The organism is Nocardia tengchongensis, assembly GCF_054781395.1.
The window spans coordinates 228,939-286,609 of record NZ_BAAGUM010000005.1 but is presented as its reverse complement, the minus strand read 5'-3'; the positions used below and the strand labels follow the sequence as shown (position 1 = coordinate 286,609).

The following is a 57,671-nucleotide window of genomic DNA, read 5'->3' as shown; positions in this document are numbered from 1 at the left end:
GGGCGGTGGCGGGCGGGTCCAGAGTGCGGTTGGAGTGGACCAGATCGTCGTAGCCGTAGGGGTGTTCGCCCTGGTGGCTTTCGGTTTCGGGGGCGCGGAAGCGGGCCGGGTCGTGGGGGCTGGAGCCGAGGGTGCGTTGCCGGGCGTTGAGGTCCTCGTGGCCGGGGCGGGAGTACTCCGGTAGGAGGTGCGGGGTTTGGCCGGAGGCGATGCGGGAGAAGTTGTGCAGGGATTCGCTCGGGACGGCGCGTCCCTCATCCATGTGGTTGTAGTAGCCCGTGTGCGTCGAGATGTCGCTCAACGTGTGGACGCCGCCGGGGAACTGGGCGGCGATGCGGCGGGCACCGAAGGCTTCGATGGCGGGGTCCATGCCCAGGCCCATGCCGAGTTTCGGTGCCACACGGCCGATTTCGCCGAGAGTGTTCGCGCCGATCCAGGTCACGGGGTCGCGGGAGGAGCTGGCGACGAAGACGTTGTGTGCGCCGATGCCGAAGTCCGCGGCGTGGCCGACAGGACCGGCTCCGGGTGAACCCAGCAGGGTGATCGTGGAGATGTCGCCGTGCAGGCGGCCGCCCGCGCCCGCGAAACTGGTCGTCGTGGAACCGTAGCTGTGGCCGAACAGGTGGACATCCGGGGTGGGGTGACCGCCGGGTAGTTCCGCGCCTAGTCGGCGGGTTTGGCTGAAGGAGGCCACATCTCGGGCCAGCAGCTCGCCGCCCCGCTGCGCCAGACGGGCATCGGTCATCTCCCGGACGATCTTCGGGAATCCACTCGGAGCGTCGTAGCCGATCCACGCGATGGAGGCGACCATATCGGGATCCTGGGTGCGCTGCGTTGTCTCCCACATATGGTTGAAGGCGTTTTTCAGGTTGCCTTCCAGGCTGCGGACCGTCGTCGTGATGCCGGGGACGTGGAAGGACACCGATGAGGCCTTCGACGTGTCGCCGAAGGCCACCACGGCCCGGCCTTCGCCGTTGAATTCCTTCGAGTCGTAGGACAGCACGTGCACCGGCGGTTCCTCGCCGCCGAACTTGTCGGCGAACTTCGCCGCGAGATCGTGCGCTTCCTCCAATGCCTTGCGCGTGGATTCGAGGTTCTTCCACTGTCGGAAGTTCTCCGGATCGGTGAACCTGCTCGTCCACTTCTCGATGCGCGGATTCTGCTCGTGCAGCGCGTTCAGGTCCCGCGTCATGGCCAGTCGGTTGGCCTCGTCCTTCACATGCGGCGGCAGACCGTCGGCATTGCCGATCTCGTGCGGATGCGCCTTGATCACCGCGTGCTGCTGCTCGGGCGTCAGACCGTGCCACCACTCGTGGTTGTCGGTCGCGCGATTGTGCGCGCCCGCGATATCGGTTTCCTGCGGATGCAACAGGTGTTCGGGGGCGGCGTCGGGGTGCAGCTGCTGGAGCGCCTCGCGCGCGTGCGCGTGCTCGGCCTCGGTGATCGGTGAATCCTTCGGCAGCACAGTGCGTTCCGCCGCCGGATCGCCCGTATGCCGGTTCGCGGGATCGCCGACGGAATGATCACCGGGTCGCGGTGCATCGGCGTTCGGGTCGCCTCCGGTTCGCTTCGGTCCGTGTTGCTCCGGGGACCCGGCGGGATTTTCAGGCCGCGCACCGATACGGGATTCCGGCCCGGTGCCCGCACCGACGAGCTCGCGACCCTCGGGCCGCACCGCGACGGATTCAACTGTTCGCCCGGCATCTCCGAGATCCGCGCGTTCGCCCGCACGCCCGTGAGGTACTTCGAGGCCGGTGGCCCGGGCGCTCATCGGCGTCGGCTGGCCGGCCGCATCGCGGATCTGGGCGGGGGTCGCACGCGGTTCGGCTGGTGGAGTGTGCGCGCCCGGTGCGTCGGCGCGGGTGGGAGCCGGTGCGTCGGCGCGCGGTGCCACCGGCGTCTCCGGCCGGAGAACGGCCGGCGTCTCGGTCCGAGGAGCGGCCGCGGGAACCTGTTTGGGTTCGGCCGATGCCGGTGTGTGCCCGGGGTTGGAGGTCTGCGGGGTTTCGGTCGCGCGGGCATCGACGACCGGCCCGGTGTGGGTCGGGATCGGCGCGACCGGAGCCGCCTGCGGCACACCGGCGGTGGGTTGCTTGCTGGTTCCCGGATCGGTGGGGCGCGGCTGTGGATCCGCCGGTCTCCCCTGCGAGTGGTCACCCGGAGTCGTTCCGCCTGTGGGCTTTTCATGGGACGGAGCCGCGTCGTGCGGGGAATTGTCAGTGTGCGGAGTGCCTTCGGCGGCTGTCGGGTGGACTTGCTTCTCGGTGACCGCCGAGGGCGAACCGTCGGACATGGTGCTCGTCACGGCGAGCTTGTCCGGGCTCCCCTTCCAGGGAGATTTGCCCTCGTGCGCCATGCCGGGCAACGTGCCGCCCGCGATGCCTGCGGTCACGACCCGCGGATCGAAATGCCAGTTGTGTGTGACACCGCCGCTCACGGCCCATCCTGCGAGCCCGGCCACCCCACCCGCGATTCCGCCGCCGAGTAGATTGGCGGCCTTCTGCGCGGTGATCTGCTTGATGGGCGCTTTGGCGATCTTGTTGACCATCACTTGCGGAAGCCATTTGCCGGCGGGAGCCGCGACGAGTCCACCGGCTGCCCCGCCACCGGCCGAGAGCAGCAACTGCTGCGTATTGATCTCGCTGCGGCGGCCGAATTCATGCTGGTAGGCCTGAATTCCGCCGTCCTGCAACGCACCCAGCGCACCGCCGATGATCGTCTGCTTCAACGCGAACCGCATGAGCGAGATCTCGGTGGCTTTGAGCCCCTCTTTGCCGAGGAAATCGATGGCCCGGCGTGTCAGAATGCGCACCGCGATGCGACCTATGCCGATCGCCGCGCCTTCCGCCAGCGGTGCAGTCGGCGGGAACAACCAGGCCGCGGCAATATCGGCAGCCAGGGTGATCAGCGTGGTGTAGAACATGAGCTTCGTGTACTCGAGCTCTGTTCCGGTGTTTTCCGCCGTGCCGGCGATGGTGTCGAACCACTCGGCGAGTTTGTCGATCGACTGGTCGCCGGTTCGCATGGTCTGCAACTGCTCGATGATCTTGTCGCCACCATCGCCAGTTGGATAGGCCAAGCGCACAGCTGCGATCGCCGCGTCGATATCCGCGTCGATCGACCGTAAGTCCTTGGCGCTGGACTTCCAGTCGTCGGCGATTCCCCACATCGAGTCCTCGTTGCCGTCCGGCCATTTCATGCCGACGAGCCAGCCGAGAGTCCCTGCTAGAGGTGGCTCCCAGATCATCGCGAACCGCCTGCGACGAGAATCACTCGCGTGGTCCTGGTTTCAACCAGACACCCCCGTGACGCCACGATCGCCCCCGAATACGCGCTGACCTGCTCTGCTGATGCGCTGTCCAGCAGCGTGTTTCACACCGGGACAGCTCCCGATCTCGCGCCACGCTGCCACAGAACGCGCCGATGATCAACTGGGGCGGCGCCGCGCCGCTATTGATCGGCTATGGTCGGCGGCAAGATTCCGGGGCCGGACCGACGCGGAAGGGGGGTGTCGCCGTGCGAACACTGTGGTTCATTCCCCAGGGCCTGCGCCGGATCGGTCCCGAGGAGTACACCGGTTATCAGGGCGGGATCGCCTCGACGCTGGCCCCGATCAGCAAACGCCAGGCCGCGGCGGTGATCGCGCAGGGTGGGCATCGCGCCCGGGAGCTGGTCTCACTGCTCGAGGGGCTGGGGTTCGAGCCGGAGCTCGACGGGTCGGAAACCTGGGACAAGGCGAGTCTCGTCGGAGAGGGATTCAACCGCTTCGACAAAGGCTTCAATGGGCGAATTCACCAGATCAGCGCCCGGTTCTCCGGTCCACCGACCGAATTCGACGACCTGGTACAGCGATTCGCGGCCATGCCGTCGACCGTGGTGACCCGGGCCCGGGAGGATTCGTCGGCCAAGACCCGCGACCTCGAGGTGTTGCTCGGCGATCGATACGGGCACAGCGCCCGCATCGACGTGCAGCAACGCAAGGACTCCGGGCTGATCTCGGCACGGTTGCAGGTGACCAGCCGCGCCTTCTTCTATCGCTGGGACAAGCGCGACGCGGTGTGGAGCATCCTGGTACGCGGGCGCGGCGAGAGCCTGGAGGAACAGCAGGCGCGGGAGATCGAACGCCTCGGTTTCCGGCGGCGACGTTCCTGGCCGGTTCATGACGCTCCCCCCGGCGGCCTGCTGGAATCGGAGGCCGCTGACCGGATCCGGCTGTACCTGGTCGGCGCGGGCGTCGACACCGATGTCATGTCGTTTACTCCGCAGCGCAGAGATGGCGGCTGGGATGTCGCCATCGCCGGCGGGTCCACCGCGGCGTTGGACGCGCTGCACATCACCGACGACGGCCACATCGGCCCCCGCGAACACTGAGCGAACCTCGGCCGGAGCCGACACGAGCACCTCGAATGTGTAAGGTCGCACAGGTATCCGACCGGGTGGAACGTGCGGCGGTCGAGAAGGGGAGCTCGAGACGTGGACAGGCCACAGGCGGGGAATCCGGACGACGAATTCATGCAGTCGTTCATGGCCGGGTTCGCGCAGGCGAATCAGGAATCCGACATCGGGTTCAGCGTCGTGTCGCATCCGGGACCGGAATCTGTACCCGACGAAGGCCAGATCGTCGAGCAAGCGCGGGAATTGACCCACCGCATCGCACGTGAACTCGCGACCGCGGCACCGGAGGGCTGGGAGCGCGTCGACGCCACCTTCGCGTGGACCGTCACCGTCAAGGCCTGGAGCGTGGTGTACTCCGCCGGGGACCAGGCGTTTCGAGCCGAGCCGTCGGAGGCCGTCCTGCTGCTCGTGCAGGAACAGCGCGAGATCGCGGCCCGGATGAGCGAAGGCCCGTGGTGGCGGATGCGCATCAGCCTCAACAACGCGGGCCAGGTGCAGACCGACTACGACTACGGCGACGAGCCGTTCCCGGACGATCAGCTGTTTCCGGCCGAGGCGTATCTGGCGGATCTGCGCGAGTATCCCCGCAAACGACTACCCGTCTGGCTGGCCGCGTATGTGAGCCACGGCGATCGGCTGCTGCGCTCGCCGCGGGTCGCGGCCCAGCAGGCTCGATCAGACCGGGCCAAGGAGATCCGCGGGCAGACGACGACCGAGGTCTTCCCGCCGCTGCCGCTGACCTGGTCCAACTGGACCGCCCTCGCGGCGGTGTTCGTCGCCCTCGACGCCCCGCACGGTCCGCGCATACTGCCCGCGCTGGCTTGGTTCGAAAGCCCGAATCGCAGCGGAAGCACGCTCTACGTACTGCCAGGCGACCGGGCCGTCATCTCGGGCGGGGTGCTCAACGCACCGGAGCTCGATGCCGTCTACAACGACGGCGTTCCCTTGCCGAATCTGTATGCGGGCGCACCGGATTGGGTCACCGACGCCGTGCTGAATCCGCGTGCCGCCACCGGGCAGCTGACCTTCTGCTACTGGTGGGAGGACGGGCAGTGGTTCCGCGGCGAATCGCCCCTCGGCCCCGGGGTGGCCTCCGCGGTGCCCGGGATCTGGACGACCGGCTCGACTGTCGACACGATCCTGCAAGTGATGGACTCGGCCGGCAAAACGATCACTGACGCCACCAAATCTGCTGTCGCAAACCTGGTTTCGGCGGCCCAAGCCGGTGTGGTGACCTACGAAACGGTTGCCGCGGTCTTCGACCCCGCCGAACACGACGTGGATTCGGCGCTGAACCAGTTCACACTGGCGGGGCTGCGGACCTTCGTCACCGCGCCGCCGCTGAGCCGGATCGACGCCATCGAACAGGTCCGCCGATTCATCCTCGGTCGTGGTGTCGACACCAGTGGCTATCCCCTCGACCAGCTGACCGCCGAGCGAATCGACAACGGCTGGATGGTTTTCGTGCCCGCCCGGCCCGGCGAGATCATGATCGGCCGAGCGATCTACTACATGGCCGACGATGGCGTGATCGAGGCGTCGTCGTCCTCGGTGCCGCCGACTGTGTACATCGCGGGCTTCGCCCAGCGGTTCCATGAGCGGACGCGGCAACGCGGCTGACGCGTGAATCCCGATGGCGTCGCATGCGATGCCCAATTACTGTCGGCACCAGCATTGCACGGGGAGGAGTAGTTCCTGATGACGGACAAAGTAGAGGTCGATCCGGAGCTGATGCGGCAGGCGGCCACCAAGACCGACCATGTCAACACTCGTCTGCGCTCAGTGGTCGACACCCTCATGGCCACCCTCGGCGGCAAGGGCGAACCGTGGGGAAACGACTCCTACGGTGAGCAATTCGCCGGCGCTGAGGACGGTTCGGGCTACAAAGCGGCACGCAAGACGCTCAAAAGCCTATCCGACACCCTGGCCAAGAACGCCGGGGACAACTCCGACGGCCAGGCCAAGTCGGGTAAGCAGCTCGACGGCACTGATCAGAACAGCGCGAGCGCGTTCAAGTAGACATGGCGAACGAGAGCGCGAAGGCCGAACTGGCCTCCATGATCGACGAGTTCCAGCAGCAGATGCGGGTGCTCGGGGAGATACAGCAGAAGCGGTCGCAACTCATGGCCACCGGATACGCCCTGCAGAAGCAGGTCACCGTGGTCGTGAACGCGGACGGCACGGTCATCGAAACCCGGATCGACCCCGAACTCGAGGACCTGCCGCTCTACGAACTCGGCAAGGCCATCACCGACGCCGCGCAGGCCGCGGCCACCGAACTGAGCCGCAAGAGCGCCGAACTCATGAATCCGATCCAGGAACGACGCGGCCGCATGCCGAAGATGTCCGACCTCATCGAAGGCATGCCCAACCTCACCGAACGAATCCCCGAACCCATCCCGGCGTCCACCGCTCCCCCAAATTCCCCTGAGCGCCAACAGGACCAGCCTGCGATGACGTTCACCGACGTCGAAGAACTGGACGACATCACACCCGGACGGATTCGCGCGGAAGACTGGTGACGCGACTACTGTCTCTCCGCTACTCCTTGATCGGCGAGGTATGAGCGCCTCGAACGACGACCATCTGCAACTGTGTCGTGTCGATCGTTCACCTGAAGGGATGACCAGGCGTCGACGCGAGACGGAGAGGCTGCTCGGCCACCAATTCGCGCCCTTCCCGGCTTGAAATCGCCGCCTCTCGGGCAGCCGGCTGCGAGCCGCCAACCCACTAGCCTTCCGGTAACCGCTGGCCATGGGCGATGTGACCAGTTCGGGTACCATGTGCGGCGCGAACAGGCAGTACGACGGGGGATGTGACGCACGTGGATGAGGGGACACCGTTCGGGCATTACCGGCTACGCCGGTTGCTCGGTGAGGGCGGGATGGGGCAGGTGTACGAGGCGTTCGACACCCGCAGTGACCGCGTGGTCGCACTGAAGGTGTTGCCGCCGCACTCCGCTGCTGATCCTGAATTCCGGGAGCGGTTCCGGCGTGAATCACGCGCGGCGGCGGGGTTGAACGACCCTCACGTGATCCCGATCCACCAGTACGGTGAAATCGACGGGCGCATGTACTTGGACATGCGGCTGGTGCAGGGCCAAGGTGTGGATACTGTTCTCGTCCAGCGTGGTCCGATGCTACCGGCGATGGCGGTATCGATCGTGAGCCAGGTAGCGGCGGCGCTGAGTGCGGCGCATGCGAATGGGCTTGTGCACCGGGATGTGAAGCCCTCCAACATTTTGTTGTGCGCGAACGACTTCGTGTACCTCATCGACTTCGGCATCGCGCGTTCCGCTGCCGAAACAGGGTTGACCAGCACCGGTGCCGCTATCGGCACCTTCGCCTACATGTCCCCGGAACGTCTGGCCGGTGTAGCCGACATCCGATCGGATGTGTACGCGCTGGCGTGCGTCCTGCACGAATGCCTCACCGGCTCACAGCCTTTTCCCGGGGCGAGCCTCGAGCAACAGATCACCGCACACCTGACCAGTCCCCCGCCTCAGCCGAGCCTGGTCCGGCCGGACCTACCCGCGGCGTTCGACAAGGTCATCGCGCGGGGCATGGCCAAGGATCCTGCCCAGAGGTATCAGACAACCGCGGAGCTGGCGACCGCGGCCCGCGACGCTGTCGCCACGACTGTCGGCCCGGCCGAGACGACAAGCGGCGGTCGCCGTTCGGCCACCGTGCCCTCGCAATCGCGCAGTCCACTGCTTGCTCCGACAACAGTCCCGGCGCCGTTGCCGTCTACACCGGACCATGGCGACCGTGATCGTTGGTGGGAACCGGAAACCGTTGTCGTCGAATCTGTTCCGAACACACCACCGCGCCTCGCGGACGCAAGCGACGATGCCGGCCGCCCAGCCAAGAAGGCCAGGAGATCACGGCGCGAATTGGCCGCCTTCATCGTCGCCGTCTCCGTCGTCCTTACAGCACTGGGCATCTGGTTCGTGACAGCTCCGGAACAGCAGAGCGCTGTCACCACGCCGCAAGCAGCCGCCACCGTCGAGGCTGGAGTCTCCGTCGACCACATCGCGGTGGATCCGGTCTCCCACACCATCTATGTCGGTAGTCGAGATGCCAATTCGGTGCAAGCGATCGATATGGTGTCCCACGAACCGACCGCCACCATCGACGTCGCGCGTACCCAACTGTTCGGATTGGCACTGGATTCGGGTACTCACAGTCTCTTCGTCGTCGGAATCGGATCTGTATCGGTGATCGACACGGTGTCCCGCAGCATCACCGGCACCATCAGGGTTGGATACGCCGATTTGCGGGGAATCGCACTGGATCGGGAGACCCACACCCTGTACGCCTTGGAGGTGACCAGGGACAACTCTTTCATAGTGGTCATCGACACCACGACGCGAACGATCACGTCCAGATTCCAAATCCTGAATGGTTCGAGTGGTTTGGAGCTGGACACAAGCACCCACACCCTCTATTCGATCAACAAAGAAGACGGGACGGTGTCGATGATCGACACTGAATCCCATCAGGTCACCACAACCATTCAAGTCGGGAAGCGCCCGAAAGCGCTAGCGGTGGACCCCCTTACCCACACTGCCTACGTGGCCAACTCGGGCGACGGAACAGTCACGGTGATCGACAGCGTGTCCCGCTCGATCCGTGGCTCCATCAACCTCAGCCAAGCTCCGTTCTCGAGCGGGGGAATCGCACTGGACCGGGAAACCCATACGGTCTACGCGGCCTCCAGCGGAAATCTCTACGTGATCGACGGCTCTTCCCAGACAGTCACATCCACCATCGCTCATGCTGGTTCAGAGGAGGTGGTGGTAGACCAGACGACCCATACGGTCTATCTGGCCAACGGGAGCAGCAAGTCGGTGTCGGTCATCGAACGTTAGACAACGCCGACCGCCTGCCAATCTCTCGTTGGCGTCGGGAGAGCGGGGCAACTAGGGTCGCAGGATCACGTGGGGGGATGGGCAGGGCTATGACCTATACGCGGAATGACGTCGTCAGTGGTGGGGCCGGGGCTGGGGCGGGGCGGGTTACCGGGGTGTTGTTGATCGCGGCGGCGGTGTTGGTGTTCGCGATGTTCTGGCTGCCTGTGGCGAGCGTTCGGTTCGATAACCGTTCGTGGGAGACCTATGTCTGGAAAGAGCACGGAAGCCCTGCGTCGATTCCCGAGTATCTATCCGCTGTTCCGTACCTGCTCATTGTGCTCGTGGCGGGTGTGACGGGGATATTGCTGGTGAGGGGGATGGGCGGTCGGCGCGGTGTCCTGTTCTGGGGCGCGGCATTCGCGGGTGGAATGGTGCTGGCGATCTCGTCGGGCGACGTGATGGCCTATGCGCAGGCGTTCAAGGAGAACATCTCGCCGGCGTCGGGGTTTTGGGTGATCGCGGTGGCGATGCTGGTCGCGATCGCGGCTCTGGTGAGTGGGCTGCGCGACACCGTGGTCTCGAAACGCTTTGCAGCGCACGAGATGAACGCGGCAGCCGGTGGGGCGGCGGACCGGGCCACGGGTGTGTTCTTGATTGTCGCGGCGCTGGTCGAGCTGGCGGAATCGTTCAAGCCGGTGATGAGCGACAGTTCGGGCTTCAGGTCCATCTGGCGCATGAACTCGAACGGGTCGGCGCCGCTGCTTCTGGTGCAGTTCGTACTGATTCTGATCGTCGTGGTCGTCGTGGCGATCGCGCTGCTCGCGGGTGCGGGCGTGCGGAATCCGGCCGTGCGCGTGGCGGGTGCGGCCGCCGCCGCGCTCGTCTTCACGGGCGAATTCAACGGTCTGTGCGTCACCTTTGCCATGGTGGGGCACCAGTTCTCGCAGTACGTGGGTATCGGCCTCGTACTTCTGGTCATGGCGCTGTTGCTGTCCCTCGGCGCGACCGTTGCGGGGCTGATGGCGCAGTCGGCGCGACCACGGATCGCGGCCCAACCTCGGGCGGGCTTCGCACCGATGAACGCCACGCCCAACCCGTTCGCCTCCGCGCCCAACCCATTCGCGCCCGCTCCCGCGCCCAATCCCTTCACACCCGTTCCCACGGCGAATCCCTTCGCACCCGCTCCCCCGCCCAATCCCTTCGCACCGGCTCCGCCCGCTCCCGCGGTCGAGGCGACCGTCAAGATCGAGCCTGTTGTCACACCGCCGCGGATGGCGCGCGTGTATGACGGCAAGGATGCCGACGGGCGACCCGTCGCGGATCGTCCTGCGGTAGACGGGAATACGCGGATGGCTGTGCTGGCGTATTTGGAGTCGGCGCCGATCGTGTTGGCGGCGCGGAGTTTCGAGCAGGATGAGTTCGTGCCCGGCGATCGGGATGTGCCGTTGAACTTCCGGACCGATGGGGTGTGGGTGTGGGCGGGGGCGGTGCCGCACTATCTGCACAAGCATGGGTTGGCGCCGGAGCCGGAATTGGTGCAGCACATCGCGAATCGCGGGTATCGGGTCGGGGAGATCGGTGATGCGGCGCAGCGGGCGGCTATTCAGGTGATCACCGGAAGTTGAGTGGAGACCGAGGACAGTGTGAGTCAGGATAATTCGACTGTTGAATCGCCGGATGTTGGATTCCGGATGGCCGCGGCAGTCGTCGCGGCCGAATCGAGCACCACTGCGGACCAGGTGGTCGAGCAAGTGGCCGATGAGCTTCTCGCCCTGATCCCGGATGGGTTCGATCGGCTGGAAGCGGCGATCGCGATGACCGTCACGGACGAGACCGCGCAGGTCATCGTGTCCGACGGACAGCGGGCCGCGCAGGTGCCGCTGTCGAGGCGCGCGATCGAATTGCTGCGAAAGGCTCGGCAGCTGGCGGCGGCGTCGGCCGAAGGGCCCTGGTGGCGGTTCCTCGCCGCTGTCACCACGACCGGTCCGGCACGGATCGAATTCGACTACGGCACAGAGCCTTTTCCCGAACAGCAGCTGTTCCCACCCCAGGCGTACCTTGCCGACCTCCGGGAGTATCCGCGCGGGCGACTACCGGTGTGGCTGGCGGCGTATATCGGACACGGTGGTCGGCAGGGCCGGACACCGAGCGCGGCTGCGCAAGTGGATACCACCGGCGGGCAGCATGCGGTTCCGGAGGGACTGCCGCCGCTCCCGGTCCTGTGGGCACGGTGGGCAGTGGTCTCCGCGGCGTTCGTGGCTGTGAAATCCCCTCTCGGACCCCGAGTTACGAGCGCTCTCGGCTGGTTCGAGGGCAGCACTCGCAGCGGCTCGACGCTGCATCGGCTGCCGCACGGGAGGGCGGTCCTTTCCGGCGGGATATGGAACGCACCGGCGTTGGATGCCGTGTACAACGACGGCGCGCCGATGCCGCAGTTCTATCGGGGAGCGCCGGATTGGGTCGCCGATCCGGTCTTGAGTCCCAGGGCGGCAAACGGTTTGATGTCGTTCTGCTACTGGTGGGATGGCAACGCGTGGTACCGCGGTGAGTCCCCGGACGCGAACGTCGTGCAGGACGCGATTCCCGGCGTATGGAACGAAGATGCCGTCTACGACGCGCTGACGCAGGTACTCGGCGGCAATGCGTCGTCCTGGCTCACAGCGCTGATAGCCGCGGCCGAGACCGGCAGCGTGACGCGCGCACTCCTGTCCCGGTCCTTCGTGGGCGCCGACATCGATCTCGACAGCTCCTACTATCAACTGATCTTGGCAGGTGTCGCCGAGTAGACGCGTATATGATCGGAACCTGATGGCCGGATGAACATTGGGGGTTCGACATGACCAAGGTAGAGGTCGAGGTCGCCGGAATGCGTTCCGTAGCAGGTGGACTCGATGACGTGAACACCAAGGTCAGTGGCATTCTCAACGCGATCACCGCGGCCGCGGAGGCCCATGACGGCGTCTGGGGGCATGACGAATTCGGCGACAAGTTCGCCGATGGCGAGAGCGGCTACGACGCGCGCAAGCCCGCTCTGCTGACGGCCCTCGGGTCGAAGACGACGCTGCTGGCGCAATATTCGAAGGGCCTGCGCGACGCCGCGACCAAGTTCGAGAACATGGAAGAAGCCAACAAGAACGGCTTCTGATCCATGACGAACGAGGCCGCCAAAGCGCAGTTGGCCGACCTGGCCGAGATGGTGCAGAACAGTTTCGCCGCCCTCGCCCGCGCCCAGCGGGACCGCGCCCGGCTGACCGCGAGCGCACGTGCCGGCGGGCGACGGGTCACGGTCACCGTCAATGCCGATGGTGTCGTCATCAAGATCGAATTCTCCGATGACATCGACGAACTGACCTATTCCGAGATCGCCGCCGCCGTCACCTCGGCCGCCCAGGAAGCCGCCGTCGAGGTCAAGCAGAAGTCGCAGGAGATCCTGGCGGAGTTGCAGGCCGAGAAGGCCAAGATTCCGGCGCTGTCCGAGGTCTTCCCGCTCATGCCCGATATCCAGGCCATGATGCCCACTCCCCCTGAGGTTTCGATGGCGCCGCCGAATGCCGCCGAACGCCGGGCTCCCGACGCCGATGCCGGCCCGCGATTCGAGAATGTCGAGGAGTTCGAGCACGATCCCCAGGCCCGCGCACATTCGGATGCCGCGACACCCGGCTGGTGATCGACAGCGGGCGAATCATCGGGCGGCTCCCGCCGATGCGATGATGTGCCACGACCGCGCGGAAGATCCCGAAAGGAAGAACGATGCACTGGTTGAAAGAATCGCCATCCTTCTTCCGATTCCGCAACGGCACCATTCGCCTCGAGGAACCCGAGCACGGCACCGTGATCGGACAGCGATTGAACATCCGGACCGGCGCCTTCGAACCCGCGTCGCGGGAGGACATCGACGAGGTCCTGAAACCCGGTGCGGACCTGGACTTCTCGGAACTGAGCGAAGAGCGCTTCGTCCGAGAGACCGAAGAAGCGCGCAGCACGTACCTCCGCGGCGACGGCCCGATATTCGATATGTACCGCCAGGCGGACGCGATGTTCGACCGGGCCGAGCAGGAGCGGCGGCGACTCGCGCCGGAGGAGCGGGAGCGGATCGCCGACCTCTATCGCACGACTTTCCGGACCTGGGAAGAGGAATTCGCCCGGCGCACCGCGGGCGAGGCTCCGACCTTCCGCTATACCTGGGTGGGCGACGCCCGGTAGTCTCGCGAGAATTGGACCGGCATAAGCACTCTGGGTAGGGTGACACGGAGAATCTTCCAATCCGGTTGGGAGCCCGGACCTTACGATCAGCCGCGAAGTGGAGGCCGATGAGTGTCCGGATGGACCTGGGTTGGAGACCACCTACCGAACTGGCTGATGTCGGCCCTCAACTTCGGAATGTCTTATCCGAAGGGCGATCAGGATGCGCTGTTCGATCTGGGTGACGCCTGGAAGAAGGCCGCTGCCGACCTCGAAAAGCTCGAACCCGATCTGAGGTCCGTCACCGGCCGGCTGCCCCAGTTCTACGACAGCGACGGCGCGGCGAAAGTCAGCGCCGAGCTCGCGACCCTCTTCGACGGCAGTGACTACTCCGTCCAGAAGCTGGTCGAGTGCTTGAATCAGCTCGGCCACGATACGCGCGCCACCGCAACGGAAATCGAGTACGCCAAGATCCAGTCGGAGATCTTCGCGCTGCTCACGCTGTACACGGTGCTCCAGCTGAGCATCACCCTGTTCGGCGAGGTACTCGTCCCGGAAGTGCTGCTCACCGCCCGAGAGACCCTGCGCATCTTCGCCGAAAAAGTCATGGAGCGGATCGGACTGCTCCGCGCCCGAGCCGCCCTGGAGACCCTCGCCCAGCCGCTGCTGCGCGAAATCGCGGTGCCACTGGGCGAAAAGCTCGCCGCGCCGCTCGCCGAGAAGGTCGTCGCACCGCTCGCCGAGAAGCTCGCGACGAAGCCGCTGCTCAACACCGCCCTGCAGTACGGCGGCAAGTCCATCGTCGCGGGCCTCGGCGCCGGCGCGATGGGGGCCGGGCTCGACGCCGGTACGCAGTTCATCCAGATCCTGGAGGGCCACCGCGACGACGGTTTCAACCTGAAGCAGACCTTCCAGACCGGTCTCCAGTGGGGCGTCGGTGGCGCCGTCGGCGCGCCGTTCCACGCGAAAGTCGGGGATCTCCTGAGGGATACGCGGCTCCCCTCGCGACTGGGCGGCGCCATCGCTGGCGGCGTCGGCGGCGGAATAGGCGCCGTCGGCATGTACGGAACCGGACTCGCGACCCAGCTCTACGACAACGGCGGCGACTGGAGCAAGGTCGACAAGACGTTCCACACCGAGATGCTGATCGGCGGCCTGGCCATGGGCGTCGGCGGCGGGGCGAACCATGGAATAGACAGCCACGGCGCTCCCGGCGACACCGCAGTCCCGACCAGGACCGGTCCGGACGGCAGTGCCCCGCACACCCCCGAACCGGAGGTCCGCGCCCCCGCACCGGCGGTCCAGGTGGCGGGCGAACAGCCCGAACATGGTGCGCAGCACGATGTTCACCCCGCTGCGGCGTCCGAACAACCGGTCAGCCACGAACCGGCCGATGCCGGCACCGGGGAGCGAGCCGCGCCCGCTTCCGAAGCCCCGCGCAATGATCTCCAGACCACTGCATCGACTGCGGGCGACGGAGGTTCGCGGAACGGTGATGCGGGCGCGAAAGTCAATGATGCGGGCCCGAAAGCCGGCGACGCGGGGCCGAAAGCCGGCGATACCGGCACAAGGCCCAGCGATACGGGTACAAAGCTCGGCGATGTGGGCCCGAAGACCAGCGAGCCGGGCCCCAAGCTCAGCGAGACAACCTCCAAGCCGGCCGACGCGGCCGCACCGCGTGCCGGCACTCCCGCACCACAGGCCGGAGAGGGGCCGCGCGCGGCGACGGCTGCGACCGACCATCGCGGCAATGTCGTCTCGGGCGCCCAGGACAGAGCCGCACCGATGGGCCGTGCTCCCGAGGCCCGGCCCGTGGAAGCAGTATCTGACACCCAAACACGCGCAGCTCCAACGGAATCCAACGCAAAAACGGAGTCTCCGGCAGGGAAGCAGGCCGACCGCACCGGCCCCACGGGCAAGTCACCCGAGGCGGACCCATCGCGGAGGGATCCCGCGCCCGACGGGTCCCGGCCCGAGGATTCGATACCGGATCGCGCCGAGCACACGCCGAAAGAGCCTGAAGCCCAGCGGGGACCGCAAGAGAAGCCGGCGGCAGAGGTTCAGCGCGAGAACGAACACCGAGACAGCGGGCGCCCCGACAGCAACGGCGCGGCGCCGGAAACGCACGCGCCCACGGACTCCCCGGCACACGACATCGCGCCCGCTCTCGTCGTGACACCGATGCCGGGCGAGATGGGGAGCCATGAGGGCAAGGCGCATTCCCCCGACGCGGTGAAGTCCGATGCTCGTGACGGCTCGCGGGCCCGTGCCCACGACGACTCGAAACCCCTCGCCGCGCAGGATCCCCACACACCGGCGGACCCGTCCAAACCCGCTCCGACAGAAGGTGATTGGTCACCTCGACCAGACGATGAGTGGTCACAGCGGGACAGTGGCGAGGTCGCGAAGGAACTGGCGGACAAGTGGGGCCTCGAAGTGTCGGGGTTCGACCACCCGCGACTCGACCCGGAAGTAGCGCGCGAGTTCGCCCGCGCCATCGACGAGATGCTGACCCGCTACCCGGACGTGAAGCTGCGCAAGGTGTCGATCGACTCGATCGGCGACCCCGGCACCTACGCGGCCACCTTCGAAGGGCACAGCCCGTCGGGCCGCATGTACACCGACGAGGTGGTCCTGGACCGGGACTACGCGCTCGATCCCGAACGGATGGCCCGCGAGATCGCGGAAGACGAGGCGGACGGCCATCTGGTCCCCGGATCGGCCGACCGCCCGATCCACTCGACCCTGGTGCACGAGTTCGGGCATGTGCTCGCCATCGAGTCCCAAGAGCACGCGGAGGTGAACGCCTACAGGGCGTTGGCGGAGTATTTCGAGGCCACCCGCGGCGGGATGGACAAGGACGCGTTCCACGAGTGGCTGGATCAGCTCAGCGGCTACAGCTTCGACGAGCACGGCAGATTCGATGCCCCCGAGGCCGTGGCCGAGGCGTTCACCGATGTCGAGTATCACGGCGAAGGCGCCACCGAGCCCGCCCGGGTCCTGTACCACCATCTCCTCGACAGCGCCCGCGACCACGGCAGCACCCCGGACGGCTTCCGGCATCGCCCCGACGACGCGGTCCAGGATCCGCGCCCACGAAAGGGTAAGTCTGCCAGTTCATCCGAGCCGAATGGCGAGCGCGACGGTCCTGCCGCCGCTCCCCTACCGGAATCGCCCGAGACCGGCGGCCACTCCGCACCCGATGTCGAGAGCTGTCTGGAGGAGCCCCGAGTCTCGGCCGCATTGGATCGCGCGGACGAACTCGGTGTCACCACCTCGATAAACGGTGTCGACACACCGGTCAGCACCGTCATCCGCGATCTACTCCCACAGCATCCCGAGCTGGCCGAACTGCTCCGGAGCAACGAGCACCTGGAACACTCGCTGCTGGCACGCCCGAAAACGCTGGCGTCACTGCTCACCCACCCCGATGGTCTGCCCGTCCTGCACGATGCCGTCGAGGCGGTCGCGGAGCGCGGACCCGAAGCCGTGCTGGCGGATCCGGTCCACATCGAGCCGACACCGCTGACCCCGGCGGAACGTGCGATGTCGCACGAGATCCGGGACGCGGTCAGCGACGTGCCCGCATCGAGCCGCCGGCAGCCCGAATTCGACTACAGCAGAATCGAAGACCCGGAATACCAGCGCGAGTTCCTGCGGAAGCAGTACGACATCTGGCGGGCTTCGCAGGACGCGCTCAATGACGTCGTGCGGGACATCGCGCGAGAGACCGAGGGCACACCCGGTTGGCGCGCGGCCCCGAAGGACGAGACCCGGGCCTGGGACAAGATCAAGGGATACGACGGCGACGTCTCCCGATTGACCGATCTGGTCGGCGCGAAGATCGTCTTCGACCACGTCTCCGACGCCTACCGCGCGCTCGAGATGATCGAGAACGACCCCAGGGTCCGCATCGTCGAATTCGAGGACCGCTTCGACCGGCCCACGCCCTCCGGGTACCGCGACCTGCAGATGAAAGTCCAGCTGGAGAACGGCCACATCGCCGAACTGCGCCTGCATCTGAGCCACATCGACGCCGTCGCCGGCTACGAGCACGCGCTCTACGAGGTGCAACGCGACTTCAAGGCGCTGGCCAAGGATGAGAACCGGGCCATGCACCCGGAGGAGGCGGCGCTCAGCACCGAACTCAAACGCAATGTGAGCGGCCGATTCTGGGAGGCGACGCAGCAGGGGCTACCGGAAGAGCACACGCCGACGGGACAGGAACCTCCGGAAAGACGCCCCAGGGCGCGCCGCGGAATCCCCGACGAACCGACTCCAGACCCCGGGTCGATGCCCCCTGACGCTCCGCGGGAGCTGACACCCGAACTTCGCGGCAGCTTCGAGGAACTGCGCGGCCGGGCAGCGGAAATCGATCGTGCCGCCGCCGATCCCGCGCGAGCCGACGAACTGACGAACCTCCGTGAGCGGTTCGCCGAACAATTCGACGGTCTCGGTCTGCGCGACTCCGAGAACCGCGGCGCCATGTGGCAGCTGTTCGATCAACACGACCCGGCACTGTCGAAATACCTCGCGGACTATTCGCGTGACTTCCTGCCTCTCGCCGCGGAAGCCGAACCCGGCCCCGTGCAGCCGAAGGATCAATTCGAACAGGTCCGCGCGCACATCAACGACATCTTCGCGGCCGCCAACGATCCCGCCCGAGCTCCCGAATTGCCGGAACTACGTGCCAAATTCGGTGAACTCGTCGACAACATCGGCCTGAGAGACCAGGAGAACTGGGGTCCAGCGTGGCAGTCGTTCAAGGAGCACGACGCGGCGCTCGCCCAGTATGTGGAGCAGAACCACGAGCATCTGCTGCCCCGCCCGGAGGATGTCGCCGGACCCGGCGAGAACCCACCGGCGCCCGAGCCGATCAAGCCGCTCGCGGGATACCAAGGGAACTTCCACCAGGACGCCCAGGACATTGTGAGCGCGCTCGAAAGCGCAGGGCGTCCCGACCTGGCACAGAAGTTCACGGATCTGGTGAACCGCGAAGTCGACGGCGGCAATGTGGGAGGGCTCGAGGACTGGATGGGAGAGACCGCCCCGCGAGCCCGAGCGAGCGACACGGACCAGGTTCTCGACAAGGCCGCCGAGCTCACCGAACTCGACCGCTTGTCCCGCGAGGCCGAAAACGACCCGGAGCTGAGAGTACGGTTCAATCCCGGTGTAGCCGGTGACAAGTCGTTCGACATCCTCGTCGAACGCACCACGAGCGATGGGTCCACGACGGTCGAGCGACGTGTCGAGATCGAACGCATGAAGCAGCTGCCCGAGCAGTCATCGAGCTTGCACGGCGCCGCACTGCACGGCGCGGACAAGGCCGTAGCGCCGGTGCCGAACCGGACACCGTCCGCCGAGACAACGGTGGTCATGCCCGCGAACCCACCGGAAGGACGCGTTCAGCCGCTGGGCGGCGGCAACGAACGGCGGTTCGGCGCGAACGGCTGGGACTATGAAATCGTCGACCCGAACGGCAACGTCCGCAAGACCGGCAACCTCCTCGACGAGCTGGCCAAGAGTTTCAACGTCAACAAGAAGTTGCACCCGAACATGCCGAACCTCGATGCCGTCACCTTCGTAGACGAGAATGGCAACCTCCTGGGGCAGATCGTCCGAGGCGGTGACGGATGGAGAAAGGTTCAGTGATCGGTTTCAGCGAGTATCGGCCGCATGGCGAGAGTTTGACCTTCACACGCGGCTTTCCCGCGGACGTCGAGAGCTCCGAGGTGTTGTTCGCGGATGCGCTGCGAGTGCGTGACCATCTGGCGAATGTCGTGCGCCCCACGGGCTTCGATCTCTGGTTCACCTGCGCGATCGACGACACCTACATCAATGTGGACGACCCGCAGCCATCCGATCAGTACTGGGAAGTCCTGCGGGCGGATACGACCGTGCCGCAGGGCGACGGCCCGCATCCGGCTGTCGTCACCCGGTTTCCGGTACTCACCGATGCGGCCTTGACCGGCACCTACCGGCAGGCGCTGAATACGATCACTTGCCCGCCAGGGTATTTCGTGATGTTCGAGAGTATCGCCCCGCTGGGTACGGCGACCCGCTTCCTGCGGACCGACGAATCGCCGAACCCGGACAACCTCCCGGTCACGTTGTGGGACGACACCCTGAACCTCCCCGTGACCACCGAGGCGGACGGAACCACCTGGCTCGGCCCGCTCCCCGACGCCGCCCCCTACCTGCCGCCGGTCACCTTCAGGATCTGGTTCGACAGCATCCTGGTGCTCACGCTCGATGTGAACTGGGGACGGTGGCTCGAAGCGGGGAGCGCGGAGCACGCGCTGCTACAGGCGGCGCTGGACGCACTGCTCGCCGACGACTGGCAGTTGTCCTCCGGCGATCCCCGGCACTTCAAGCTCTGAAAGCCCGGGCGACTCGAGCCGCGGGGACAACGACCGGCCCGATACGATGGCCCGGACGCCGAAGCAGAAGGAGACGGACGTGCGACATGGCCGTCCCAGCCAGGAACAACTGCAGCTGAACTTCGAGAACATGCTGGCCCGCGCCCTGGCGGGACAGGGGCTGCGCAGCTCGACCGGGCTCGACGAGGAGACCCGGACCGCACTCCGAGCCATCGCCCGCGCGCACCCGAATGCCACCGATGATCTCGTCGAGACCGCGCGCCAAGCCTTCGCCGGCCAACTGGACGGCAGCAACGCCGCCCGGTGGCATGCGCAGGCGGACCAGATGCTGAGCGAGATGGAATCTCGCTCACGCGAATCGGACTGATCCCCCGATCAGAGGTTGGTGAAGTCGGTCGAGTTGTCGGTCTCGACCTGACCGAAGGCCGCCACCTGGTTGCGCACCACCGCGGCCAGCTTGCGCAATTCGTCCACACCGCCACCGGTCTCGGTCACGAAGGACGCACCGACCGCGGTCAGCGTGTCGGCGGCGGCCAGCGAGACCTCGTCGGAACCCGCGGCGGGCACGGTCAACGCCTGCGCGTCCGCCCCCAGCGCGGTCTCCAGGCGATCCGCCATGGCTTCCAGGCCGGCGGCGGCGGCCAGCACCGCGTCCGCGTCGAAACGCACACCGCCCAAGTTGAATTCGCTCATCATCCCTCCCTTTCCGCGCGAATCCTACCGCGCCGCAGCGACGGACACGATCACGGCGCCGGGCGCGGGCCGTTGGTGCCGACCGCGCCGACCACCGGCACACCGGTGTAGCCCAGTTCGCCCACCACTTCGTCGCCGTGCTCGGCGGTGACCAGATTGGTGCGCACTTCCTCGTCGGCGTCACCGGCGTGCGCGCCCGCACCGGCGGCGCCCATCGGCGGGGGCACCATGCCGCCACCCATGCCGCTCGCGCCGGTGGCGGGCAGCGGTGTGGGCACCGGGGTCGGTGGCGCGGTGGTCGCGCTCATGGTGCGGGGGTTGGACAGCTGGCTGAGCGGGGCCGGCGCCGTGGGCAGGCCACCCATCGGGGCGAGCCCGCCGCCGCCACCGCCGCCGAGCGCGGCCGAATCCTCGAGCGTGGCAACCGGTTCGGCGACCGGGGTGGCCTGGATCTCCGACTTCTGGCTGATCGACTGAAGCTGCTGCAACTGCTGCACGCCGCTGCTCGCCGCACTGCTCAGCGGCGAGATCATGCCCAGCAGCTGCGACACCTGCGACATCGCGTCGACGCCCTTCGGGGCCTCGGTCACCTTCACCTTGTGTCCGGCCGTGGTCATGTTCGCGCTGTGCACGGTCATCTCGGTGCGAGTCTTGGCGACCACCGCGGTCGCCTCCGACGCCGTCTCGGTGGCCAGCGCCAGCAGGAACGCCTGCCCGGGCGGGGTGCCGATGAACGGGGCCGCCGCCGTGACACCGGTGACGAACTTGGTGATGATCGCCGACATCATGGCCCCGCCGACCGCCACCGACGACGCCGCGCCGGCCATCACGGTCTTCTGGTGCCCGTTCTGGGCCTCCAACTCCAAGGCGTTGCCCTGGGCGGCGGTGCCCTTCTCGGCGGCGCCGGTCGCGCCGGCGCCCTGCCACGAATTCGAATTCGCCAGCGACATCACCGACTGGGCGATCGACATGACCTGCTGCAACGCGGTCGAGACGCCCGACAGCATCTGGGAGGCGTCCAGCCCCTGACCCAATTGCCCGGTGCCGAACGCCGATGCCAGATCGGTGAGCGGCTTGGTGAGGGCGGTCAGATCCAGGGTGGGCAGCGGCGGCATGTCCGGCAGCGGGGGAATCGCCGGGAGCTGCGGGAGGGCGGGCAGACCCAGGGTTTGGAGGACCTCGGCCACCGGGCTGTCCAGCAGCGGCGCGAAAGCGGTGTCGCGCAAGGCATCCGCCACCGACTGGCCGGTGGCCGCGGTGGGCAGGGCCTGCGCGGACCCCATGGAGCCCTCGTCGAAGGGCGTGCTCACAGGTCCCGCGACAGCGAGAGGAAGTCGACCCCGGCGGCATCGTCGGTGGCCTGGTATGACGCCGCGGCCTCGTAGGCGGTGACGGCGGTGCCCGCGTGCACGGCGGCCAGCTCCGCCACCGACGACAGGTGATTGCCTTGCGCGCCCGCGTAACTCAGCAGGAAGTCCTGGCCGATCAGGCCGAACACCGGCACCAAAGCCGTGACCGTGGCGACCTGGTCGACCGCGGCGGCGCTCGCGACGACGGTGGCCATGGCGGCCGACGCTTCTCCGTAGGCACGGATCGCGTCCGGTGTGGCAACGAGATGGCTCATGAAACCCCCATCAGGAAGATCATTTCGAATAGAACTATACAGAGCGGGGATTCGCCCGGCATAGCGAAGAGTTCACGAACTGGTGAACCACCCGGTGAACACAGAGTATTCCGCAGGTTATCGGCGGTCCATCGGATCAGGTTGTCACACTGTATATTTCATCCGGCTCAGGATAATTCATCGGACTTCAGATCGGGCGCAACCAGCTGTCGGGCTCGCTTTCGTACTCCTGCTCCTCGACGTATTCCTGCCGGGTCACCTCCTCGGTGGTCGGCAGATCGGTCAGCGCCAGCAGTTCCGGGGCCAGCCCGGCCGCCTGCAACTGGGCTCGGCGCTCGATACCGGCGCGGGCCGCGGATTGCCGGCACAGGCGCAGGATCTCGGCCGCCAGCAGTTCCGGATCCTCCCGCAGGCGATCACGTTCCACCGAAATCGCCCGGGGCAGGCCCTGTTCGGTAGTGGTGACCACAATCGCGCCGGTGCGCGAGGACAGCGTGAACTCGGTCGGGAAATCGGATCCGGTCACTGGTTTACCTCCCATTCGTCGGCCACGGCCAGCAGCACCTCGGCGATCAGCGTGTCCACGGCGGCGACCAGGCGACGGCGATCGGCGGGCACCGCCACCGGCGGCAGATCGGCGGTGATCAGGTAGCGGCCGTCGGCCTCCAGGTCACGCCACTCCAGGTGATGACGGGTGATGCCGCGCGGGCCGAAACGCGAACGGCCCTGCACCACATCGATGACGCCCTGGGCAGACGCCAGGGCGGCCCGGAAATCCGCGGCGCGGTCCACGACACCGCCCTCCAGCGTTTCGTGCGCCGGGGACAGGCCGAAGCCGTAGTCGGTCGTCGCCGCGTCCTCCGACTCGGCCAGCACCACCTCGCGACCGTGCCCGGCCTCGACGTCGGGCAGCAGGCGCAACACCTGCTCGGCCAACTCCGAGGCCCAGAACTCGGTGATCGTGAATCCCGCTACGTGCGTGGCTGTTTCGCCGGGCTGCTGCACCAGCAGATACCCGGCGTCACCGGAACGCACCCCGACGGCGCGAATACCCGACCCGCGCGACCGGCGATCGCGGCCGTCCCAGCCGCGCAACTCGACCTTGACATCGGGGGCGCGCAGCGCGCGCAGCACCTCCGCCAGCTCCGGATCGCGATCGCGCAGGCCGTCGCGGGCACGAGTCCTGCTGTCCTGGAACGCGCTCCACAGCGGCGCGCGGCTGGTGAAGAACAGCGGCTCGGGCAACAGCTCCTCGCCGAGTTCCTCCCACAACACCAGGAACTCGACATCGGTGAACGACCACGACCGCAGCATCAGCCCTCGACCACCGGCTTGGCCACGATCGGCGCGGTGCCCATGGCCGCATCCAGATGCTCACTGGAATCCAGGAACTCGGGCCGCTTGTGCTCCTTGCCGCCGGCGCCACCGTGCCCGCCCGCGCCATGACCCATCTGGCCCATACCGCCACCGCCCATGCCACCCGCGGCGGTGGGACCGGCCGCGATGCCCGCGCGAGCCACACCGCTCGCACTGGCCTCCAGCGACTCCACCGCGGCACGCGGGAACAAGCGCGACAGCTCGGCCGGCTTGGTGGGACCGCCCCCACCACCGCCGCCACCGCCCCCGCCGCCACCGAGGCCCTTCTTCAGGTCCTCGAGGTTGGGCATGCCGGCCAGCGGCGAATCCTTCAGCTTGTCCTTCAGCTCCTGCTGCTGCTTCTTCTGCTGGTCGGTGGACTGCAGGCTCGTCAGGCCCTGCATACCCTGCTGGAGCGCGCTCGACAGCTGTGACATGCCCTGACTGGACTGGCCGGTGTTCGAATTCGGGTTGGTGCCGGACGGATTCCCCTGGGGATTGGTTCCGTTGGGGTTGGTGCCGTTCGGGTTCGTCCCATTCGGGTTGGTGCCGTTGGGATTCACGCCGTTCGGGTTGGTCCCGTTGGGATTCGTCCCGTTCGGATTGGTGCCGTTCGGGTTCGTGCCGTTGGGATTCGTCCCGTTGGGGTTGGCGCCATTCGGGTTGGTCTTGTTGTTCGGCATGTTGCCGAAATTCGGCATACTGGCGTCGCCGAGGCGGTTCTTCACGCTGCCGTTGTTCTGACCGCCACCGCCACCGAGATCCGAACGCCGGCTGGGAGCATCCAGGCTGGGCTTCGCGACCGTCGCGTCGGACAGCTTCGGGACCGCCTGACTCGCCCCGATCAAGCCCGGCACGTACCAGTGCTGGAAGGCCAGCTGGGCGGCCTTGATCATGTTCTCCATGCGCTGGTAGTGGTCGTAGTCGAAGTCGGTCGGCTTGTTGCGCGGCATCATGACTTTGGTGTTCTCCAGCCAGCCCGACACGTAGGTCAGATTCGATGCCATCGCACGCAGGTCGTCGGTGAGCTCGCTCGCCTGATCCTTGAAGGCGTTGGCGGCGTCGATGGCGCCCTGCGCGCCCGCACCGGTCCACTCCTTGTCGTTCACCATCTTGACGAGCTGCTTGTTCAGTGCGCCGAAGCTCTTGTCGATCTTCTCGGCGACCTTCTTCCAGGTGGCACCGAAATCGGCCACCAGCTGCGGGTTCATGCCTTCACCCGCCAGGTAGAACCACTCGAGACTGTCGTGGCCGAACGGGTTCTCCGGATCGATCGCGTCGTAATGCCCGGCCTCGTGGGCGATGTCGTACAGCGCCGGATGGCCCTTCTTGTCCTGGTCGAGGCGTGGCGTGGAATCCCCGGGCAGATCGGGGATCGTGCCGCGCTGCATGGCGGGCTTCGCCGGGTCGGTGTCCGCGCTGTCGGCGTCGTGCTTGAGCCGATTGAACTTGGCCGCGGCGTCTTCCTCGTGGGCATCGTAGGTCTTGTCGGCCTGAATCATGGTGTCGGCCATGGCATTCACGAGCTCGATGTAGTGATCCAGGATCCCGCCCAGCCTGCCGCCCTGGTCATTGAAACGGACCTTCAACATCAGGATCTGTTCCAGGTGATTGTTGTCGCTGAAACCCTTGTGCTGGGTGAGAAGCTCCTGGTAGCTCTTGGCGAAGATCAGCGCGTTCGCCGCGATCGCAGCCAGTTTCGCGCCCTCGAGCGCCGCCCCGCGGCTCAGCTGGAGTGTGTCCGCCTGGGCCTGCGGAACGAGCCCCGGCCAAGGATTGTTCGTGTTGTTGCGTTCATTGCCCACGTCTCACTCCCAACTCGCGCGACATCCCGACGATAAGGCCCGAACCCATCGATACTCCACTCGCCGGCCGCGATCCCACTACGAATGCCGTTGGCGGAAACGCTGTTCGAACCCCGGCAGGTAGACCGACGGCGGGGTGCTGGAGGTGGCCGCCTCCACCACGCCGTCATCGGCGACGTAGAAGAGCGCGCGATCCAGCACGACCTCCTGCGGCTCCACCGGAACGTACACCAGCCAGCCGACTGTAAGCCGGTCCGCGCGTAGCTGATCCGGCGGAAAGGCGGCGGCGTCGATGCCCTCGGTGGCGAGGTGATGGCGCACGATCTCCAAGGCCTCGGACTGCGGAATCGGCTCCGGACCCCGCCTTGCCACGCCCGCCAACGCCAACTGATAGTGCACGGCGTCCAGATCAGCGGCGTCGCCGAAGACTTCGTACAGCTGGGCGTGCGTGACATCGCGGCGCTGCGCGGCATCGACGAAACTCGTGACAGCCGAACGCAGTTCCTCCGAGGGGTGCTCGGTGAGCAGGTCGAAGATCACGTCGGCGACGGTGGCGGCGGTCCAGATGCCGGGCACCGCGACCGCCACATCGGCGGCCGACGGGGACTCGCCGCGGTACCAGCGGCCGCGCTCCCACCAGTAGCAGAAGCTGAGCAGGCCGCCGCCCGCACGGGTGTTCAGCACCGGGTTCGCCACCCATTCGGGGGCGCCCGCGTACAGGCGGGGCAGCGGGGTCTTGCCGTTGTAGGCCACGTCCAGCTCCGGGGCGTTCCAGACGCCGCCGGACAGCACGGCGCGGCCGCCGGGCAGCTCGTACAGGGAGGAACCGGAGCGGCGGGAACCCTCGAACCAGCCGAAGGACGGCAGCACGCGCGGGCCCCACTCCGAGCCGACCGCCACGAACGCGGCGGCGATGGCGGCCCAGCGCGACCACAACAGCGGGAAGTCCGGGAAGTCGTCCTCGGAAACCACCGGGAGATAACCGGATTCGCGATCCGCCCGAGCCTGTGTCGCCGCCTGACGCGGGGTGCGCGACTGGCGGTTGTCGTGGCCGACGTACGCCGCCAGCCAGACCGGGAGGGAGTCCCGGGGGAAGGCGTCGAGATCGGCGAGGTACTCCTGGGGGGAGAACAGCTGATCATCGGGGAAGGGGTCGTCGCCGTAATCGTGGTCGACGCTGAGCGCGCCCTCGGAGGTGAGGACCAATTCCAGTCGCCACCACGGGTCACCGAGTTCGGCGGAGAGGCGGCGGTGGGTGGTTACCAGGCTCATGATCGTGTCGGTCGAGGCCACCAGGGCTTGGCGCTGGTCGTGGTCGGAGTAGAGGATGCGCGAACGCTGGCCGGACGCGGCCAGCGCGAAAGCGGCCCGCACCCGGGTCCAGCCCTCCGGCGCCAGCTCCTGCAGTTCGGCGGCTATGCGGTGGGCGAGGCGGCGCGCGCGCTCGGGGACGTCGAGTTCCTCGACGGACAGGCTGAAGCCGACGTCGGGGCTGGATTCCGCTGGTGTGTCCGGGGTTTCGTGCGGGGTGGTGTCCTCGCCCAAAACCGCGGAAAGCGGGTGGATCTCCGGGCCGTCGTATTCGGCGGCCTTGTCGGTGGAGAAATCGGGCGCGGCTGCGCCGGAATCGGGTGCAGCGGTCACCGATTCGGACTGCTGCACGGAATCTGTTGTTCCAGAACGGTTTTCACTGAACTCGCGAGAAGCGGTCACGCGGAATCGTCGCTAACTGTCCGAGGCCGGCTTGCGCTCGGCGAACCTGCGCTCCAGCTCCGCGCGCCAGCGGGCGGCATTGCTGCCGTCGAGCTGACCGGCGAAGGAATCGCGGGCGGCGGTCACCAGGTCGTCCGACACGTCCGGGTACGCCTTGGCGATCGCCCACAGGGCATCCTCGGTCGGCGAATCCAGACCGGACGCGGTGCGCACGCCGCGGCCCTCCAGCACATCGGCCAGGATCGCGTCGAAGTTCCGCCGCAGTTGTTCTTCGCTCGGGCGCTCACCGCGCACGTCGAACCTCCTCATCCGTTCCGAAAACCAAATGTCAGCATCACATATCGCGGGCAACCGTGCGGTTGCCGTAACCGTACAAATCGGCGAACACCTCACCGGCGATCATCCGAAGATCCCCAGCCGACGGGACGGATCCGACAGCACATCGCGGATCAGCAGGCCCAGATCCGAGTCCACCGGCCGCTCGCTGTACCGCAGCTCACACCGCACATCGCTCGGACTGCCGATCAGCAGACGCACGGAGCCCTGCCCCGAACGCTCCCACAGCGCACCCGCCGCCAACCGATCCAGCTCGATCACCTGATCACCCACCCGCAAGACCAACCCGGCCACCGGATCCCGATAGAAAACTACCCGCAGACCATCCAGATCATCGAACACGCCCGCGGGCGCGCCGGTACCGACGGGCGCCGCGCTCAACTGCCCGGTCATCGGATCCATCAGGGCGTACTCCCCGAACCCGGAATGCGAGCGCAGATAAATCTGCCCGCCCGACGCAGGCCGCCCCGACGCCCGCGGGAACCGGCTACCACCACGGGAATTGCCATTCCCGTTCCCGCCACCCGCTGCTCCCTGCGGAGGCATCATCGGAGCCCCACCCGGGAAACCCTGCCCCGCACCGTTACCGCCGTACGCACCCGCTCCGGACCCGGCCCCGAGCCCACCACCGTTCGCGCCGGAATCACCACCACCCGACACCCCGCTACCGCCGGGCACCACACCCGAGTTCCCGGCATCCGCCGAATCCCCGCCCCACCGCGGCGTCTCCGGACCCGTATGCCGATGCGGCTGCTGAGCCACCTCCGGCACACCCGACTGCACCGGCTGCTGCGATCCCAGCGCGTCCCTCAGCCACTGCGGCAGATGCGATGAATCCGGGCTCACGGGCGCCTGCGGCGAGCCGGGATTCACCGGCGACTGCGGACCGCCGGGGAAGCTCGATTGCTGTGAAACATGCTGATCACCAGCGCCATTCGGCCAGTTCGGGCTACCGACGTTGGACGGCAGGTGCGGCCACTGCAGCGAGGTCGGCAACTGCGGCATGCCCGGGATATGCGGCGGCTGCGGCAGGTGCGGGGGCTCCGGCAGGTTCGGCGGGACCGGAATATGCGGCGGATTCGGCATATTCGGCGGGACCGGGATGTGCGGAGGGGTCGGCTGCTGCGGCGGAGTTGGGATACTCGGCGGCTGCGGCAGGTGCGGAGGCTGCGGCTGTGGGGGCTGCGGCAGGTTCGGCTGCTGCGGAATATGCGGCGACTGCGGTGTATTCGGCGGGGCAGGCACCTGTGGCTGCGTCGGCTGATGCGGTTGTGGCGTCGGCTGATGCGGCGTCGGCTGCGGTTGGTGCGGCTGCGGAGGATTGTGGGGTGGGTTGGGGTCCGGGGGCAGGGTCCAGGGGGCGGGCTGCTCCGAGGGTTTCGGGGTGTAGTCGGGGAACTCCGGGTCGAACTGGTGCGGCACGAGAGGCAGGTGCGAGCGCCAGTTCGGGTTGTAGCGGAATGGGGCGTCGTCGGTCGAGGCGTCGTCGGAGCGGCCGCCATCACCCGCATCCGGTTCCGAGGTCGAACCGGAACCCGATTCGTCCCGACCATCGCCATCCGAACGCCCGGAACCGACATGCTCGCCGGCCCCGCCGGAACCACCGGACTCCCCCGCACTCGCGGGCTCGGAACCATCGCTCGCGCCGCCGGAATCACCCTGGCCGGGCTGCACAGGATCGCCAGATGCTCCCGACCCATCGGAATCACCCGCACCGACGTTCAAGGGATTGCCAGACGCGCTGGGATCACCGGACCCGCCAGAATCGGACCCGTCAGAAGCGCCCGAAATGGGCTTGGCCGGATCGCCGTGCGCACCCGCGTCTTCCGAACCGCTGGAATCGTCGGTGGCCGGAGGCGTCGCCGCGCCCGTATCGCTGGAGGCTTCCAATTCTTCGGGCGGAAGGGGCTTCGAGGTGGTGTCGCCCTGCGGTTTTGTGGTGCCTTCCGAAGCCTTGGGCCCCTCCGCACCTTGGTGAGTCGGCTCCTCCACCACGCCGGGGTGACCCTCACCGGCCGATTCACTCGACTCCTCGGGCGCGGAGCTGCCGGGCGCACCTGAGTCATCGGAACCCTTCGGGGATTCGACGGACGGTAGCTGGGAAGCGTTGTCCGAGTGAGGTTTTGCGGGTGCGGGTGCTTCGAGGCCGAGAGACGGGGTGGCCGTGGGGACGGCGGGCGGGGGTGTCGGGGGCTCGGGGGTGGGTGGGGTGGGGGGTGCTTCGGGGGCGGGGGCCGGCGGGAGGTGGCGGATGGCGCGGGCGTCGGTGAGGGTGCCCTGGATGAGGACCTGGGAGAAGAGGTCGTCTAGGTCGTAGGTGGGTTTGAAGCGCCAGGTGGCGCCCTCGGGGGGTGCGCCGGTGCGCCATTCCATGATGAGGCCGTCGGTGCCGGCGAAATGGGCTGCGACGGTGGGGTTGCGGCTCCAGGAGGTGGCGTCGCTCTGGCTGCCGAGGTGGGAGGTGTGGCCGGTGTAGTCGAGATCCAGGTCGCCGCGGGCGGGGACGATGCCGCGCAGACCGTCGAGGTAGGCGGGGTTGACCGTGCCGTCCGGGAGCAGGCGCGGGACGCCGCGGTACAGCGGCGTGGCGTCGGGGCCTTCCGGCAGGTTGCCCTCGAACATGACTGCGCCGTCGACATCTGCGGGCGGTGTGTGCACTACGGTCGCGACGGCTCCGCCGGCCGACTCCGGTGTAGCGGTGGTCGACTCCGGAGTGTTGGTGGTCGATGCGGACGGCTGGGGGCTGTGGGCTGCACCGCTCTGCCCACCGCTGCCCGGATTGCCGGATCCGCCGGGTTGCTCGGCAGCACCGGAATGCACCGGGGCAACAGGTTGTCCGGAGGCGCCGTGGGTCACCGGGGCTGCGGGCTGACCGAGGGCAACAGGGTGGGCAGGCGCACCCGGGCGGCCGGACGCACCAGGATTCGCGGGCGCGCCAGGGTGGCCGGGTGCGCCCGGTTGACCAGATCCTCCGGGCTGGCCGGGGGATCCGGGGCTGGTTGGGGGCTTGGTCGGGGGGCCCGAGTGCGGGGTGGATTCCGGGGCCGCGGGTGGGGGCGGAGGGGTGAGGTCGTTGATGTGGACGATGCCGTCGAAGTCGAGGGTCACGAGTTTCGCGGCTAGTGGAAGGTTGCCCTCGACAATGACTTTCACGTTCTCCTTGCCGAGGACGGCCAGGGGGTCGGGGCTCGAGGAGACTACTACGACGATGTTGGGATCGCCGTGCACGATTCCGATGCCGGGCGCGCGCATCGATGCTCCGGTGGCGGCGAGGATGTCCTTCACCGCCTCGTCGTAGACCGCTTGGAGGAGGGCCTTCGCCTCTCGCTCGGCTTGCGGGGCCACTCGGGTTGCCTCTTCGATTCGGAGGCGGAAATCGGTCAACTCAGCGATCCGCTTATCCGCGGCCTTCATCTGGGCCACCGCTTCGGCGGGGCCCATCCCCTCGGGCGTCATGCGGAGTTGTTCCTGGCGCTGCACCTCGGTTGCCAGCTGCGACAGCAGCAATTCCCGTAGTGGCTGCATCCGGTGCCGGTCCGGATCCGTCCCCAATTGCCGCGCGATCGCGTGCAGATCGTCGATTGCCAGATCATGCCGCTCGACCGCGGCGCGGGCCTGGGCCATCGCGCCGTCGGCCCAGGCCGCCGACCGTGGATCCGACCAGGTGTGAACGGTTCCCGGCTCGACGACCACCCAGTTCGATCCCGTCGGTGCGCCTGCGTTCTGCTCCGGCGGACCGTTTTGTTCCGGCGTGCTGCCGTTCTCGTGCTGCCCGGTCGACTCATTCGATCCCGAATGGGTTGTGGCGGTGGATGAATGCGTGACCGGTGGCACCGGCTGCGCGCCTGATTCGGGCTGCTTGGCCGTCGTTGCGGGGTCGGTGCCGGGTTTGGTGGGTCCCGGGCGGGCGGGGGCGCCGCCGGTGGGGTCGGTGGGTGGGGTGCCGGGGCCGAGGCGCTTCGGGCCGCCGCCGGGCTCGCCTTCGCCGGGCTCGATGGCGCGCACCGGGTCGGGGTAGTGGTTGTCGATCCAGTGGGCGATGGCTTCGGCGGCGTGGAAGGCCTCGGCGGCCGACTGGAGGCGGCCGAAGGCGCGGACCACGTCCTGGAGGGGGCCGCGCGCTCGGGTGAGGAGGTCGGTGATGGTGTCGCGCAGGCGATTCGGAGCCAGTTCGAGTTCGGTGACGTCCAGGCCGGCGGCGCGGCGGAGGTCCTCGACAGCGGAGCGCAGTTCGTTGTGCGCCTCCTCGCGGGCACGCTGCGCGGCCGTCTGGGGGGTGTCCGCGTCGGCGGCCGCCGCATCGGCGATGCGGCGTTGCTCGGCTTCCCAGCGGGCGGCGCGGTCCGCGGCCGCGTCGCGCCGGGCGGTGTCGCCCTGGGCCTCGGCGGCGGCGAGTTCGTCTCGGGCCTTGGCGAGTTCGCGGGCGGCGGCCTGTTCGGGCGTCTCGGCGGCACGGGCCGCCGCGGCGGCGGCATCGGCCTCGGCGGTCCGGGTGGCGGCCAGGAACTCCTCGGCCCGCTGGTAGCGGTGGACGGCGTCGCGCAGCGGAACCAGATCGTCGGTCCAGATGTCGTCCCAGGTCAACGGCATACGGGACAGCTGCTCGATCTGTTCGATGGCGTGGTCGATGCCCCGGGGCGCGGCCGGGTCGGTGGTGACCAGCGCCTCCAGGTCGACGCGGGCGGCCTCGGCCTCCCGCTGCCAGGCGTCGACGGGGGTCTCACCGTGCGCCGCGCTCGCCTCCATGCCGCGCCGCAGTTCGGTCTCCAGCTCGCGCACGCGGGTCTGGGCCCGATCGAATTCGGTTGCCGCCGTGGACAGATCGTTGATGCGCTGCTCGTTGCCCGGCAGCTCGCCGCCTTCGGCGCGGTTGCGGTTGGCCAGGTAGTCCTGTGTGCCCGGCAGATTGTCGGGGGTCAGATCGCTGTCGGTGAGCGGGCGGAACACCTCCCCTTCGCGCTCGCGCCACATGCGGCCCTTGGCGTAGTCGAGGCCCTCCGCGGCGATCTGCAGCTCGTGCCGCGCGGCCGCGAGTTCGGGTCCGACCGTGCGCGGATCACGCGGCGGCGCTTCGGGTTCCGGTGGATTCGTCAGGTTGTGGTGCTCGGCCGCGAGTCGTTCGAGCAGGTCGATATCCGCCTTGCGGACTCGGTTCTCCTCACGCATGGCCTCGACGACCTTGGAGAACTCCTTGGGGCTGAGCCGCTCGTGCTTCTCGATCTTGCCGTCGCGGTAGGCCTCGTACACCTCGATGTCGCGGGCCTTCCGCACCACCCGCACGATCTCCGAGACCTGGTCGGAGGTGAGGAGTTTCCGCGGATCGGTCACGCTGTCGCGGTAGACCTCGTAGGCCGCGGTCCGGTCACCGACCTTGTCGGACAGCGTGCGCAGGACCTCGCGCAGCTGGTCGGGGCTCATCCGGTCGTGCAGCCTGGAGAGGCGGTCCTCATAGATCTTGACCGTCTTGTCGATATTGGAGGCGTCCACGCCCAGCAGGCGCGACCAAACCTCACCGGCCTGAATCAGCTGGCCCGCCAACGGTGGTTCGCCGACGTGATCGCCGAACAGCGAGCTCAGCAGCTCGCGCCCCTTCGGATCGTGCGCGGGCAGCTCGCCGTCCACGGCGCGCGGATCCGTCCGCGGGTCGTAGCGCAGCCCCTCACGATGCGGATCGAGGGCGGCGATCTCCTCGATGTAGTGGGTCAGCGCGTCGATCGCGTGGGCCCGGCGCTCGTCCGGCCGGAAAGCCATGTTCTCGAAGGCGATGGCGATCGCCTCCGGAACCGTGGTCTTCTTGTCCGGCTCGAACCCGATGATCTCGACCTTGTCGGCGTCTTTGACCGCCTTGGGAACGTGCAGGTTCTCGCGATCGACGTCGAGCAGGCGCACCAGCCGGTCCCGGGCGGCGAGGACGGCTGTCTCGTGCCCGTTCTTGCGCAGCACGTCCGCGTAACCGATGAGGTCGGCGAACGCCTGATGCCGCCGCTCCCCCATCCTGAACCGCGGATCGCCGAACGCCTCCGCCACCGCACGCGGCGACAGCTGCTCTGGGTCCAGCCTGAGCCGGTTGGCGAGATTGCCCAGCGCCCGGTCCAGATCGCTGAAGGTGTCGACGGCGTCCGCGGTGCGGATGAAATCGGCCATGCCCTCCAGCTGCGAGGCCCGCAGCGAAAGCTCCTGGCGCAGCGACTCGATGCTGCCGCCGAGATTGTCACCGAGATCGAGAATCACATCCAGCGCCAGGCGGCGAGCAACCGCGTTGCGCTCCTTCGCCAAGTCATCCGGATCGCGGGGTACCGCCGGCTCATTGCCCGTCTCGTGCGGCGTGGTGACCGGCTCCGGCGTGGGCTGCACCAGCCGCAGACCTCGGCCGTCCTCACGCATGACCGCGACCGGCCGCGGCTGACCGTCGACCTCCACGTCGTGGAACCGCACGGCAGGCGTGGCTTCCTCGGTCAGGTGGACATTGCCCTGTTCGTTGAGACCGGCATTGCGGTACTCCAGTCGCAGCTCACCGTGATTGAGCATCCGACGCAGGTCGGGGTGCGCGGCGAGCGCGTCCACGAGGTGGATGTCGTGGGCGCTGTCGCCGCGAATCACCACGAGGCGTTCGGGGCCGCCGTTCTCTCCCGGGAGCAGCGCCAAACCGTGGTCCCTGTCGAGCACCACGCCGCCGTTGGCGTCGGCCCATTCGCGGGCCGCCAGATCGGAGACCTCGTGAACGCGCTCGCGGAGCTGGTCGTCCACGCCGAGGAAACGGTCTGCCGCGGCGGTGAATTCGAGCACTCGGGCGCGCTCGTCGCGCACGCCTACCCGCAGATCGGAGATGAGGTGGTTCAGATCCTCCTCGGTCTCGATCCGGTTGAGTCCGACTTCGAGCAGTTGCGCCCAGTTCGAGCGCTCGTCCTGCAACTCGTCGCGACGCAGCGCCCTGGTGAACAACTCGCCCTCGCGGGTATCGAGCAGCTCGCCGTCGACGTCGTCGAAGTGCGGCACCCACTCGCCGCCGTTGTTGACGCCCTCCACTTCCAGGAGGGACGGGCGAGGTTCGCGCGCACGGAATTCCAGTGGCGGATTTTCGTGCCCGATGCCTGCTTCCTCGCGCAGGTCACGCGCCTTCTGTTCCTCGATTTCGAGGCCGCGGGCGTGGGCGAACTCGCGCAGGAAACGGCCCAGCGGATCCTTGTCGAAGAAGTTGACCTCACGGCTGAACGGAATGTCCTTGTTCTCGAGGAGCCAGCGCTGCCCGGCGTCGCGCAGCGCCTCGACCGCACCGCCGCGGCGCATGGCCTTGTACCGCGCCACCTCGACCGCGTCGCGCACGGTCTGCGGATCGGCGTCGGCGAGCGGAATGCGGTACTCCCGGGCCAGGCGCACGAGATCCACCAGCGCGGCATCACGGGCGTCCGCCGCGTCCACCAGTGGCTGCGGCACATCCGTACCCCACTCGTGTGACTCCGGCACCACATTCACCGGATCGATCGGTTCATGCTGCGGTGCAGGCAGTTCCGACTCGATGGTCATCTCCGCCACGCGCAGCGACTCCTCGACCTCGGCGCGCAGCAGCGGATCGGCCTCGGTGATGTGCGGACGGTATTCGCCGCCATCGCTGGTGCGCATCGGGATCTGCACCGGGGAGATGTCTGCGACCCTGCGCGTGAGACGACGCACCAGCGGCAGCCGCTCACGCGCCTCCCACAGGGTCAGGATTTCCTTGCCGATGCGCACCGGGTTGAAGTTCGGCTTCATCCCGAGGAAGTCGTGGTCGTGCAGGACGTGGTAGCCGAATTCCAAGGTCAGCAGCGAGACTCCCGAGGAATCCAGGCGCGATCCGGACGGATACTTCGGCGACTCGCCGTGATAGCCCTGCTGCAAGCGTTGCAGTAGGTTGTCGATCCAGCTCGGCGACGGCTTCGCCACGGGCCGCAGCGGACCGAGTTCGGGCCGCGGGATCAGCTCGACACGCTTACCGCCGTCCGGGGATTCGACGATGCGGGCATGCAGTCGTTCACCGTCGGTCTCCAGCACGACGTGCGCGTGTTCGGAGTCCGGGACGTGCAGGGCGGCGACCATGAGGTCGGCGACGTCCATTGCGCGGCGCAAGGTGTCGGCGCGAGCGGCGGCGAGTAGGGCATCGCGCTGCTCGACCGTGGTGTGCGCGGGATCCAAGGCGGATTCGGGGATGCCGAGCAAGCGCGCCCACTCGTCGCGCACGCGCGCCAAGTGCTCGCGTTCGGCGCCGGTGGCGACGTCGTGACTGTTCAGGACGTGGTCGAGGGCCTCGAGCCCGCCGACGCGCAACATGTTCCGGAACTGCAGGTCGCCGGCGAGCTCCGGCAGGTTCCGCCGCCGCAGGTCCTCCTCCGACAGGCCGAACTCGCCGGCGAGACGATCGCGGAGCTCGTCGAGGGTGAAGACCCGGGATTCGACGCCGTCCGGATCGTGCGGGCGCTGCGACCAGGTCTCCAGCGGGCGCTCCCGGACCGGGTCGCCGCCGCCTTCGGGATGCGCTGCGCTCGACGGCAATTCGCGAGCCGGGGCGGCCGGGGCGAGGGCCCGGGTCGGCTCCCCCGCCTCGAGCTCGGCGAGCCGGCGGTCGAGGCCGGTCTCACGTAGATGCGCTTCGATGGCGCGGAGATTCTCCGGGTCGGCCTCGGTGCGCCAGTACTCCTCGGAACCGTAGAGCTCCTCTGGGGTCAGTGGCCGATAGTCGTCGGCCTCGCGCATCGGCAACGGCGGTGCCGACTGCTCCGGATCACCGAAGAAGCCACGCGCCTTCGCCATTTCGGCGATCTCGCGGAAATGAGCGAGCGGATCGTTGAGGTGTGCGGCGGCGGTCTCGAGGCCGAGCGCGTCCATCAGGCGCGAAGTGAACAGCACCGCGTTGACCTCGCGGCCGGGCGCGAGAGGATCGTTGACAGCCTCCCGCAGGAACTGCGCCGCCGCCTGCAGCGACGGGGAATCCGCCACCGGATCGACCGGCAGCACTTCCTCTTCCATCCGCGGCAGCTCCAGGGTCGGGGCTTCGCTCGGCTTGGGCAGCTCGACGGTCGGATCCTCGCTGCCCTCCGGCTTGGGCAGCTCGACCGTCGGGTCTTCACTCCCCGGCGGCTTGGCCCCGCTACCCCCCTCCATCTTCACGGTCGGGTCGTCGTTGCCTTCGAACGGCTTCGACGTCGACGCCTCGCCGGGTGGCGGGTTCTTGACGGTCGGGTCGTCGTTGCCCTCGAACGGTTGCTCGTTCGAGGCGTTCTCGCCGCGCGACATGTTGACCGTGGGGTCGTCATTGCCCTCGAACATCTTCGGCGTCGACGCCTCCCCCGGCGGCGGGTTCTTGATGGTCGGATCTTCGCTGCCCTCCGGCAGCTTCTTGGTCGATTCCTCGCCACCCGCCGACAGGTTGACCGTCGGGTCCTCACTGCCCTCGGGCAGCTTCGCCGTCTGTCCGTCACCGGGCTTCGAAGGCGGGGTGGAGTTCTGGTCGTTCCGGCCGGAATTGCCTGGCTCATCCGGGTCGGGATTCGGTGGGGTGGAGGAGTTTCGGTTCGGGGGCTCCTTGCCGCCGCCGCCCGAACCGGGCGGGGTCGCGCCGATCGGAGGGGTGGCCGCCGACGGGCTGGAGCCGGGGCGAGTCGGGTTGCTCGGGTGCGCGGGGGTGGGGCCCGGATCGCCCTCGTCGCCGGCGCTTCCCTCGTCGGAGGCCCGGGCGTGCCGCTGTACCTCGTCGAAGCGGTCCATCAGGGCGCGGTGCCAGTCGTCGCGGGCCAGGGCGGCGAAGTCGGGCGCCAGGGCCTCCAGGCGGGCACGGATGGCGGACAGGTCCTGGGGGCTCAGATCATGCTCGTGCCAGGCGATTTCGCCGTCGGGGCCCTGGGTCGCGTACCGGCGGGCGAAGAGGCTGGTGGACAGTTCGTCACCGCGGCGACCGCCGCCGAAGGCGAGGCTGTGGTCGATACCGCTGATCTGCCCGTCCGCGGTGATCAGCCAGTTGACGAGGTTACGGTCGGGGATGCCGACCAGCACGTCGAGCAGGCCGAGTCGCCGGCCGTCGGGGGTCGCCAGCACCGCGTCCAGACCGGCGTCCAGGGTGGTGGTGAAACGGTCCGCCCCGACCTCGCCGGGCATCACCTCCATGTACACCACGCGGTCCTCGACCCGGTGCACCTTCGGCACATTCGCGCCGACAGCCTGACCGACCAGCGAGACCAGCGCCTCGGCATGGGCGTGCTGCGGATTGGTGACGACCTTTCGGATCAGCTGCGTCGGCGGCTCGGTAGCGAACGTGACCAGCTCGACGCGTTCCGCCATCCGCCCCATACCGGTGCTGAGGACCACCACGTCGGCCTCACCCGCGGCGATCGCATCCTCCACGCGTCGCGCGAACGATCGATTGACGTCGGTATCACCGGAGTCGTTGCGAGTCACCGCATTCGAGCCGCCATCGTGACCATCGCCTTCCGGATTGCGGGCGGCCGCCGACGGGTCGGTGTTGGGCTGGGGCGGGCCTTGGGGGCGGGCGGGGGCGCCGGAAGCGCCGGGGTCCTCGCCCTCGCGGCCGGGGTGGCCGGATTCCGGGAAGTGGGCGTCGACCCACTCGGTCAGGGCGTCGGCGCGATGCAGGGCGCGGGCCGCGTTCTCGAGTCGTTCGAAGGCACCGACGACCTCGGGCACGGTGCCGCGCGCCTCGGGGAGCAGGCGGTCGACGGTGTCGCGCAGGCGCTCCGGGGCGAGTTCGGTCTCGGTGACGTCCAGGCCGGTGGTGCGGCGGAAGTCCTCGATGGCCCGGGTGAGGTCGTCGTGCGCGGCGGTGCGGGCGCGGTCGGCGGCCTGGTGCGGGGTCTCGGCCGCAGCCGCGGCGTCGGCCTCGAGACGACGCTGCTCGGCCTCCCAGCGGGCGATCCGGTCGGCGGCCGCATCGCGCCGTGCGGTATCGCCCTCGGCGGCGGCTGCCGCGAGATCGTCTCGGGCCGTGGCGAGTTCGCGAGCGGCGGTCTGCTCCGGGGTCTCGGCCGCGCGGGCCGCGGCGGCGGCATCGGCTTCGGCGGCGGACAGGAATTCGCGGGCCTGCTCGTAGCGGTGGGCCGCATCACGCAGTGGGACCAGTTCGTCGGTGAACACGTCGCCCCACTGCTGGGGCATGCGGGACAGCCGATCCAAGTCCGTCATGACCGCGTCGAAGCCCCGCTGAGCCAGTTTCGGATCGCCCGCGATGAGCTCGTCCAAATCGGCTCGCGCGGTGTCTACTTCGCGCCGCCAGGTGTCCACCGGCGACTCGCCCGGACGCACGTCGGCCGTGACGGCCCGCTGCATCTCGGCTTCGAGATCACGCATGCGAGTCTGCGCCTGGTCGAATTCGTGTGCGGCAGTATCCAGGTCGGACAGCCGTTGCTCGAGGCCGGGCAGCGTCCCGCCCTCCTCCGCCGGCCGGTTGGCGAGGTAGTCGGCGGTGCCCGGCAGGTGCGCGGGAGTCAGATCGCTCTCGTGCAGCGGCCGGAAGCCCTCGCCCCGTTCGCGATAGACGCGTCCCTGCGCGTAATCGCGCCCTTCGGCGGCGATCTGGAGTTCGTGGCGTGCTGCTGCCAGGTCGGCGGCGACCGCGCGCGGATCACGCGGCGGGCCCTCGGGCGGGCGCGGACTCGTCAGGTCGTAGTGCTCGGCCGCCAGCTTCTTCAGCAGCTTGATGTCGGCGTCGCGGGCCTGCACCTCGGCGCGCAGCGAATGGATGGTGTCGGCCAGATCCGACGCGCTGCGCCGCTCGTGCTTCTCGATCTTGCCGTCCCGGTAGGCCTCGTAGACCTCCGCGTACCGTGCGTTGCGGACACCGCGCACCAGATCCGAGAGCTGTTCCCGGGAAACGACCTTGGCCGGATCGGCGGAGCTGTCGCGGTAGCGCTCCCAGGCCACCGTCGAGTCGCCGGTCTCGCGCAGCGTGGTCAGCACGTCGGCGAACTGCGCCGGGGTCACCCGATCGTGCAGACCGCCGAGCTGCTCGGCGTAGATCTTCACCGTCTTGGCGAAGTCGTTCATCTGCACGCCCAGCAGGCGCGACCACACGCCGGCCGCCGCCGACGGATTATCGGAGAGCGGTGGCTCGCCGATGTAGTCGTTCATGTACTCGCGCAGCAGCGCGGGCGCATCGCCGTCATGGATGGGCAGTTCGCCGTCGACGGCGCGCGGGTCGGTCAGCGGGTCGTAGCGCAGGCCCTCCAGGAACGGGTCCAGATTGCCCAGCACACTGCTGAATTCGGTCAGCGCGGCCAGCAGTTCCGGGCGGGTCCGGGAGTCGTGCAGCAGGTTGTTGATCGCGTCCAGCAGCGCGTTCTTGTCGGTGTTCTTCGTGTCGGGCTTGAACCCGACGATCTCACCGTTCTGCTTGTCCGGCTTGGCCGGAGCCAGCTCGTCGGGCTCCACGTCGAGCCGGGCCGCCAGCTCCTTACGGGCCGCCAGCACCGCCTTCTCGTCGATGTTCTCGCGCAGCACCTTCGCGTACTTCACGAGATCGTCGACGGCCTGCAGGCGGCGCACCTTGCGCACATTCGGATCGGCCATCGCCTCGGCCAGCTTCTGCGGCGTCAGCTCATCCGGCTTCAGGCCCAGGCGGTGGGTCAGGTTCTGGAGAGTGCGCTCCAGGTCGTGGAAGTTGTCGATGGCGTCCGAGCTGCGGATGAAGTCCGCCATGCCCTCGATCTGGGCGGCCCGCAGGGAGTTGTCGTGCTCCAGGTCGGCGATGGTCCGGGCCAGGTTCTCGCCCAGATCCATGCGGTACACCGACAGTCGCGAGGCGACGTCGTTGCGTTCCCGGCGCACCACATCGGGATCGCGCGGCGCGGCGGGCTCGGCGGGCGGCTCGGCGTGCACGACCGGCTCGGCGGTCGGCTGCACGATGCGCCACGGCTCGAGACCGTTGCGCAGCAACGCCACCGGCGTGCGCTCACCGTTCACCTCGACCTCGTGGAACCGGACCTGCGGCGGCTCCACCGGCGCCACCTGCACCCGATCGTCGAGGTCCAAGCCCACCACGCGGTAGTCCAGACTCAGCTCACCACGGTTGAGTTGCTCGCGGATCTCCGGGTGGGCGGCCAGCGCATCCACCAGTCGCGCATCGTGATCCGCCTCGCCGCGAATCACCACCAGGCGGCGCGGCTCGCCCGGCAACACGGCCAGGCCGTGCTCGCGGTCCAGCATGGCGCCGCCGTGCTCGTTCACCCAGTCGTGCGCGGCCGTCTCGGCCAGGTCGGCCGCATGCTGGCGGGCGCTCGCGTCCAGTTCGAGGAAATGGTTCACGGCCGCATCGAGTTCGAGCAGCCGCCCGCCCCGGTCGCGGTTGGCGATGCGCTCTTCCGCGATGGCTTGCTTCAGGCCGGCCTCGGTTTCGAGCCGCTTCAGATCGACCTCGAGCAGCTGCGACCAGTTCGAGCGCTCGTCCTGAATCTGGTCGCGGCGCAACGCGTCCTCGAACAGGCGGCCCTCGCGGCGGTTGGACAGTTCCTCGTCCGCGTCGTCGAAGTGGCGCGGCCATTCACCGCCATTGTTGACGCCCTGCAGATCCAGGAACGACACACGCGGCCGGCGAGGACGGAACTCCAGCGAATCGTCATCCGGACCGACACCCGCCTCCTCGCGGCGACGCGCCGCCTTCTCCTCCTCCGTCCGCAGCGCCTCCGCCCGAGCGAATTCACGCAGGTAGCGGCCCAGCGGATCCTTGTCGAAGATGCTGACCTCACGGCTGAACGGGATCTGCGCATCCTCCATCAGCCAGCGCTCGCTCACATCGCGCAACGCCTCGACCGCGCCCGCGCGGCGCATGAGCTTGTAGATGGCCTCGTCCACCACGCCGCGCAACGTCTTCGGATCGTCGTCCGGGATGCGGATGCCGAGCTCATCGGCCAGGCGCACCAGATCGCCCAGCGCCGCGTCGCGGGTGGTGACCGCGTCGACCAGCGGCTGCGGCAGCTCCGTACCCCATTCGCGGGGAGCCGGAGGTTCCAGGGCGGGGCCGCGGTCCAGCGGTTCGTGTTGCGGCTCCGGCATTTCCGATTCGATCGGCATGTTCGCGCCGCGGAGGGTCTTCTCCACATCGGCGCGGATCCGCGGATCGGCCTCGGAGACCCACGGGCGGTACTCGCCGCCACCGAGCGTACGCATGGGCCGGAGCTCGGCGGCCACGTCGGCGACACGCGCGGTGAGGCGACGCACCAGCGGCAGGCGCTCACGCTCCTTCCACAGGGTCGCGGACTCCTTCAGGATGCGCGCCGGGTTGAACTTGTCCTTGAGATGCAGCAGCGCCTCATCGTGGGTGAGGTAGCCGATCTCCATGGCCAGCATGGTCTGACCCTTGGAGTCATTGCCCGAACCGGACGGATACTTCGGGGATTGACCGTGATAGCCGTGCATCATGCGCTGCCACATGCGCTTCAGCCAGCCCGGCTTCTTCTCCGGTTCCTTCGTCTCCGGCGGGGTCTCGCGCGGCAGATCGGGGCGCTGGATGACCTCGGCGCGCTTGTTGCCGTCGGCGTCCTCGGTGATGCGGATGTGGACGCGCTCGCCGTCGGCATCCAGGACCACATGGGTGTGGTCGGCATCCGGGCGATAGAAGGAGGCCACCATGAGGTCTGCGGCATCGCTTGCCCGGCGCAGAGTTTCGGCGCGGAGCTCGTCCAGGACGGCACGGCGCTGCTCAGGGGTGGTGCGGGCCGGATCGAGGAGCGAGTCGTCGACGCCGAGCAGGCGGGCCCAACCGTCACGGGCGCGGGCGGCGCGTTCCCGCTCCGGACCGGTGACCTCGTCGTGCCGGAGCACCGCATCACGCAGGGCCTCGATTCCGCCCGCGCGCAACAGGTTCCGCAGCTGCTCGTCACCGACGATTCGCGGCAGCGCATCGTCGGCCACGGTTTCGGGCAGGCCGAGCCGGCGCAGGAGTTCGGTGCGCAACTCCTCGAGGGTGAGCGTGCGCGGCTCCCCGCCCTCCGGCGCGTGCGGACGGGTGCCGAGACCATTCTCCGGGTCGTGGAAAACACCCTCGGCCGCAGCGGTTTCGGCGAGATGACGCAGCGCGGACAGCGCGTCCGGGCGCTTGGCCAGCGCTTCGACCACACCGAGCGCGTCGGTGAGCCGCGCGCCGTAAACCTGGTCCTCCAGGCTGCGCGGACGCTCACCGGCGACCGGATCCGCCGCGCGCAGACGTTCCAGAGCCGCTTGCAATCCGGGTGACGCCTCGGCCGGATCGACGGGCGGCTTGGGCGACTCCGCCTCCTGACGCGGAATCTCCACGGTGAGAGTCTCATCCGGGTTGGACTGCTCGGGCCGCTTCAGCTCGACGGTCGGCGTCTCATCCGGATTCGACTGCTCCGGCCGCTTCAGCTCAACTGTGGGCGTCTCGTCGGGGTTGGACTGCTCCGGCCGCTTGACCTCGACAGTCGGCGTCTCATCCGGGTTGGACTGCTCCGGCCGCTTCACTTCGACCGTCGGCGTCTCATCGGGCTTCGACTGCTCCGGCCGCTTGACCTCGACAGTCGGCGTCTCATCCGGGTTCGTACCCGTTCGCTTCACCTCGACGGTCGGGGTCTCGTTCGGGTTCGTGCCCAGCGGTTTCGACCGCTGGCCGGAATGGGCTCCGTCCGGCTTGCCTCCGGTGTCGCCGGAGCGCGGCGCGGTCGTGGAAGGGGGCGCGGGGGTGGACGCACCCGGAGCGGCGGGACGTACCGGCCGGTTGGGATCGCTCGAGCTGCCCGCGGGCGGCTTGCCCGCGGCGTCGCCCGGGGCGGGTTCGGGGCGGCCACCGGCGAAGTCCCACATGTACTCGGCGCGCAGGGCCGACAGGCGAGCCTCGGCATCGGCCATGCGGGCCTCGAAGCGCGCCTCGCGCTCGGCCTGGCTACCGGGCTCGAGCATGTCGGCCATGTCGTGGAACCACTGGGCACGCTTGGCATCCATGTGGGCAACCCAGTCCGCCTGAATGGCGCGCTGTTCGTTGAACCAGGCGTCCGGATCGTCCGGAGTGGCGGCGGCGCGACGCGGCGGCCCATCGTTCGGCGGCTGCCCTTCCCCCGCCGCAGCGGTCTCGGGTGCCGGCTCCTGACCGTTGCGCGGGTCGATCGTGGGGTCCTGACCAGTACGCGGCTCGGTCGCGGGGGCCTGGCCAGCGCGCTCGGTCGCGGGGTCCTGACCGGTACGCGGTCCCGGCGTGGGGTTCTCCCCGGTGCGCGACTCCGGCGCAGGGTTCTGCCCGCTGCGAGATTCGGGCGCGGGGCCGTCCTCACCTATGGGGCGCGGGGTCGGGGCGGGGTCAGGGCGGCCGCCGAGGTCGGACCAGAGGCGGTCAGCGCGGGCGGCGGAGTTGCGGGCCATCTCGTCGACTTCGCGGGCCTGCTCGCGGAACAGTTGTTCCTCGGTGCTGCCGGGAGGCGCGGAACCGGCCAGCTCGTGCAGGAAGCGGGCGTGCTTGGCCTCCAGGTCGGCGGCGAAATCGGCGTACTCGGCCATCCGGCGGTCGAACCAGCGTTCGTCGCTGACCGGCGGTTCCGTTGCGGGGGTGCGGGATTCGGGAGCAGGGCCGTCGGCGCCCGAAGGGACGGGGTCGACCGGGGCCTCGGCGCCGGCGGGCGGCTCGTTGGATTCGCGGGGGTCGGGCTGGTTCGCGTCGGGACGCTCCGGCCTGTTCGGGTCACGGGATTCCGACGAATCCCCGGAAGAGTCACCAGATCCCAGCAGATCGGGGCGGCCGTCCGTGCCGAGGTCGCGATCGGCATCGGCAGACCCGGTCTCGCCTTCGGCGGGCGCAGCCTGGCGTTCGGTGGGCGCAGACCGATCGCCGGCAGGCGCGGACTGACGTTCGGCAGGCCCAGTCCGATCCCCGGTAGGCGCCGACTGACGTTCGGCAGGCGCAGACCGATCCCCAGTAGGCGCCAACTGACGCTCGGCAGGCGTGGACCGATCCCTGCTATGCGTGGACCGATCCTCGGCAGGCGCAGACCGATCCCCAGTAGGCGCCAACTGACGCTCGGCAGGCGTGGACCGATCCCTGCTATGCGTGGACCGATCCTCGGCAGCCGCAGACCGGTCCCCGCTGGGCGCAGACCGATGCTCGGCCGGCGCGGACCGATCCTCGGTAGGCACGGACCGATGCTCGGTAGGCGTGGACTGGTGGTCCGGTAGGCCATGCGGCCGTAGTACTCCCGAGTCCTGCGCGGCTATGCGCAGCATCTGGTACATCACCTGGGACGGCTCGGCGGCGTTGCGGCCGTGCAGGATGACGTCTCGGAAGCCTTCCGCCAGGGCTTCACCGACGTGGAGTGCGCCGTTCTTGTCGAAGACGTAGCCCGGCAGCTGGTGCAGCCACTCGGTGAACGCGCCGGCATCCTGTGGACCGCGGGTGGCTTCGAAGTGCGCCGTGAGAATGTCGAGCAGCTCGTGGCGGGCCTCGCGGCCGCCGGCGAAGTCCAGCACGTGGCCGAACTCGTGCACGATGGCCGAATACATCGGCCGCGCATCGGATCCCGACACGTGTTTGCCCTGCTCGACATTGGCGCGAATCACCTCGTCGAGGCCCTCCGGGTGCATCGCGAACCGCTCGTTGAACACGAGGCGGTCCGCGACCAATCGGCCGTTCTCGCGGCCCGGGTAGACGGCGGCGATGGCGTCGGAATCCTCGGGGATGAAGCCGATCTCGACGCTCTTGGGTTTGACGCCCGGGTGCCGGGCCACCATGTCCTCGAGCGCACGGCCGTATTCGCGCAGCGTTTCGACATCGCGCGCGTAATGGAAGCCGACGGTCGGGATGCCGAGCTCGTTCTGAATGTGGTTGATGACGGCTTGGCGGTTCCGGCCGGTCCAGTCATCGACAATCGCCGGGACCTCGGGCGTCTCCGGCGGCGACAGCACCAAATCCGGTTCGCTCGAAGGCTTTCCGTCGTCGTCGCGCCGCACGGGCTCGGGACGATCATCGGCACGAATGGCGTCGGGGCGACCGTCCACAGCCCTGGTGTCGGGGCGACCGTCGACCGCAGTGGAGCCGTGGCGACCGTCGGCAACCCTGGTGTCGCGGTGCTCGCCGGCGCTCTGGGGCTTGGGTTCGGCGGCCTGCTCGGGTTCGCGGACGGCGTGGGCGTTTTCGGCGGCGCGGTCGGTCAGCAGGCGGTGGAGGACCTTGGCGGGTTCGGTGGCGTGGTCGAAGTTGAGGGTGACGTCGACGAAGGCTTCCGCCAGCGCCTCGGCATGGTTGATCGAGCCGTCGGCGTTGAAGCTGTAGTCGGACAGTTGCGAGAGCCAGCCGAGATACTCGACGACCGTGGTGTCGCCGTGCGTGCGGCGATAGTCGTCGAGTAGCGCGTTCGCGAGTTCGGAGTGCGCGGCACGGTTTCCGGCGTGGTCGATCGCATGACCGAGCTCGTGCAGGAAGATCGTGTACATCGGGCGATCGCCGGCGCCCCTCGGGAACCACCCGGTGGCCTCGCCGTTCCGCACGATCTCAGCCATCCGCGCCGGATCCAGCGCGTGTTCCAATCGCAGCACGATCTTCTCGGTGACCGTGTTGCCGTCCGCGTTTCGGACGCCCGTCGCCTCCGCGATGGAGTTCTCGAAGACCGGCTTGCCGATCTCGATGCCGTTCAGGGTGATCTTGTTTCCGGCCGTGACATCGTCGAGCGCCCGGGCCAGCTCACGCAACACCTCCGGATCGACGGACGTGTTGTCCAGGCCGTCGAAACTTTTGATGCCGAACAGGTCCTTCATCTCCTGGATGATCCTGTCGCGCCCGAGCTCCGACCAGAAGTCGTCCGGACGCGGCGACCAATCCGCGGGCGGGTGAGCCGGATCGGACGGGTCGGGCGGCGCGGAGCCTTCCGGATCAACCGAATCACGGTGATCAGCAGGATTTTTCGACGGAACGGCGGATTCGTCGCGGGGCCCGAAACGGTCGAGGCGGTGCTCGCCGGAGCCGTGCTCGGGCGGAGTCGCCGGGTGCTGTGCGTGCAGGGGTGCGGCGTCGCGCGCGGCCGCGTTCAACCGGTCCACCATCAGCTTCGACAGCTCGGAAGCGTTGTCGCCGTTGAGCTTGACGTCGCGATACGCCTCGGCCAGAGCCTCCCCCTCGTTGAGCATGCCGTGCTCGTCGAAGGCGTATCCGGGCAACTCGCTCCGCAGCCAGTTGGTGAACTCGGCGAAGTCGGCGCCGGCATGGGTCTCCACGTACCGGTCGGCCAAGGCGCCCGTCAGGCCCTCGCGAGCCGCCATCTGGCCGTAGTGGTCCAGCAGGTGGCCGTACTCGTGCACGATCACCGCGTAGAGCGGCCGCGCGTCGGCGCCCGGCACGTGGAAGCCGGAAGCCACATCCGCGCGAATAGCCTGCTCGAAGCCCGCGGGATCCATGGCCCACCGGTCGTTGAACACGATCCGGTCCGGTGTCCACGGTCCGCTGCCATCCTCCGGCCGCGTGCCGATCGCGATGGCGAAAGCGTCGGGATCCTTGGGGATCGGGCCGATTTCGGCGCGGCGCGGCTTGATGCCCGGGTTGTCGGCGATCCCGGCCTCCAGGGCGCGGCCGTACTCACGCAGGATCTCCACGTCGCCGACATAGTGGAAGCCGACCGTCTCGATACCGAGGTCGATGTTGATCCGATCCAGCACGGCTTGACGATCGAGGCCGGTCCAATGGTCGACGACCGCGGGCAGCTCGATCGGATCCGGCGGCTGCAACACGAATTCCGGTTCGTGCGACGACTTCTCGCCGTCCTGCGAGGGCGTGTCGCGCGAGATCGGTTCGGCACGGTCCTCGTGGCGCGGTTCCGGCTCGCGGTCGCGGCGGGCGGCCGGACCCGGATCGTCCTCGATGGGGCGAGACCGGTGCTCGAGGGATTCGCGCTCGTAGACCGGGTTCTCAGCGGCGTGCTCACGGTAGGTTCGGACCAGGTGGTCGTGCAGGATCTGGGCGGGCTCGCCGGCCAGGTCGCCGTTGAGGATGACGTCGGTGAACGCCTCGGCCAGCGCCTCCGCGTGGTCGAACATGCCGTGCTCGTCGAAGCTGTAGCCGCTCAGCTCGTCGTGCAGCCAACCCAGGAAGTCCTCGTGGTCACCGCCGTAGGTGCGCTGGAAGTGGCGTTCCAGCGCCTCGAAGCCGTCGAGGCGGGCGTGCATCTGGGTGGTGAAATCGATGACGTGCGCGAACTCGTGCACGATCGTCGAATACAGCGGGCGGTCACCGGAACCCGGGACCAGATGGCCGTTCTCCTCGCCCAGCCGGACCCGTCGAGCGAGATCGGCGGGGTTGCGGGCGAAATGCTCATTGAGAGTGAGGGTGTCGGCGAAGTGGCCGTCCCCGTCACGACCCGGATCCACCTCGGCGAACACGGTGGGGTCGTCGAGAAGCGCGATGCGGACTTCCATCAGCTCGGCGTCCGGGAAGCGGTGGAACATGTCCTCGACGGCGCGGGCGAATTCGCGCATCACCTCGACATCGACATGCGTGTTGTCGAAGCCGGTGACTACGAGATCCCAATCCTCGTGCAGCTTCTCGGCGATATGCTCGCCATCCAGCTTCGCCCAGTCGTCCTGGGGGTGCGGCGACCAGTCCGGCGCGTGCCCGTCACCGGAATCGGTTGCACCGGAGGCATTGTCAGCGTTGTGCCGCTGCTGCGGACCCGGGTCCTCGGACGGAGGAATCGGCAAATCCCGCTGCCGCGTCCGCAGTCGCCGCACCGGCTGCTGCTCCTCTTGACGCGGCGCGTCGGTGCGGGGCCCGGCAACCGCCTCATGAGGCTGCTTCGGGTGGGCGTCCTCCCGCGTATCTCGCGGCCGGAGCGCATCTTCCCGCGCTTCCTGCGGCCTGACTGCTTCTTCCCGCGCATTCTGCGGACGGACGATGTCCTCGCGGGTGTCCTGCGGACGGGCGACATCCTCACGAGTGTCCTGGGGACGACGGACATCCTCGCGGGTGTCGTCCGGACGGCGTGGGACGTCGGGGCGGGTTTCGTTGGCGGCTGGGCGGTCCGGGCGCGATTCGGGGGTGGCCTCCGCGGCGCGCTGGTGTTCGGAGCGAGGGGTGTCGGGGCGGGTTAGGTGCGGACCGGCGGCGGGGTCGATCGGGACCACGGTGCCGCGGATGCCGTAGTGGCCGGGGCCGCGGGGTTCGACCGAGTCGATGTGGATTTCCAGGCCGTGGGCCATCAGCACCATCGGCAGGTGCTTGCCGTAGCGGGACAGATCACCCAGGTGCAGGGCGGGTGTTCCGGCGGGGACGACCAATTCGATGTGGTGGTGGATGCCGTCGATCGACGGCACCGCGCCGATCAAGGCGTTCGCATATCCCGGCAGGTGCTGAACCGTCCCGGGCAACTCGTGGACCGGCACCCCGAACGGGTTTTCACCCGCGCTGAGCGTCACCATCACCGGCTCCGGCAACGGCCGCAGCGCCAGCGAGCTGTCGATATCGCGGATGGCCTGGGCGATCTCGGGAGTCATCTCCCGGTGGCCGCGCAGCGCCGCCTCGATGTCCGAGGCGCTGGGCCGCGCGGTGTCCTCGCCCAGGTCGTCGCTGTAGGCGCGCAGGGCCGACCGCTGCTCGTCGGTCAGCTGAGCGTGGGCATCCGACCAGACTTCCCGACCGTACGCGCCCGCCCGCGCGAAATCCGGGACTATCTCGTCGGACGTGCGCAGGAAACGCACCGGATCGTCGGCACTCGCATCGTGACCCGGCGGCCGGTGCGCATCACCGACATGCAGCCGCGCATCCACCAGATGCAGCAGGCCGGCCCGCACCGAATCCTTCAGCGGATGCCAGGCTTTGCCGTCCGCATCGAACAGGATGGCGTGAACGCCCGCGGTTTCCTTGGGCACCTGCGGCGGGAAACCGTGCTCCAGACCGGCGGCCGGGTCCTTGACCACGATCTCGCCGCCCTCGTTGACCATCAGATAGGCGTGCGCGCCCACCCCGTGCTCGTCGACGGGACCGGCATAGCGGTCGACCACCAGCGCGGAGGCGCCGTCGCCGAGCTTCAGGAGTCGTTTCGCGATGGCGTCGTGGCCGCCCGGCCGGTTCGGGCGATCGAGATTCTTCGGGAAGTCCTGCAATTTGCCGCCCGCACCGGACACCAACTCCTCGAGGCTCATACCCTCCGGGCCGACCCGGCGCTGAGGCGGGCGAACGGATTCGTTGCCGGTGATCTCGCGCAGCAGGCGCAGGGCCAGCTCACCGCAGCGGCCGCGGTTCTTCGCGCGGACCAAATCCGAATCGTTCGGCGCAGGCTCGGTCGAATCCTCTTCGCGGACATGGGTGTTCGAAGGATCGTCGAGAGTGCCGGGATGCGCCTGGTGGCCGTCGGTGCGTTCCGGCGGCGCTCCACGGCGGGAATCGGCGCGGTCGGAAGACTCTGGGCGAGCCTTCGCAGCGGACGGAGTTTCGTCGCCACCGTGGCGTTCGCCCGGTGCTCGGCGTTCGCCCTCGTGCGGCCGCACGTCCGGCCCGTCGGCGAGTGGAATCGGCGCGACCACGAAGCCGTCTTCGGGCGTGGCCCCATCTCCTGCGCGCCGGTCCCGATCCGATGGGCGTGAATCCCGTTCGGAATCAGCGGATTCCGACTGCGGCCGTGCGCTGTGATCCTGACCGTCCGCATCGTGGTGCGCCGGGTCCTCGGGCACCGGCTCGGAGGGATCCGACCGCGGCTTCTCCCCCGCCGGTCGCGCCTCCTCGGCAGGAACGTCCTCGTGGCGACTCGAATCCGGTTCGCGCACAGGCTCGTCGGCGGCCGGCTCCCGGCCATCCCGCAGCGGCCGATCCGCCATCTCCGAGAGCGCGCCCTCATCCCGCGGCGCGGCCGAGTCCTGGCGCGCGTCCTCGTCGCGGGAACGCACATCGTCGACGTCCCGAACCGCCGGATCATCCTCATGACGTGCGACAGGCTCATCACCGTGAGCGGCCTCCGGCTCACCGTCACGCCGGACCGCAGGGTCCTCACGCCGGGCGGTGGGCTCGTCCTCACGCGGGGTGATGGGCTCATCTCCGCGCCGAGCGGTGGGCTCATCCTCACGCGGGGCAGTGGACTCGGCCTCACGCCTGCCAGTCGGCTCATCCTCACGCGCGGTGGTGGGCTCGTCCGCACGCCTGCCAGTCGGCTCATCCTCACGCGGGGCGGTCGACTCGCCCTCACGCCTGGCGGTCGGTTCATCCTCACGCCGCGTACCGGGTGAGTCCTCGTCACGACGTGCACCCGACTGGTCGTCACGATGTCCCTCTGGCGACTCGTCGGTGGGGCGACGCGATTCCGGATGCTCGTCCGGGTGGTCGCGGTCAGCTGATGGGTCGTGAGTGTGTTCGTCGGACGGCTTCCGAGACTCGGGGGGCTCGCCGGCGCGGTGATCGTCGGGGGCGTCCGGCTTGATCGAGGGGCGGTCGGTGGTCGCGTCGGAGCCATCGTGGGGCGGGGTGGTGTCGGCGGGCCGCTCGGAGGGATTGCTCGAATCCCGGGTGCCACCGGGCTTTTCCGATTCGGGTGCGATGTCGTGGTCGCCCGGTCGGGCAGTGGTCGCTTCGGACGGCTCGCCATCGGGATGGGTATCCGCGCGGTCGGCGGGACGAGAATCCTCGCTGGTGGACTCGGAACGCGAGGCGGCGGAGTGCGGGTCCGGGGCGCCCGCGCGGCTGTCTGAAGCGCCGGGACGGTTGTCGGGCCGCGAGCTGTCGGTGCGGGCGGCGTCGGAACGCGGACTGTCCGACCGCGAAGCATCAGATCGTGGGGCATCGGACTTCGGAGCGTCCGTACGTGGGGCGTCCGACTTCGGAGCATCAGCGCGTGAGGCATCCGACCGCGAAGCATCGGCACGCGGGGCATCCGACCGCGAAGCGTCCGTACGTGGGGCGTCCGACTTCGGAGCGTCGGCGCGCGGGGCGTCGGCGGGCTTCGGGGCGGTGGCGGCCTCGCCCGCGCGGGGGGCGGTTGCGCGCTGGTCCGGGGTGGCGGATTGGGTTGCGCTGCCGGCGTGCTGGGTTGTGGAGCTGCCGGAGGTGCTCGAGCCGGGGGCGGCGTTTCCGCTTGACGAGGCGGCTACGGGGGAAGACGGCGAGCCGCCTGCGGCGGTCGCACCGGCGGGAGATGAGGCTGCCGATGCAGGGGCTGGTCCGCCAGGCGTCGTGCCCGGGGCGGCGGCACGGGCACCGCTTGCGGACGGATCGGCCGCTCCCCCGGTCGATCCGGCACGCGTCGGTGCGTCCGAACCGGTCGAGGTGCCGCCCACGGTGGAAGCCGCCGGGTGTGTGGCTGCTCCGCCGGAGCTCGGCGACGCGCCGCCACCGGCGTTGGAAGACCCGACACCCGCATTCGATGAACCGCCACCGGTATTCGACGAGCCTCCGGTATTCGACGGACCGCCGCCCGTGCTCGACGAACTGCCGGCGGTCGACGAACCCCCACCCGCACTCGACGAGCCTCCCGTGGTCGACGAACCGCCGCCCGCACTCGACGAGCCTCCCGTGGTCGACGAACCGCCGCCCGCACTCGGCGAACCTCCCGTGGTCGACGAGCCACCTGTCGTCGACGATGCGGCCGGGGCCGAGGAGCCGCCGTTCGTGGCGGCGTTGGAAGTCGGTGCGGCGGAGGCGGTGTCGTGAGTGCCGCCCTGGATGCCGCTCTGCGGAGCCGCGGATTCGGGTGCGCCTGCCTGCGGGCGGCTGACCGACTCGCCGCCCGGGCCGGTGGCGTCCATGCCGCCGTGGGTCTGTGGTGTCGATCCGGATGTGTTCGCCGGGCCGGGCTGTGCGTTGCCGCCCTGGTCGGTGGGGGTTGCGCGATCGGTGCCGCGAGAATCGGTGGTGACACCGCCGCCGTTCTGAGCGGTGGTGTCGGGGCGCGAGGTGCTGCCGTCGCCGGTCTGGCGCGCACCGGTGTCGCCGGTCGGGTCACCGCCGGCGGCCGAGGCCGGATGCATGCGGCTGCCGTCGGAACCTGGGCCGGTCTGCGTGTGGGATCCATCGGATCCGTTGGAGCCGTTGTACCCGCTGGAGCCGTTCGTTCCGTTCGAGCCGGTCGTTCCGTTGGTCCCAGGGTCGTGAGTGCCGCCCGTCCCGTTGACGCCCGGGGTGTCGGGGCGCGAACCGACGAGGGTGAGATCACCGGGGCTGATCCCCGCCGACATCCGTGTGACCTTCGACTCCCAGACGGTGTGCGCCCCAGTGTGATTGACGCCCGACACGGCGCCCTGGAACATGCCGCCGGTGAGCATGCGGGGGTCGAAGTGGGTGTTCTTCAGGTTCTCGACGGCGTTGTCCCAGCCGTGCTGCGCCACGTCGAAACCGAACTGCGCGGCCGTCGCACCGGCGAAACCCGCAGCGCCGCCGACCAATCCGGCGGAAGTGCCGGTGATCAAGCCGGTCAGATAGCGGTTCACCCTGCGCTGGCCGAGCGAGTTGCCGATCGCGCCGCCGATCGGTCCCGCCACCGCGCCACCCACGCCGGAACTGATCGCGGTCACGCCGACCTGGGTCCAGTTGACGCTCTTCCGGTGCCCGGTATCGACCTGGTACTGCTGAATCCCGTAGTCCTGCAACGTCCCGAGCACGGTGTTCATCACCATGTGCTTCAACGCGAACTTCACGACCGCGGTGATGCCCATCCGGGCCGCGATGGCGAGGATTCGGTCGAGCGCCTCGCGGCCGATGATCCGCACCGCGATGCGCGTCATGGCGACGACCATCGCCTCCACCATCGGAGCGGTCGGCGGCCACAGCCACGCGCCGATGATCTCGGCCGCCGCCATCGCGATCGACGAGTAGAACATCAGCTTCGTGTACTGGATCTCGGTGCCGGTCTCCTCGACCGAATCACCCAGCTTCTGGAAATGCTCGGCCAGGTCCAGGATCGAGTTGCCCTGGCCGTCGCCACTGGCCGGCGCGGCCAGCTTGTCGAACAGCTGCGCCATCTCGTCGCGCCCGTCGCCGTTCACATAGGCGGCCAGGGTCGCGGACTTGGCATCGGTGATGGACGAGAGCTGATCGCGCAGGCCGGCGGCGGCGTTGCGCCAGTCCTCGGCCAGCGCCCACATCTGGTCCTCGTCGCCCTCGGGCCATTCCACGCCCACGAGGTAGCCGAGCCATTCGAGTTCCGAAGGCAGGTGCAGAGTCATGCGCCGCTAACCCACCGATAGAGGTGGAGTCACCATCCGGAATCGGTGGCCCCGCCACGATTTCGCCGCGAGTCGTCCGAATCCGGCTCCGCGGCACGACGTTCCGGCGCCTTGGGCGGCGCGGTCGACACCACCGGCGGTTCCGGAATCCGCAGCGCCTCAGTCAGATCCGGCATGCCCGGCACCAGTTCGGTCAGCCTGGGCAGGCGATTGCGGTTCTGCGACACCGGGGCCATGATCTCCCGGCTGCGCCGCGCCACCTCCGCGGACGCCTGCTGCGCGGCCTCGGTCACCGCCTTCGCGATCTCCGGGTAGTCGAGATCGTCGATATTCGAGGCGAACTTGGTCTCGATCACCGTGCCATCGGCGTTGACGGTGACGGTCACCCGTTTGCCGCGCACGCTCGCGGACGCGGTGACCGCCGCGCGCTGCTGCTGCAACTGGGTGATGGTGCGCATCTGATCGCGGAAATCGTCGAGGATATCCGTGAAATCGGCCTTGGCCCGCTCGTTCACCATGATCGGCTCACTCGAACCCGTCGCCGTTGCCGTGATCCATCTTCTTCAGCTCCTCGGCGGCCTTCAACTGGCCGTCGGAGAAGTTTCCGAAGGTGCCCGCCATATTGCCCGCGCCCTCGACGATGTTCTTCCGGCTGGCGAGATAGCCCTGATCACCTTCGGCGAAGTTGCTGCCGAGCGTGTCGTTCCCCCACGGCGTCCCCCGACCGTCCGCCGCGGAAGCCAGTGTGCTCAGGACCTTTTCGATCCCGTCGCGCACCTTGTCCGTCTTACCGGCCGCCTTGGTCAACAGATCCTCGTAAGCCTCCAGCCGACCGCTCATGGGAGAAACCATGTCAGGCGTGAGCGACCGGGCAGTTGCCGGAACCTTAACGAAGAGTGCTGATTCGGGCGTATCGAGACACCCCGCCCGACGCCGTCAGCCCAGCGATTCGCCCCGAGCCTCCATGTGCTGGAGGACCTCCCGCATCAGACCATCGATTCGGTTCGCCAGTTGTTGCGGGCCGGTAGCGACCGCGTGCGTCTCCGGTCGGCCCATCTCGAACGCGTAGCGCCCGTCCATCGGCAGATCCCGCCAGACCAGCAGCGATTCCATGTGGCCACGCGGTCCGTACATGGACCGGCCCTGCATCACCCTGACGAAACCATTCCACTCGATGGGCTTGGCCCAGAAAGCGGCACTGCGGCTCTCGTCGGTCTCTTCGAACGAATCAAACGCCAACGACTGCCTGACCTCGTACGGATCCCGTTCCTCGGGCTCCGTCACCAGCGGCACCGCGGGCCCGCTCCCTGGCTCGGTCGCAGGCAGCTGACCGACGATCAAACCCGGCAGATCCTCGGGTTCACACTCGGTCAGCGTGAATCCGCCACTGTGGTAAATGGTTTCACCCGGCTTCATGGTGACCATCACCGCGCGACGGCCGCGACGAGCCAGGTGCGCGCGAATCCGAAGCTCCGGATTGTCGAGGTCATCCTCCCGCCGCGCATGGGCCCCGATCGAGAGCTCAGGATTCCGGAGCAGCTCGAACACCGGCTCGAGCTCCGCGAACACAGCGGGCCCGAGCTGTTCCGTCACCTCGACATGCCGACGCCTCGCGTCCTCCTCATACCGGGTGTGGCTGGTGTACACCAGCGGAAACGGCACCTTGCCATCGAGGAACCGCTCGCACAGCACGAAGAACTCGTCATCGCTGAAATCCCAGATCACCGCTCAGCCACCGGAACCGTTGCCGTGGGCGCCTCGAACGCCTGCTCGAGGCCGCGCTCGAGAGTGCGCACGAAATCCACGGGACCGGCCACCGGCTCCGCACCGGCGGCACCGGACGCCACCATCGCACCCTCCGGAGTGCCGATCGGCGCAGCCGGCTCCGCTCCCAGACCCGTACGGAACAAGTTGGTGAACGACGGAGAACCCGCGACCTGACCGGACGCCCGCACCGCGCCATCCGGTCCGGGCAGCGCCTGCGAACGCACCTCGGCGGCCGGATTCGCCACCTGGGGAGTATCCGCCCCGCTGACACCGAGCAGCTGGCCCAGCTGGGCCAGCTTTGCCGGATCCTTCTCGATCGCCGCGAACGCGCTGGTTATCTTCTCCTCCGGCACGCCGAAAAGGTGTGCCAGCGTAGCGGTGTCGCTCGACTGCATGGCGGATTGCAACTGCTGCAACATGGTCGGCAGCTGCTGCGAGAGCGTCGAGATACCCGAGTTCATACCGGTGAGCAGCGACGTGAGCATACCCGTCAGCTGCGAGCTGTCCGCACTGCCCGTGGAGCCGGTGGGCGAGGTACCTTGCGGCGTAGTCGCATTCGGGCTGGAACCGTTGGGATTGGACCCGTTCGGATTCGACCCGTTGGGATTGGAACCGTTCGGGTTCTGATTCGGGTTCTGGTGGTTCTTGTCGTTCGGATTCTGGTGGTTCTTGTCCTGGGCGTGCTTCGTCTTGTCTTTGTCGTCGACCTTCGGATGGTTCTGCGTCTGAGGATGATTCGCCCCGCCGCCGTTGTTCGCGCCACCGCCACCGTTGTTCGCGCCACCGCCACCCTGCGGGTGACCCTTGTCGCCGTCCTTCGGCTTGTCGCCGTCCTTCGGCTTGTCGCCGTCCTTGGGCTTGTCGCCGTCTTTCGGCTTGTCGCCGTCTTTCGGCTTGTCGCCATCTTTCGGCTTGTCGCCGTCCTTCGGCGCCGGAGCCTGGTCGATGCGCGGTGCCGGCATCACCGGCATCACCGACAACGTGTGCTTGCCCGGCTTCAGGTAGTAGTCCCCGAAGCTGTCGCGGGCCTCCTCCAGGTCGGAGCCGCGGAACCAGGAGAGGTACCAGCCGTCCGTGGCCTTCGCCGGCATCAGGTAGCCACAGCTGTTCATCCAGTTGCCCGTGTAGTTCAGCAGCTGACCCATGATCTTCATGGTGTCGACCAGCGGCGCCAGATCCTGGCCGTACTTGTCCACGGCGGCGCGCGCGGCCTGCCCGCCGGCGCCGAGCCAGCTGTTACTCAACCCACCGATCGTGTTGACGTATGCGCCGACCTTGGTGTTGATCTTCTCGGCCATGCCCGCGTATGCCTCACCCGCGGTCCGGTACTTGTCGCCCTGGGCGCCGGTCTTGGTGAGCGTGTCGTGCAACGCGATCATCGGCGGCCACTCCTGGATGTTCTTGTCCTCCCAGTTGATCTCGAAGTGGTCCTTCGTCTTCTTGTCGTTCTCGGCCCACTTCTTCAGATCCTCACGGAAGCCGTCGCCGTACCCGCCCGCCTGCTTCTCGTAGTTCTTCGGATCGACATCGAGCTTCGCGGTGCCCGTCGACATCTTGTAGTCACCGGCCCAGTCGATGTTCTTCTGCGCGGCCGTGAGCTGATCGGCCGACAACTTGTCCGCGTACCGGTACGCCTGGGACGCCTCACGGAAGATGTCGACCATATTCGTCAGGATGTCGATGTGCGTGCCGAGCGCGTTGTACAGCTCGGTTCCCCGCCGGTTCAGCCCGGCCGCCAGTTCCGCGCCCGACGGATAGGACCCGATGTTCGGCAACGAGTCGAGATGAAAGTCCGTGACCGCCTTCTGATAGGCGCGCATCGACTCGGCCAGCGTCGAGGCCGCCGTCATGGCGGTCTGCGCGTCCTTGGGATCGAACTGCAACGTGTGCGCGCCGATCTGCGCCTTCAAGCCCGATCCCCACACAGGTGTTTTCGTATTATCAGGTGCCATCGATGACTACTATCGCTCCGCCCGGTTTCCCATGTCTGTGCAAGCACAGCCTACTGTCGTGAACTCCCAATGGCGCACAAGGAAATTCGGGGCAGACGGGTCGCCCGGGGATAGCCGCGCGGGCGGCACGCGGCCCATCTGCGAAGATCGATGCTCATGCGGATACTCGTGCAGCGGGTCACGTCGGCTCAGGTCAGTGTGGACGACGAGGTGGTCGGGCGGATCGATCCGGCCGCGCACGGCACGCCACACGGATTGGTGGCGCTGGTGGGCGCGACCCACACCGACACCGAAGGCATCGCGAAGGCGCTGGCGGACAAGCTGTTCCGCTTGCGGATCCTGGACGGGGAACGCTCCGCCGCCGACCTGTCCGCACCCATCCTGGTCATCAGCCAGTTCACGCTGTACGCCGACACCACCAAGGGCCGCAGGCCGTCGTGGAACGCGGCAGCCCCCGGCGCGGTCGCCGAGCCCCTGGTGGACGCCTTCGCCGCCGCCCTGCGCGAACTC

Annotated in this window: 28 protein-coding genes (2 of these 28 cut by a window edge); 14 read left to right on the top strand and 14 right to left on the bottom strand. The window is 68.4% G+C overall.

All coding sequences use genetic code 11. The features are described 5' to 3' along the window. Positions 1-3,247, bottom strand: the start of a protein-coding gene (locus ACYVKL_RS09870) for an alpha/beta hydrolase (RefSeq protein ID WP_379168546.1). Its footprint begins 3,422 nt before the window's first position; only the first 3,247 of its 6,669 coding nucleotides appear in the window; its start codon is at positions 3,245-3,247; the stop codon falls past the left edge of the window. A 269-nt stretch (positions 3,248-3,516) separates the two neighbouring features. Between ACYVKL_RS09870 and ACYVKL_RS09865 the strand changes: the two genes are divergently transcribed. From ACYVKL_RS09865 to ACYVKL_RS09805, 13 genes are all read left to right on the top strand, one after another. Then, a complete protein-coding gene (locus tag ACYVKL_RS09865; RefSeq protein ID WP_379168544.1) occupies positions 3,517-4,371 on the top strand; it encodes a hypothetical protein in 855 nt (284 codons plus the stop codon). A 102-nt stretch (positions 4,372-4,473) separates the two neighbouring features. Beyond that, positions 4,474-6,015 carry a hypothetical protein gene (locus ACYVKL_RS09860; RefSeq protein WP_379168542.1) on the top strand — a complete coding sequence of 514 codons (1,542 nt, stop codon included), beginning with the start codon at positions 4,474-4,476 and terminating at the stop codon, positions 6,013-6,015. Between the two features lie 78 nt (positions 6,016-6,093). Further along, positions 6,094-6,414 (top strand): hypothetical protein, encoded by a 321-nt coding sequence (locus ACYVKL_RS09855; RefSeq protein ID WP_379168540.1) that lies wholly within the window; start codon positions 6,094-6,096, stop codon positions 6,412-6,414. Between the two features lie 2 nt (positions 6,415-6,416). Beyond that, positions 6,417-6,917, top strand: coding sequence for a YbaB/EbfC family nucleoid-associated protein (locus tag ACYVKL_RS09850; RefSeq protein WP_379168538.1), 501 nt, complete (start codon positions 6,417-6,419; stop codon positions 6,915-6,917). 302 nt (positions 6,918-7,219) lie between these two features. Further along, the gene (locus ACYVKL_RS09845; RefSeq protein ID WP_460771787.1) at positions 7,220-9,265 is read left to right on the top strand and encodes a serine/threonine-protein kinase; all 2,046 of its coding nucleotides are present in this window, start codon (positions 7,220-7,222) and stop codon (positions 9,263-9,265) included. A gap of 89 nt (positions 9,266-9,354) precedes the next feature. After that, on the top strand, positions 9,355-10,872 hold the full coding sequence (locus tag ACYVKL_RS09840) for a hypothetical protein (protein WP_379168535.1): 1,518 nt from the start codon (positions 9,355-9,357) through the stop codon (positions 10,870-10,872). 66 nt (positions 10,873-10,938) lie between these two features. Then, complete coding sequence (locus ACYVKL_RS09835; RefSeq protein WP_379168533.1) at positions 10,939-12,033, top strand: hypothetical protein; 1,095 nt, start codon at positions 10,939-10,941, stop codon at positions 12,031-12,033. Between the two features lie 110 nt (positions 12,034-12,143). Continuing rightward, complete coding sequence (locus ACYVKL_RS09830) at positions 12,144-12,392, top strand: hypothetical protein (RefSeq protein ID WP_379168532.1); 249 nt, start codon at positions 12,144-12,146, stop codon at positions 12,390-12,392. Between the two features lie 3 nt (positions 12,393-12,395). Then, positions 12,396-12,914 carry a YbaB/EbfC family nucleoid-associated protein gene (locus tag ACYVKL_RS09825; RefSeq protein WP_379168530.1) on the top strand — a complete coding sequence of 173 codons (519 nt, stop codon included), beginning with the start codon at positions 12,396-12,398 and terminating at the stop codon, positions 12,912-12,914. Between the two features lie 83 nt (positions 12,915-12,997). Continuing rightward, on the top strand, positions 12,998-13,450 hold the full coding sequence (locus ACYVKL_RS09820; protein ID WP_379168527.1) for a hypothetical protein: 453 nt from the start codon (positions 12,998-13,000) through the stop codon (positions 13,448-13,450). Positions 13,451-13,606: 156 nt separating this feature from the next. Beyond that, positions 13,607-19,081, top strand: coding sequence for a WXG100-like domain-containing protein (locus ACYVKL_RS09815; RefSeq protein ID WP_460771669.1), 5,475 nt, complete (start codon positions 13,607-13,609; stop codon positions 19,079-19,081). A gap of 35 nt (positions 19,082-19,116) precedes the next feature. Continuing rightward, complete coding sequence (locus ACYVKL_RS09810; protein WP_379168524.1) at positions 19,117-19,809, top strand: hypothetical protein; 693 nt, start codon at positions 19,117-19,119, stop codon at positions 19,807-19,809. Between the two features lie 79 nt (positions 19,810-19,888). After that, a complete protein-coding gene (locus tag ACYVKL_RS09805; protein ID WP_379168523.1) occupies positions 19,889-20,176 on the top strand; it encodes a hypothetical protein in 288 nt (95 codons plus the stop codon). Positions 20,177-20,184: 8 nt separating this feature from the next. On the opposite strand, the gene ACYVKL_RS09800 is transcribed toward ACYVKL_RS09805, so the two are convergent. The 13 genes from ACYVKL_RS09800 to ACYVKL_RS09740 form a co-directional block, all read right to left on the bottom strand. Beyond that, entirely contained in the window at positions 20,185-20,502 is a 318-nt protein-coding gene (locus tag ACYVKL_RS09800) for a PE family protein (protein ID WP_379168520.1), read from the bottom strand. Between the two features lie 50 nt (positions 20,503-20,552). After that, on the bottom strand, positions 20,553-21,812 hold the full coding sequence (locus tag ACYVKL_RS09795; RefSeq protein WP_379168518.1) for a hypothetical protein: 1,260 nt from the start codon (positions 21,810-21,812) through the stop codon (positions 20,553-20,555). Beyond that, the gene (locus ACYVKL_RS09790) at positions 21,809-22,126 is read right to left on the bottom strand and encodes a type VII secretion target (protein WP_379168517.1); all 318 of its coding nucleotides are present in this window, start codon (positions 22,124-22,126) and stop codon (positions 21,809-21,811) included. Before ACYVKL_RS09790 ends, ACYVKL_RS09795 begins: the two co-directional genes overlap by 4 nt. 187 nt (positions 22,127-22,313) lie before the next feature. Next, positions 22,314-22,652, bottom strand: a complete 339-nt coding sequence (locus tag ACYVKL_RS09785) for a hypothetical protein (RefSeq protein ID WP_379168515.1) — start codon at positions 22,650-22,652, stop codon at positions 22,314-22,316. Beyond that, positions 22,649-23,440, bottom strand: coding sequence for an ESX secretion-associated protein EspG (locus tag ACYVKL_RS09780; protein ID WP_379168513.1), 792 nt, complete (start codon positions 23,438-23,440; stop codon positions 22,649-22,651). Before ACYVKL_RS09780 ends, ACYVKL_RS09785 begins: the two co-directional genes overlap by 4 nt. Further along, positions 23,440-25,287: a WXG100 family type VII secretion target gene (locus ACYVKL_RS09775; RefSeq protein WP_379168511.1), complete on the bottom strand. Its 1,848-nt coding sequence runs from the start codon at positions 25,285-25,287 to the stop codon at positions 23,440-23,442. The genes ACYVKL_RS09780 and ACYVKL_RS09775 overlap by 1 nt, the downstream gene beginning before the upstream one ends. Before the next feature lie 78 nt (positions 25,288-25,365). After that, positions 25,366-26,931 carry a hypothetical protein gene (locus ACYVKL_RS09770; RefSeq protein ID WP_379168510.1) on the bottom strand — a complete coding sequence of 522 codons (1,566 nt, stop codon included), beginning with the start codon at positions 26,929-26,931 and terminating at the stop codon, positions 25,366-25,368. 81 nt (positions 26,932-27,012) lie between these two features. Continuing rightward, positions 27,013-27,294, bottom strand: a complete 282-nt coding sequence (locus ACYVKL_RS09765; protein WP_379168508.1) for a hypothetical protein — start codon at positions 27,292-27,294, stop codon at positions 27,013-27,015. Positions 27,295-27,399: 105 nt separating this feature from the next. After that, positions 27,400-53,442: a WXG100-like domain-containing protein gene (locus ACYVKL_RS09760; RefSeq protein ID WP_379168505.1), complete on the bottom strand. Its 26,043-nt coding sequence runs from the start codon at positions 53,440-53,442 to the stop codon at positions 27,400-27,402. A gap of 29 nt (positions 53,443-53,471) precedes the next feature. Next, positions 53,472-53,960, bottom strand: coding sequence for a YbaB/EbfC family nucleoid-associated protein (locus ACYVKL_RS09755; RefSeq protein ID WP_357197878.1), 489 nt, complete (start codon positions 53,958-53,960; stop codon positions 53,472-53,474). Positions 53,961-53,967: 7 nt separating this feature from the next. Next, entirely contained in the window at positions 53,968-54,282 is a 315-nt protein-coding gene (locus ACYVKL_RS09750) for a hypothetical protein (protein WP_379168503.1), read from the bottom strand. Positions 54,283-54,378: 96 nt separating this feature from the next. Then, a complete protein-coding gene (locus tag ACYVKL_RS09745; RefSeq protein WP_379168501.1) occupies positions 54,379-55,167 on the bottom strand; it encodes an ESX secretion-associated protein EspG in 789 nt (262 codons plus the stop codon). Beyond that, positions 55,164-57,119 carry a hypothetical protein gene (locus tag ACYVKL_RS09740; protein WP_379168500.1) on the bottom strand — a complete coding sequence of 652 codons (1,956 nt, stop codon included), beginning with the start codon at positions 57,117-57,119 and terminating at the stop codon, positions 55,164-55,166. The genes ACYVKL_RS09745 and ACYVKL_RS09740 overlap by 4 nt, the downstream gene beginning before the upstream one ends. A 198-nt stretch (positions 57,120-57,317) precedes the next feature. Between ACYVKL_RS09740 and dtd the strand changes: the two genes are divergently transcribed. Next, positions 57,318-57,671: the 5' portion of a D-aminoacyl-tRNA deacylase gene (gene dtd, locus ACYVKL_RS09735; RefSeq protein WP_379168498.1), read on the top strand. It continues 90 nt past the right edge of the window; 354 of the gene's 444 nt are visible here — the first part of the coding sequence; it begins with the start codon at positions 57,318-57,320; its stop codon lies off the right edge, out of view.

Coding starts and splice junctions, on each gene's coding strand:
- ACYVKL_RS09855 (WP_379168540.1), top strand. CDS start 6,094: ATGACGGACAAAGTAGAGGTCGATCCGGAGCTGATGCGGCAGGCGGCC.
- ACYVKL_RS09850 (WP_379168538.1), top strand. CDS start 6,417: ATGGCGAACGAGAGCGCGAAGGCCGAACTGGCCTCCATGATCGACGAG.
- ACYVKL_RS09840 (WP_379168535.1), top strand. CDS start 9,355: ATGACCTATACGCGGAATGACGTCGTCAGTGGTGGGGCCGGGGCTGGG.
- ACYVKL_RS09835 (WP_379168533.1), top strand. CDS start 10,939: ATGGCCGCGGCAGTCGTCGCGGCCGAATCGAGCACCACTGCGGACCAG.
- ACYVKL_RS09825 (WP_379168530.1), top strand. CDS start 12,396: ATGACGAACGAGGCCGCCAAAGCGCAGTTGGCCGACCTGGCCGAGATG.
- ACYVKL_RS09820 (WP_379168527.1), top strand. CDS start 12,998: ATGCACTGGTTGAAAGAATCGCCATCCTTCTTCCGATTCCGCAACGGC.
- ACYVKL_RS09815 (WP_460771669.1), top strand. CDS start 13,607: ATGTCGGCCCTCAACTTCGGAATGTCTTATCCGAAGGGCGATCAGGAT.
- ACYVKL_RS09800 (WP_379168520.1), bottom strand. CDS start 20,502: ATGAGCGAATTCAACTTGGGCGGTGTGCGTTTCGACGCGGACGCGGTG.
- ACYVKL_RS09790 (WP_379168517.1), bottom strand. CDS start 22,126: ATGAGCCATCTCGTTGCCACACCGGACGCGATCCGTGCCTACGGAGAA.
- ACYVKL_RS09780 (WP_379168513.1), bottom strand. CDS start 23,440: ATGCTGCGGTCGTGGTCGTTCACCGATGTCGAGTTCCTGGTGTTGTGG.
- ACYVKL_RS09760 (WP_379168505.1), bottom strand. CDS start 53,442: ATGACTCTGCACCTGCCTTCGGAACTCGAATGGCTCGGCTACCTCGTG.
- ACYVKL_RS09755 (WP_357197878.1), bottom strand. CDS start 53,960: ATGGTGAACGAGCGGGCCAAGGCCGATTTCACGGATATCCTCGACGAT.
- ACYVKL_RS09750 (WP_379168503.1), bottom strand. CDS start 54,282: ATGAGCGGTCGGCTGGAGGCTTACGAGGATCTGTTGACCAAGGCGGCC.